Below are 57671 nucleotides of genomic sequence, written 5' to 3'. Positions count from 1 at the left end.
GAAGCGCTCGCCCATCAGCATCGGCAGCTCGCTCACCTTCACCGGTTCCGGCAGCAGGCCGCCGTCGCTTGCCACCACATACAGCGGGCGTTTATCGCTGGTGGCGAAGTTCAGCGAGCGGGCGTTACAGCCATTTAGCAGGCGTAAACGCAGCCAGCCTTTTGGCGCGGCATGCTGCGGGTAGATTGCGCCGTTGGTCAGCAGCGTATCGCCAAACCAGCCTACCGCCGCGCTCATTACGTCCAGCTGATAGTCAATTTGCCCGTCAGCGCTGAATTTTTTGTCCTGCACAATCACCGGGACATCGTCGATCCCCCACTGTTTTGGCAGGCGCAGCAGGCGGCTTTCATCGTCTTCAATCAGCACCAGACCGGCCAGCCCCATCGCCACCTGATGGCCCGTTTTGCCATGCTGATGCGGGTGGAACCAGCAGGTCGCCGCACGCTGGTCAGGAGTAAAGGTGACGCTGCGTTTACCACCAGGCCTGATGACGCCCTGAGGCCCCCCATCCACTTCGCCCGGGACTTCCAGCCCATGCCAGTGCAGCGTGGTCTCTTGCGCTAACGTGTTATGAATGTCTACCGTCACCGCCTTCCCTTTGCGTAACTGCAACGCAGGGCCGAGCAAATTGCCGTTATAACCCCACGTCGTGGCGGCGTGCTGACCGAACGTGGTTTTACCGGCCTGCACCACAAGCTGAATGCGGCTGCGGGCATCTGCGGCGAGTAATTCAGGTATGGGTAAAGCAGGTCTGTCGGCGGCAAAAACGGCGCGGCTCCAGAGCGGTAACGCGCTGGCAACCCCCAGCGCGGCAGAAAATTTTAAAAAATCACGACGTTGCATGTGCATTTCCTTATTTCCAGCAGGCGATCTTTTGAGCATAAACCCTCCCCTTACCGGAAGGTCAAGCACGGCGGCAATAATAAAGATCGTCGGCCTGGCATCAAGTATGCTAACGTTAATTTTCCGTGATGCAGTGGTAAAGGCAATGAAGACGTTTTTCAGAACAATTTTGTTCGCCAGCCTGATGGCGATGTGTGCGAACAGTTACGCGCTAAGTGAAAACGAAGCGGAAGATATGGCCGATCTGACGGCAGTTTTTGTTTTTCTGAAAAACGATTGTGGTTACCAGAATTTACCCAATGGGCAAATTCGTCGCGCACTGGTCTTTTTTGCCCAGCAGAACCAATGGGACCTCAGCAACTACGACAGCTTCGACATGAAGGCGCTCGGTGAAGACAGCTACCGTGATTTAAGCGGTATTGGCATTCCCACTGCTAAAAAATGCAAAGCGCTGGCTCGCGATTCACTCAGCCTGCTCGCCTACGTGAAGTAACCTTCCCGACGCCCCTTGTTGACCCGCTAACCGCTTCACGGCGGTGTTGTGTTGCGCCCATCTGCCGGATGTAATGGATGCTAACGAAGGAGGTGCTCCCCATGACCGAAAAAACGGTATGGCAAGAAACGCTGCATGACCAGTTTGGTCAGTATTTTGCCGTGGATAACGTGCTCTATCATGAGAAAACCGATCATCAGGATCTGATAATCTTCGAAAACGCCGCCTTTGGCCGCGTAATGGCGCTGGACGGCGTGGTGCAAACCACCGAGCGCGACGAGTTTATCTATCACGAAATGATGACCCACGTCCCGCTGCTGGCCCACGGCCACGCGAAGGACGTGCTGATTATCGGCGGCGGCGACGGCGCGATGCTGCGTGAAGTCTCGCGTCATCAGAATGTCGAAACCATCACCATGGTGGAAATCGACGCCGGTGTGGTGTCGTTCTGCCGCCAGTATCTGCCCAACCACAATGCTGGCAGCTATGACGATCCGCGGTTTAATCTGGTTATCGACGATGGCGTCAATTTTGTTAACCAGACCACGCAAACGTTTGATGTCATTATCTCTGACTGTACCGACCCTATCGGTCCGGGCGCGTCGCTGTTTACCTCGTCGTTTTACGAAGGCTGCAAGCGCTGCCTGAAGCCTGGCGGGATTTTTGTGGCGCAAAACGGCGTTTGCTTCCTGCAACAGGATGAAGCGCTTGATAGCCACCGTAAGCTGAGCACCTATTTTGCTGACGTCAGCTTCTACCAGGCGGCGATCCCCACTTACTACGGCGGGATCATGACCTTTGCCTGGGCGACGGATAACGACGTCCTGCGCCATCTCTCCACCGAAATTATCCAGGCCCGCTTCCACCAGGCCGGACTCAAATGCCGATACTACAACCCGGCGATCCACACCGCAGCCTTTGCGTTGCCTCAATATCTGCAAGACGCGCTGTCCTCAAAGGAGGTGAACTAATTGAAAAAGCTTAAACTGCATGGCTTTAACAATCTGACCAAAAGCCTGAGTTTTTGTATTTACGATATCTGCTACGCCAAAACAGCAGAAGAGCGCGATGGTTATATCGCCTATATCGATGAACTCTACAACGCCAACCGTCTGACCGAGATCCTGACAGAGACCTGCTCGATTATCGGCGCCAACATCCTGAATATCGCGCGCCAGGATTACGAGCCGCAGGGAGCAAGCGTCACCATTCTGGTCAGTGAAGAGCCGGTTGACCCGCAGCTTATCGACAAAACCGAGCACCCCGGCCCACTGCCAGAAGTGGTTGTCGCCCACCTGGATAAAAGCCATATCTGCGTACACACCTACCCGGAAAGCCACCCGGAAGGCGGACTGTGTACCTTCCGCGCGGATATCGAGGTGTCGACCTGCGGCGTGATTTCACCGCTGAATGCGTTGAATTATTTAATCCACCAGCTGGAATCCGATATCGTCACTATTGATTATCGCGTACGCGGTTTTACCCGTGATATCAACGGCATGAAGCACTTCATCGATCATGAGATCAACTCCATTCAGAACTTCATGTCCGACGACATGAAGTCGCTATACGACATGATGGATGTGAACGTCTATCAGGAGAATATCTTCCACACCAAAATGTTACTTAAGGAATTCGACCTTAAGCACTACATGTTCCACACGAAGCCGGAAGATTTAAGCGAAGAAGAGCGTAAGGTCATTACCGACCTGCTCTGGAAAGAGATGCGCGAAATTTACTACGGCCGTAACATTCCGACCGTGTAATCGTGGCCCGAAGCAGGGACGCTTCGGGGAGTTACTTCTGTTTCATAAAGTCGCGGTAGGCGTTCACCACTTTCAGGAAATCTTCCACACCGCACAGCGACAGGCTTTCTTCGTCGTAGTAGCTCATCCCCTCTTCCATCTCATCACCCGAGAACTCAAGCTGGTTGGCACGCACCATCACCTCTTCGCCATCCATCCACAGGGTGTATTCGTGCCCGGCGCGTTGCCAGGAGCGTTCACTGCCTTTCACCGTTTCCGCTGCCTGTTCGACTTCATCCAGCAGCGCGAGGTTCTCTTTCACCTCTTCGTTAAACCAGTGTCCAACGGCTTCGTGCCCCATCGACATTCGCACTTTCACCACGCCGGTGATGTCGCGCAAAAATTCGTAATCCATAGCGTTTTCCTCTGCAAAGCCATTAGGGTAATTATCGCAGCAGAGAGGAAGAAAAAAAGCGGGAGAGGTGGGAGGAATGAAAATAAAAAAAATACCCCTCACCCTGGCCCTCTCCCAAAGGGAGAGGGGTTAGGGGTGAGGGGTTGGTTTTTATACTGCCGTCTGGAAGATCACCCCGTCAGCCTTCTCGGTGTACTGAGAGAGCTGGTCGAAGTTCAGATAGCGATAGGTATCCACCGCCGTCTTATCTACCTGAGCCACAAAGGTCTGGTACTCTTCCGGCGTTGGCAGTTTGCCAATCAGCGCCGCAACCGCTGCCAGCTCCGCAGAAGCCAGGTAGACGTTCGCCCCGGTACCCAAACGGTTCGGGAAGTTACGGGTGGAGGTGGAAACCACTGTCGCACCGTCGGCCACGCGCGCCTGGTTGCCCATGCACAGGGAGCAGCCCGGAATTTCAATACGCGCCCCGCTCTTACCGAACACGCTGTAGTAGCCCTCTTCGGTCAGCTGCGCCGCATCCATACGGGTTGGCGGCGCCACCCACAGACGGGTCGGCAGCTGGCCTTTGTGAGTATCCAGCAGCTTACCGGCAGCACGGAAGTGGCCGATGTTGGTCATACAAGAGCCGATGAACACTTCGTCGATCTTATCGCCCTGTACGTCAGAGAGCAGACGCGCATCGTCCGGATCGTTTGGCGCACACAGGATTGGCTCTTTGATATCCGCCAGATCGATGTCGATCACCGCCGCGTACTCTGCGTCAGCGTCAGCTTCCAGCAGCTGCGGATCCGCCAGCCATTTTTCCATGCCCTGAATACGACGCTCCAGCGTACGGCGGTCGCCGTAGCCTTCCGCAATCATCCACTTCAGCAGCACGATGTTGGAGGTCAGATACTCAATAATCGGCTCTTTGTTCAGCTTGATGGTACAGCCCGCCGCAGAACGCTCGGCAGAGGCATCGGTCAGCTCGAACGCCTGCTCAACTTTCAGATCCGGCAGACCTTCAATTTCCAGAATGCGGCCAGAGAAGATGTTTTTCTTGCCCTTCTTCTCAACGGTCAGCAGACCCTGTTTGATGGCATACAGCGGGATTGCGTGAACGAGGTCGCGCAGTGTGATGCCCGGCTGCATTTTGCCTTTGAAACGCACCAGCACGGATTCAGGCATGTCGAGAGGCATCACGCCGGTCGCTGCGGCAAACGCCACCAGACCGGAGCCCGCAGGGAAGGAGATACCAATCGGGAAACGGGTATGGGAGTCACCGCCGGTACCCACGGTATCCGGCAGCAGCATGCGGTTCAGCCAGGAGTGGATAACGCCGTCGCCCGGACGCAGGGAGACACCGCCACGGTTCATAATGAAGTCAGGCAGCGTGTGGTGCGTAGTGACGTCAACCGGCTTCGGATATGCCGCAGTGTGGCAGAAGGACTGCATGACCAGGTCAGATGAGAAGCCCAGGCACGCAAGGTCTTTCAGTTCATCACGGGTCATTGGACCGGTGGTGTCCTGAGAGCCCACGGAGGTCATTTTTGGCTCGCAGTACGCGCCAGGACGGATACCAGCGACGCCGCAGGCGCGACCGACCATTTTCTGTGCCAGTGAGAAGCCGCGATTGCTTTCCGCCACGTCTTTCGCCTGACGGAACACGTCACTGTGCGGCAGACCCAGCGCTTCACGCGCTTTGGTGGTCAGGCCACGGCCAATGATCAGCGGAATACGGCCACCGGCACGCACTTCGTCGATCAGCACGTCGGTTTTCAGCTCGAAGCTTGCCAACAGTTCGTTGGTTTCGTGGTTGCGCACTTCGCCTTTATACGGGTAAACGTCAATCACGTCGCCCATGTTCAGGTTGCTCACGTCCACTTCAATTGGCAGAGCGCCCGCATCTTCCATGGTGTTGAAGAAGATTGGCGCAATTTTGCCGCCGAGGCACAGGCCGCCGCCGCGCTTGTTCGGCACGTGCGGAATGTCGTCGCCCATGAACCACAGCACGGAGTTGGTGGCGGATTTACGGGAAGAACCGGTACCAACCACATCACCGACGTAGGCCAGCGGGAAACCTTTCTCCTGAAGCGCTTCGATCTGTTTAATCGGGCCAACGCTACCCGGCTGATCCGGCTCGATGCCTTCGCGGGCGTTTTTCAGCATCGCCAGGGCGTGCAGAGGGATATCAGGACGAGACCACGCGTCCGGAGCCGGAGAGAGGTCATCGGTGTTGGTTTCACCGGTAACCTTAAAGACGGTCACGGTAATTTTTTCAGCAAGCGCAGGACGGTTCAGGAACCATTCGGCATCGGCCCAGGACTGCATCACCTGCTTCGCGTAAACGTTGCCTGCTTTGGCTTTTTCTTCTACATCGTAGAAGTTATCGAACATCAGCAGCGTTGAAGAGAGCGCTTTGGCAGCAATCGGTGCCAGCTTTTCGTTGTCCAGCGCGTCAATCAGCGGATGAATGTTATAGCCGCCCTGCATGGTGCCGAGCAGTTCAATGGCTTTTTCAGGAGTAACCAGTGGGGAGGTGGCTTCGCCTTTGGCGATAGCAGCAAGGAATCCGGCTTTTACGTAGGCAGCTTCATCTACGCCAGGCGGTACGCGGTTAATCAGCAGATCTAACAGGAATTCTTCTTCGCCCTCAGGCGGGTTCTTCAGCAGCTCGACGAGCGCGGCCATTTGGGTTGCATCTAAAGGTTTGGGTACAATTCCCTCGGCGGCACGTTCTGCTACGTGCTTACGGTATTCTTCTAGCACGACGGTTCTCCTCGCTCTCATTGTCATATGCGGCGGGCGTTCTCTTCACGCTCCTGTGAGACAGCAGTTTGTAGGGTAAATGCCCGATACCGCGTCGGGCAGCATAGCAGGATTTCTGCACAGTGTTAATCTGTTTACAAAAAAGCAACATTAAATTATTTGCTGAATCGTTAAGCATGGTGTAGCGGGGAGACGAGGCGAATCTTGTCCTCTTTCCCGTCGCCTTTTCAGCTATCCGATATAATTGTGTAATAAATACTCACACTCTTTATCCGGACGCTCCGGTTGGTTTCCCAACAATAGTCAAAACTGTAAAACACGAGTGAATGATACTCGCGGCAACAGCAACGCCTCACGGCACTGCACTCGTCTCGTTGGAGTCAATCTATGAAGTTGCCTTTTAAACCACATCTTCTTGTTCTGCTTTGCAGTGCGGGGCTGTTTGCCGCCTCGGGTGTCATGTACGTTAAAAGCCGCGCAACGGAACCTGCTACGCCTGCTCCGGTTACACAACAACCTGGCGCACCGGTAGCCCAGCCTGCGCCCTTCGCTGCCCCGGTCTACACTGCGGCGCAAATCGACCAATGGGTTGCCCCTGTCGCGCTTTACCCGGATGCCCTGCTGTCGCAAATCTTGATGGCGTCGACCTACCCGTCAAATGTTATTCAGGCCGCGCAGTGGTCGAAAGACAATCCTAAAATGCAGGGTGATGCCGCCCTGCAGGCGGTAGCCACCCAGCCGTGGGATCCCAGCGTAAAATCCCTGGTTGCGTTTCCTCAGCTGATGTCGTTGATGGGCGAAAATCCGCCATGGGTACAAAATCTGGGAGACGCCTTCCTTGCACAGCCGAAAGATGTGATGGATTCCGTACAGCGGCTGCGCCTGCTGGCCCAACAAACGGGTGCGCTACAATCCACACCGCAGCAGACGGTCACCACCGTCACGAAACCTGCATCGACAAAAACCACGACAACCGCAACGCCTACCAGCCCAACGGTGATCAAAATTGAATCCGCCGATCCACAGGTGGTTTACGTCCCTACGTATAACCCGAATACGGTTTATGGTAGCTGGCCTAACACCGCTTACCCGCCGGTCTATCTTCCGCCTTCACCCGGTGAGCAATTCACGGACAGTCTGGTTAAAGGATTAGGTTTTAGCCTCGGGGTCGCTACAACCTACGCCATTTTCAGCAATATTGACTGGGATGATGACGACTGGGATCACCATCATCACGATGATGACTGGGACAATCACGGCGGTTATAACCGCAACGGTGATAACAACATCAATATCAACGTGGATAATTTCAACAGAATCAGCGGGCAGCACCTGAACGGTAATAACCACACCTGGCAGCACAATCCTGCCTATCGTGAAGGCGTGCCTTACCCGAATAACCAGCTGGCTAACCGCTTCCACTCTATACATACAGCCACCGGGCTAAGCGCGACGCAGCAAAATCCAGTCAATCGCGACAGCCAGCGCCAGGCCGCTCTCAGCCAGATGGAAAAATCAACGGGTAAAACCCTCCCATACTCAGTACATACAGCCACGTGGGACGCACAACGTCTGGCCTCAACGCAACAGTTGAAGCAGATCTCGCAGCGAAATAACTATCGTGGATATGACACCAGGCCGCAGGCCGTAAAACGGACGAGCACGCCGCAGCGTGTACATCATCAGACTGACATGCACAGACAGGAGAAGCGGGTTTCACAGACGGTACAGCAGCCAGCCAGGCTGCATCGGGCCAATGCCCTGAGCGGCAACGACAGCCGCTCCGCCAACTGGCAAGCCCAGCAGCAGCGCGGGGCGCAAAGCCGGCAGCTCGCTACTCGTCAACATCAGCCGCGCCAGCTCACTGGTGAACGCGCTGAACGCCATGAATTCCGTCATCGTTAAGGGAGCCGACATGAAACGTCAATTACTCAGTGGAATGGTGTTGTTCATGGTCTCGGCGGCCGTCATGGCACAGCAATCGTTCAGTTCGCCAGAACAGGCGACCAGTGCGTTGGCAAGCGCCATCAGCGAGCAAAACGAAAGTGCGATGAACAATTTGCTCGGTGAAAACTGGCGCGATTTTCTGCCGCCCGAAGGCGTTGATCCTGATGCGGTCGATCGCTTCCTGCGCGACTGGAACGTTCATCATAAAACCGTCATCAGTGGCAACGTGGCGCACCTGGTGGTGGGCGATAACGGCTGGCAGCTACCGATCCCGGTGGTCAAAACGGCATCTGGCTGGCAGTTTGATATGCAGGAAGCCGCAGAAGAGATCCTGACCCGCGAAATCGGGCGCAACGAACTCGCAGCCATCGAAGCGCTTCACGCCTATGTTGATGCCCAGCAGAGCTATTTTGCGATGAACCAAAAGTACGCGCAGAAGATAGTCAGTTCTGAAGGTAAAAAGGATGGACTGTACTGGCCCGTCGCTCCCGGTGAAACGCCCAGCCCACTGGGTCCGGCGTTCAGTCCTCCACAGTCGGGGGCGGGTTACCATGGTTACCGATTCCGCATCCTGCCGGATAAAAATGGCTTTGCCATGGTCGCCTGGCCGGTGAACTACGGTCAGACGGGGGTAATGAGCTTTGTAATTAACCAGGATGACGCGGTTTATCAGGCAGATCTCGGCAACGATTCGGCGCAGAAAGCGCAGGCTCTTAGTGAATACCAGCCGGATAAGACCTGGCAGCCTGTCACACCCTGAACGCAGCGCATAAAAAAAGCGGCCTGAGGCCGCTTTTTTCATCTGAAGAAACTTATTTCTTCTTCGCTTTCGCGTTTGGCAGGTCAGTAATGCTACCTTCAAACACTTCTGCCGCCAGGCCCACGGACTCATGCAGAGTCGGGTGTGCGTGGATGGTCAGCGCGATGTCTTCTGCGTCGCAGCCCATTTCGATAGCCAGACCGATTTCACCCAGCAGCTCGCCGCCGTTGGTACCGACAATCGCACCACCGATGACGCGGTGAGTCTCTTTGTCGAAGATCAGTTTGGTCATACCGTCTGCGCAGTCGGACGCGATAGCACGGCCAGAAGCAGCCCACGGGAAGGTGGCAGTTTCGTAGCTGATGCCTTTCTCTTTCGCTTCTTTCTCAGTCAGACCAACCCATGCAACTTCTGGCTCGGTATACGCGATAGATGGGATCACTTTCGGATCGAAGTAGTGCTTCATGCCAGCGATAACTTCAGCGGCAACATGACCTTCGTGAACACCTTTGTGCGCCAGCATAGGCTGACCGACGATATCGCCAATAGCAAAGATGTGCGGCACGTTGGTACGCAGCTGTTTGTCAACGCGGATGAAGCCACGGTCGTCCACTTCCACGCCAGCTTTGCCCGCGTCGAGGTTTTTACCGTTCGGCACACGGCCAATAGCCACCAGCACGGCGTCGTAACGCTGTGGTTCGGATGGGGCTTTTTTGCCTTCCATGGAAACGTAAATACCGTCTTCTTTCGCTTCAACGGCAGTCACTTTGGTTTCCAGCATCAGGTTGAATTTCTTGCTGATGCGTTTGGTGAAGACTTTAACGATATCTTTGTCGGCTGCCGGGATAACCTGGTCGAACATTTCAACCACGTCGATCTCTGAACCCAGCGCATGGTACACAGTACCCATTTCCAGACCGATGATACCGCCGCCCATAACCAGCAGACGCTTAGGAACGGTTTTCAGCTCCAGCGCATCGGTGGAATCCCACACGCGTGGATCTTCATGTGGAATGAATGGCAGTTCGATTGGGCGAGAGCCTGCCGCGATGATCGCGTTGTCGAAGTTGATCACGGTTTTGCCGTTTTCGCCTTCCACTTCCAGGGTGTTCGCACCGGTGAATTTACCCAGACCGTTTACCACTTTCACTTTACGGCCTTTGGCCATACCCGCCAGACCGCCGGTCAGCTGAGTGATAACTTTCTCTTTCCAGGTACGAATTTTGTCGATATCGGTTTTCGGCTCGCCGAAGACGATACCGTGTTCAGCCAGCGCTTTGGCTTCTTCGATAACTTTCGCTACGTGCAGCAGCGCTTTAGAAGGGATACAGCCGACGTTCAGACAAACACCGCCGAGGGTGCTGTAACGTTCTACGATGACGGTTTCCAGACCTAAATCCGCGGCGCGAAATGCTGCGGAGTAACCTGCCGGGCCTGCCCCAAGTACTACGACCTGAGTTTTGATTTCTGTGCTCATCATGACCTCTTAATGTATACCCGTCGTCCACCGGGTCGTTCTATCCGCCCGTATTTTACAAAATTGTTAACAATTTTGAAACAACAAACGGCTCACGAATTATCGCTTTCACCAATAACCTCAAAAACCCCATGAGATTATCAGAAAAAAGCCGGCCGACTGGCCGGCTTTTCGATTACATCACCAGGCGGCGAATGTCGCTCAGGGTGTTGTTGATGATGGTGATGAAACGCGCACCATCAGCCCCGTCGATTACGCGGTGGTCGAAGGACAGAGAGATTGGCATCATCAGACGCGGCACGAACTCTTTGCCATTCCACACCGGCTCCATCGCGGACTTGGACACACCGAGGATAGCCACTTCCGGCGCGTTTACAATCGGCGCGAAGTGGGTGGTACCCAGGCCGCCGATGCTGGAGATAGTGAAGCAGCCGCCCTGCATTTCGCTGGCAGTCAGCTTACCATCACGCGCTTTTTTGGAGATGGTGGTCAGTTCACGGGACAGCTCGGTAATGCTCTTCTTGTTCACGTCTTTGAAGACCGGAACCACCAGACCATTTGGCGTATCAACCGCAACACCGATGTTGATGTATTTCTTCAGCGTCAGCTTCTGGCCGTCTTCGGACAGGGAGCTGTTGAAGCGTGGCATCTGCTCAAGGGCAGCGGCAACGGCCTTCATGATAAAGACCACTGGGGTGAACTTCACGTCCAGCTTACGCTTCTCAGCTTCGGCGTTCTGCTGTTTACGGAACGCTTCCAGATCGGTGATATCGGTCTTATCGAAGTGCGTAACGTGCGGGATCATCACCCAGTTACGGCTCAGGTTAGCACCAGAGATTTTCTGGATACGGCCCAGCTCCACTTCTTCGATTTCACCGAACTTACTGAAGTCCACTTTCGGCCATGGCAGCATGCCCGGGATACCGCCGCCAGCGGCTGCCGCAGGTGCAGCTTCGGCGCGTTTCACCGCGTCTTTCACGTAAGCCTGAACGTCTTCGCGCAGAATACGACCTTTACGGCCGGTGCCCTTCACTTTCGCCAGGTTCACACCGAATTCGCGCGCCAGGCGACGAATCAGCGGAGTCGCGTGGACGTAAGCGTCGTTTTCAGCGAACTCAGATTTTTCTGCTTTAGCAGCAGGGGCAGCAGCAGGTTTAGCAGCCTGAGCCGGTGCAGCAGCAGGTGCCGGAGCAGCCGCGGCAGCCGGAGCGGCGGCAGGCGCTGCGCCTTCCACTTCGAAGACCATGATCAGAGAGCCGGTAGACACTTTGTCGCCGGTGCTGATTTTGATCTCTTTAACGGTACCGGCGAACGGCGCAGGCACTTCCATAGAAGCTTTGTCGCCTTCAACGGTGATCAGTGACTGTTCAGCGGCAACTTTGTCGCCCACTTTCACCATCACTTCGGTCACTTCAACTTCGTCACCGCCAATATCCGGTACGTTAACGTCTTTCGCGCCGCCAGCAGCCGCTGGTGCAGCGGCCGGAGCCGGAGCAGCAGCCTGAGCAGGCGCAGCGGCAGGTGCTGCACCCGCCACTTCGAAGACCATGATCAGCGAGCCGGTAAACACTTTGTCACCGGTGTTGATCTTGATCTCTTTAACGGTACCGGCGAACGGTGCTGGCACTTCCATAGAGGCTTTGTCGCCTTCTACGGTGATCAGTGACTGCTCAGCCGCAACGGTGTCGCCCACTTTCACCAGGATTTCGGTAACTTCAACTTCGTCACCGCCGATATCAGGCACATTTACTTCTTTCGCTGCCGCGGCCGCTGCTGGAGCAGCAGCAGGAGCGGCTTCTTTCTTCTCTTCCTGCGCAGGTGCAGCAGCTGCTGCACCGTCGGCGGAATCGAAAATCATGATCAGTTTGCCAGTCTCGGTTTTATCGCCAACAGAGACTTTGATCTCTTTAACGATGCCAGCCTGAGGAGACGGGACTTCCATAGAGGCTTTGTCGCCTTCTACGGTGATCAGCGACTGTTCAGCTTCAACTTTGTCGCCTACTTTGACCAGGATCTCGGTGATTTCAACTTCATCAGCCCCGATGTCCGGTACATTGATTTCGATAGCCATTATTCTTTTACCTCTTACGCCAGACGCGGGTTAACTTTATCTGCATCGATGTTGAATTTGGTGATTGCGTCCGCAACCACTTTCTTATCGATTTCGCCACGTTTAGCCAGTTCGCCCAGTGCTGCTACTACCACGTAGGAAGCATCAACTTCGAAGTGGTGACGCAGGTTTTCGCGGCTGTCAGAACGACCGAAGCCGTCAGTACCCAGTACGCGATAATCATCAGCTGGAACGTAAGTACGAACCTGCTCAGCGAACAGTTTCATATAGTCAGTAGACGCCACCGCTGGCGCGTCGTTCATCACCTGAGCGATGTACGGAACGCGTGGGGTTTCCATTGGGTGCAGCATGTTCCAGCGCTCACAATCCTGGCCATCACGCGCCAGTTCAGTGAAGGAGGTCACAGAGTACACATCGGAACCCACACCGTAGTCTTTCGCCAGGATCTGCGCTGCTTCACGAACGTGACGCAGGATAGAACCGGAGCCCAGCAGCTGAACTTTACCTTTGCTACCTTCGATGGTTTCGAGTTTGTAGATACCTTTACGGATACCTTCCTCGGCACCTGCTGGCATTGCCGGCATGTGGTAGTTTTCGTTCAGGGTGGTGATGTAGTAGTAAACGTTCTCTTGCGCTTCACCGTACATGCGGTGCAGACCGTCATGCATGATGACTGCCACTTCGTACGCGTAAGACGGGTCGTAAGAGATACAGTTAGGGATAGTCAGAGACTGAATGTGGCTGTGACCATCTTCGTGCTGCAGACCTTCACCGTTCAGGGTCGTACGACCAGAAGTACCACCGATCAGGAAGCCGCGAGCCTGCTGGTCGCCTGCCTGCCAGCACAGATCACCGATACGCTGGAACCCGAACATGGAGTAGTAGATGTAGAACGGGATCATCGGCAGGTTGTTGGTGCTGTAAGAGGTCGCAGCAGCCAGCCAGGATGCGCCTGCACCCAGTTCGTTGATACCTTCCTGAAGGATCTGACCTTTCTCGTCTTCTTTGTAGTATGCAACCTGCTCACGGTCCTGCGGGGTGTACTGCTGGCCGTTCGGGCTGTAGATACCGATCTGACGGAACAGACCTTCCATACCGAAAGTACGCGCTTCGTCGGCGATGATTGGAACCAGACGATCTTTGATTGACTTGTTCTTCAGCATCACGTTCAGGGCACGAACGAAAGCGATAGTGGTAGAGATCTCTTTGTTCTGCTCTTCCAGCAGCTGAGAGAAGTCTTCCAGGGCTGGCAGTTCCAGCTTCTCGGTGAAGTTAGGCTGACGAGCAGGCAGGTAGCCTTTCAGCGCCTGACGACGTTCGTGCAGGTACTTGTGCTCTTCAGACCCTTCCGGGAAGGTGATGTAAGACAGGTTTTCTACCTGCTCATCGGTCACTGGAACGTTGAAACGGTCGCGGATATAACGCACGCCGTCCATGTTCATTTTCTTAACCTGGTGAGCGATGTTTTTACCTTCTGCGGTATCACCCATGCCGTAACCTTTGATGGTGTGGGCCAGGATCACAGTCGCTTTACCTTTGGTTTCCTGCGCTTTTTTCAGTGCAGCGTAAACTTTCTTCGGATCGTGACCACCGCGGTTCAGCGCCCAGATCTGCTCGTCAGTCCAGTCTGCAACCAGGGCTGCGGTTTCAGGATATTTGCCGAAGAAGTGCTCACGAACGTAGGCACCGTCTTTGGATTTGAAGGTCTGGTAGTCGCCGTCAACGGTTTCGTTCATCAGCTGGATCAGTTTACCGCTGGTGTCTTTACGCAGCAGCTCATCCCAACGACCGCCCCACATGACTTTGATCACGTTCCAGCCTGCACCCGCGAAGATGCCTTCCAGTTCGTTAATGATCTTGCCGTTACCGGTTACCGGACCATCCAGACGTTGCAGGTTACAGTTGATGATGAAGCACAGGTTGTCCAGCTTCTCACGGGTCGCGATGGTGATCGCGCCTTTAGATTCTGGCTCATCCATTTCACCGTCGCCCAGGAAGGCGTAAACGGTCTGCTCAGAGGTGTCTTTCAGACCACGGTGTTCCAGGTACTTCAGGAATTTAGCCTGATAGATTGCACCAATTGGACCCAGACCCATAGATACGGTCGGGAACTGCCAGAACTCAGGCATCAGTTTAGGGTGCGGATAAGAAGACAGACCCTTACCGTGAACTTCCTGACGGAAGTTGTTCATCTGCTCTTCAGTCAGACGACCTTCCAGGAAGGCACGTGCATAGATGCCCGGAGAGATGTGGCCCTGGAAGTACACCAGATCGCCGCCGTCTTTCTCGTTGGCTGCACGGAAGAAGTGGTTGAAGCACACTTCGTAAACGGTCGCAGAGGACTGGAAGGACGCCATGTGGCCACCCAGTTCCAGATCTTTCTTGGATGCGCGCAGAACGGTCATGATAGCGTTCCAGCGGATAGCAGAACGGATACGGCGTTCCAGATCCAGATTGCCCGGGTATTCCGGTTCGTCTTCGACGGCAATCGTGTTTACGTAGTTGCTAGCCCCTGCACCTGAAGCCACTTTCACGCCGCCTTTGCGCGCTTCTGAAAGCAGCTGATCAATCAGATACTGAGCACGCTCAACACCTTCTTCACGGATGACCGATTCGATCGCCTGTAGCCAGTCGCGAGTTTCGATCGGATCCACGTCATTTTGGAGACGTTCTGACATGGGGGTATTCCTTATCTATCTAATACGTTGATTTGTCTGGAACCTGTCCCATTGTGCTCTCGGTTAAGAACACAATAAGACAGGTTCTGCGTTTAGTTGCCGCGCTCTAAAAGTACCTGGCGCTTAATCCTTTCGTTGCTGTATGCGGCGCAATGAACGCTCGCGACGCGATTGTTCACGGCTGCGGTCCAGCAAGATTTCCTCAATGAAAGCCAGATGGCGGTGCGACGCTTCACGCGCCTGCTCCGGTTCCCCGGCCATTATCGCCTCGAATACTCGGGTGCGATGGTTGCTTACCAGCGGGAGCATCTCCCGACGGGCATACAACAATTCAAAATTCTGACGAACGTTCTGGGCCAGCATGGGCTCCATGCAGCGTAGCAGATGGAGGAGCACCACGTTGTGCGCTGCTTCGGTGACGGCAATTTGATACTGGACAACGGCGCTGGATTCGGCGTCTAAGTCGCCGGACTGCTGTGCCCGTTCAATGGCCTGATGCAGCTCGCGAATACGTACGCGGTCTTCATCAGTGCTGCGAAGGGCGGCGTAATAGGCCGCGATACCTTCCAGCGCGTGACGGGTCTCAAGCAGATCAAACTGGGATTCTGGGTGGTCAGAGAGAAGTTCTACCAGCGGGTCGCTGAAGCTCTGCCACAGGCTGTTTTGCACAAAGGTTCCGCCACCCTGACGACGGAGCAACAGGCCCTTTGCTTCGAGACGTTGAATCGCCTCACGCAGAGAGGGGCGTGAAACGTCGAACTGTTTTGCCAGCTCGCGTTCTGGCGGGAGTTTCTCGCCCGGGCGCAGTGTCCCTTCGAGAATCAAAAACTCCAGCTGCTGCTCAATCACATCGGAAAGTTTTGGTTGGCGAATTTTGCTGTAGGCCATATTCCCTGTCTTACGCCTTTTTGCCCGGAGTCAATTGGTCTTACCAATTTCATGTTCGTATCGCTAAAGTAACAAAGTATTCACCTTCTGTCCATATTGGTTTTGATTGAAATCAGGAAACCCGGCACATTTTAACAACCTTACAGAACTAACGTTTCAGGAATGTAACTTTGCACAAATGAAATGGTTACTCCCAAAGGGGCAGTTTTAACCATATTTAAACGAGGGCTTTTGCAATCTGAAGCGATTCAACAAGGCAAAATATGAAAATTCGTCCACTTATGACGCATTTCTATTCTATAGGTTGGGGTATGAGGGGTTAACATACCGATTTACAATTGGTTTCTTTTTATTCAAGTCGTCATCATCCCTTCATAAAGCAGGTGCATTCGCTGGCACTTACCACTATTCTGGCGCTAACGGAAGCCATCTCCGCTTTTTTCGGTATCATTAACCGTAAAGAAATAAATACAGAATATGGACTTTCATAATTACACACGCACAGCGTGAACATAACAACCACACACGAGGTTTCAAATGGAAGCTCAACAGCATGGCGATCAGCTAAAGCGCGGCCTTAAAAACCGCCATATTCAGCTCATCGCCCTGGGCGGTGCTATTGGTACTGGCCTGTTTCTGGGCAGTGCGTCCGTTATCCAGTCGGCCGGTCCGGGCATCATTCTGGGTTACGCGATTGCAGGTTTCATTGCGTTTTTGATTATGCGCCAGTTAGGGGAAATGGTCGTTGAGGAGCCGGTTGCAGGCTCTTTTAGCCACTTTGCCTATAAATACTGGGGCAGCTTTGCGGGCTTCGCCTCTGGATGGAACTACTGGGTTCTTTACGTGCTGGTTGCTATGGCGGAACTCACCGCCGTCGGTAAATACATTCAATTCTGGTACCCGGAGATCCCCACCTGGGCGTCTGCGGCAGTCTTCTTCGTGCTGATCAACGCCATTAACCTGACCAACGTGAAAGTGTTTGGGGAAATGGAGTTCTGGTTCGCCATTATCAAAGTAATTGCCGTTGTAGCGATGATCATTTTTGGCGGCTGGTTGCTCTTCAGCGGCAACGGTGGCCCGCAGGCAACCGTACGCAACCTCTGGGAACAGGGCGGGTTCCTGCCGCACGGCATGACCGGCCTGGTAATGATGATGGCGATCATTATGTTCTCCTTCGGCGGTCTGGAGCTGGTGGGCATCACCGCCGCGGAAGCCGACAACCCGGAGCAGAGCATCCCGAAAGCCACAAATCAGGTTATCTACCGTATTCTGATCTTCTACGTGGGCTCCCTGGCGGTCCTGCTCTCCCTGCTGCCATGGACACGCGTCACGGCGGATACCAGCCCGTTTGTGCTGATCTTCCACGAGCTGGGCGACACCTTCGTGGCGAACGCGCTTAACGTCGTAGTGCTGACCGCCGCGCTCTCTGTTTATAACAGCTGCGTTTACTGCAACAGCCGTATGCTGTTCGGCCTGGCGCAACAGGGCAACGCACCGAAAGCGCTGCTTACCGTTGATAAACGTGGCGTACCGGTTAACACCATTATCGTGTCGGCGGTCGTGACGGCGCTTTGCGTTCTGATTAACTACCTGGCACCGGAATCGGCCTTCGGCCTGCTGATGGCGTTGGTGGTTTCCGCGCTGGTGATCAACTGGGCGATGATTAGCCTCGCGCACATCAAGTTCCGCCGCGCCAAGCAGCAGCAGGGCGTAACCACGCGCTTCCCTGCCCTGCTCTATCCGCTGGGGAACTGGGTTTGCCTGCTGTTCATGGCGGCCGTGCTGGTCATCATGCTCATCACGCCAGGCATGGCGATTTCCGTCTACCTCATCCCGGTGTGGATTGCGATCCTCGGCGTGGGCTATATGGTGAAACAGAAAAACGCCAAAACGGTGAAAGCGCACTAAGTGTTTTCTCGCTGTACCCGCGGTTGCGGGTACAGCGTCTTGTTACCTTCCTCACAAATTCACGCCAACAGCAAAATCCTCCATATCACCGCCCTTATATTGCAACGCATATATCCGTTTGCCAGCGAATAATTCTCTCCATACCGAAACCCGGAGATCTGTCGATGGATAACAACAAACTGTCAGTAAAAGAAAAGATCGGCTATGGCATGGGTGACGCCGGATGCAACATTATCTTTGGCGCCATCATGTTATTTGTTAACTATTTTTATACGGATATTTTTGGTCTGGCGCCTGCGCTGGTTGGGGTACTGCTGCTGTCCGTTCGCGTGATTGACGCCGTAACGGACCCAATCATGGGCGCGATTGCCGACCGTACCCGCAGCAAATATGGCCGATTTCGTCCATGGCTACTGTGGATTGCCTTCCCCTATGCGCTGTTCAGCATCCTGATGTTCACCACCCCAGAGTGGAGCTATAACAGCAAAGTTATCTATGCATTTGTCACCTACTTCCTGCTGTCGCTGACCTATACCGCCATCAACATTCCGTACTGCTCGCTCGGTGGCGTGATCACCAACGACCCAAAAGAGCGCGTAGCCTGCCAGTCCTATCGTTTTGTTATGGTCGGTATCGCCACGCTGCTGCTGTCGCTTACGCTCCTGCCAATGGCTGACTGGTTCGGTGGGGATAACAAAGCCAAAGGCTACCAGATGGCGATGACCGTGCTGGCGCTGATTGGTACCTGCATGTTCCTGTTCTGCTTCGCCACGGTGCGCGAGCGCGTTCGCCCGGCTGTACAAACCCACGACGAACTGAAAAACGACCTGAAGGATGTGTGGAAGAATGACCAGTGGGTGCGCATTCTGCTTCTGACGCTCTGCAACGTCTGCCCGGGCTTTATCCGCATGGCGGCCACCATGTATTACGTCACCTGGGTAATGGGGCAAAGCACCCATTTCGCCACGCTGTTTATCAGCCTGGGCGTTGTCGGCATGATGTTCGGCAGTATGCTGGCGAAAGTGCTGACCGACCGCTGGTGCAAGCTGAAGGTCTTCTTCTGGACCAACATCGCGCTGGCGATTTTCTCCTGCGCCTTCTACTTCTTCGACCCGAAAGCGACGACAACCATTGTTGTGCTTTACGTCCTGCTGAATATCCTGCACCAGATCCCATCCCCTCTGCACTGGTCACTGATGGCCGACGTGGACGACTACGGTGAATGGAAAACCGGGAAACGTATCACCGGGATCAGCTTCTCCGGCAACATCTTCTTCCTGAAGCTGGGTCTGGCGATTGCCGGGGCGATGGTTGGCTTCCTGCTCTCCTGGTACGGTTATGACGCGGGCGCAAAAGCGCAGAGCGCGGATGCCATCAACGGCATTGTGCTGCTCTTTACCGTCATCCCTGGCATTGGATATTTAATTACCGCGGGCGTTGTACGTCTGCTGAAAGTGGACCGTGAGACCATGAAGCAAATCCAGTCCGATCTGGAGAAGCGTCGCACCAACTATCGTGAACTGAGCGACTATCAGGAATTTAAAGCCGCTGAGACTAAATAAGGAAAGCCGAATGCAAACCTGGCCAAACCCGTTTATTGAACAACGCGCCGACCCGTATATCCTGCGCCACGAAGGACAATATTACTTTATCGCCTCCGTGCCGGAGTATGACCGGCTGGCGATCCGCCGCGCGGACTCGCTGGAAGATTTAGGCAATGCCGAAGAGGTAGTTGTCTGGCGCAAGCCCGACACCGGCCCGATGAGCCAGCTGCTCTGGGCACCGGAACTGCATCATATCGACGGCAAGTGGTACATCTACTTTGCCGCCACACATACCCAGGCGCTCGACGAACTCGGGATGTTCCAGCATCGCATGTTCGCCATTGAATGCGCAGATCGCGATCCGCTCACCGGTACGTGGGTGGAAAAAGGGCAAATCAAAACCCCGTTTGACACCTTCGCGCTGGATGCCACTACCTTTGTGCATCAGGGCAAACGCTGGTATCTGTGGGCGCAAAAAGCCCCGGACATTTCCGGTAACTCCAATCTTTACCTGTGTGAAATGGAAAATCCGTGGACGCTGAAAGGCGAGCCGGTGATGCTCAGTAAACCGGAATATGACTGGGAGTGCCGCGGATTCTGGGTCAACGAAGGCCCGGCGGTGCTGTTCCATGGCGATAAGCTATTTATCAGCTATTCCGCCAGCGCCACCGACGAGAATTACTGCATGGGATTACTGTGGATAGACGTAGATGCCGATCCGCAAAACCCGGCTAACTGGCATAAATCCCCGCGCCCGGTGTTCGTCACCAGCTACGAAAACCGTCAGTATGGACCAGGCCATAACAGCTTTACGCAGACGCCGGAAGGCGACGATGTGCTGGTCTACCACGCGCGAAACTACACTGAAATTGAAGGCGATCCGCTTTACGATCCGAATCGCCACACTCGCCTGAAGCTCGTCCGCTGGGACGACAACGGGATGCCTGATTTCGGCATCCCGCCTGCGGATACGCTGTAACGGCTTCGGCGCGCTGGGTCAGACCAGCGTGCCGTAAATCGTCAGCAACGCCACAATCACCACCACCACAAACGACGTTTTTTTCGCCATCGAGACGGCAGCTTTAGGCGTTTCGACTTTGTTCGTGTGCGGCTCGCGAGCCAGCGAGAATTGAGCCAGTCGGGTTAAGACCTGATACTGCGCGGTATGGCGGTCTGCAAGGGAGGCAAACCACGCTGGCAACGCCTTTTCACCGTGACCGATGAGGGCATAGACCACGCCGACCAGTCGCACCGGAAGCCAGTCGAGCACGTGCAGAATGGCATCAATGCCGGACTGGAGACGTTCATGCGGCGTAAGGTAGCGGGCAAGCCAGGTCTGCCAGGCGCGCAGAAAAGCATAGCCCATCAGCAGTACTGGTCCCCATGGACCGCCCACCACAAACCAGAACAGCGGCGCCAGGTAGTAACGGAAGTTAATCCACAGCAGCGCGTTTTGTAGCTCGCGCAGAAATTCGCGTTCATCGCAGTCCGGCGGTACGCCGTGGATCATCGTCAGCTCGCTCGCCATCGCGCCGCGCGCGTGGACATCATCCCGGGAAGCAGCTTTCAGATACGCGTGATAGTGCAAACGCACCTTGCCCGCGCCAATACACAACACGCCCAGCAGTATCCATACCACCAGCAGCGGCACGTTGAAAAAGAGGCCGTAAAGTGAGCGTAGCAACAGGAACGTAATCACCATCACACCTGCCGTCATAAGCAGCGTGCGTAGCATGGAAAAATGCCTGATCCGGCGGAATAACACTTCCAGCCGATGATCCAGATGCCAGTGCTCGCCGAGCTTAAACAGGCGTTCGGCGATCATAACCAGCAGCATGGTAAACAACGTCATGTTATCTCCTTATCTGACGACGTGGTAAGCATGGCGTGAAACCGGGACCAGTCAAACGCCGGGCCGGGGTCGGTTTTTCTTTCGGGGGCGATGTCGCTGTGCCCCGTAATATTGTCTGCAATGGCGGGATAAAGCCCCACTAAAGTTTGCGTCACAGCAACCAGTTTCTGATATTGCGCATCGGTGTAAGGCGTGGTGTCCGTTCCTTCCAGTTCAATTCCAATGGAGAAATCATTGCACCGTTCGCGCCCCTGATACATCGACACGCCGGCATGCCAGGCTCGCTTATCAAAAGGAACATACTGAACCACTTCGCCATCACGGCGGATCAGGCAGTGCGCCGATACGCGCAAATGCGCAATCTCAGCAAAGTAAGGATGAGCATCTGGATCTATTGTTCCCGTGAATAACGCGTCGATCCACGGACCGCCAAACTCACCTGGCGGGAGACTTATGTTGTGAACCACCAGCAGTGTGGGCTTTTCATCCTCCGGGCGGCAATCGTGGTGCGGCGACGGTACATGTCGCGCGTCCACCAGCCATCCGTTTTCTAACAACATGCTGGAACTCCTTATCTATGGTGCTGTTACTCGGTTCAGAGTAGCATGTTTCAATATTATGATTCGTTACCAATTTGGAGTTTTATCATGCCGCCTCGCCGCTATAACCCCGACCACCGACGTGACGCGCTTCTGGAACGTATTAATAGTGATATCCCGGCAAGCGTTGCCCATGCCCTGAGAGAAGACCTCGGCGGTGACGTCAGCGCCGATAACGATATTACCGCCCAATTGTTGCCAAAAGAGACACGGTCGCACGCGGTAGTCATCACCCGCGAAGCGGGGGTTTTCTGCGGCAAACGCTGGGTTGAGGAGGTCTTTACCCAGCTGGCGGGCGACGAGGTGCAGGTAACATGGCACGTTGAGGACGGTGATGCGGTCACGGCAAATCAGCCACTGTTCGAGCTGGACGGCCCGTCCCGCGTCTTGCTGACCGGTGAACGCACCGCGCTCAATTTTGTGCAAACGCTCTCTGGCGTTGCCAGTGAAGTACGCCGCTACGTTGACCTGCTGGCAGGCACTCGCACGCAGCTGCTGGATACCCGTAAAACCCTGCCGGGCCTGCGTACCGCGCTGAAATACGCCGTGCTCTGCGGCGGCGGCGCCAACCATCGTCTGGGGCTATCCGATGCCTTCCTGATCAAAGAGAACCACATTATTGCCTCTGGCTCGGTACGTCAGGCCGTGGAAAAAGCCTTCTGGCTGCATCCGGATGTGCCGGTCGAAGTGGAAGTGGAAACGCTGGATGAGCTGGACGAGGCCATTAAAGCGGGGGCTGACATCATCATGCTCGATAACTTCGACACGGAGCAGATGCGTGAAGCGGTCAAACGCACAAACGGCCAGGCGCAACTTGAGGTGTCCGGCAACGTGACGTTCGACACCCTCCGCGAATTTGCTGAAACCGGCGTCGATTATATCTCCGTTGGCGCCCTGACCAAGCACGTACGTGCCCTGGACCTCTCGATGCGCTTCAAATAACTGATCTTCCCCTCTCCGCCCGGAGAGGGGAAATACGAAACCGCTCGCAATTACGCTGTCCTTCTCTGCAACACTGAATCATTTCCCTGAAAGCCCTTTCACGTTCGCGCTTTTGCCCCTCGTTTCTGCGCGCCGGTACTGCCACAGTAGCGCCACTTAACGTAAGGAGCAGATATGAACAGACAACAAGGATTTACCCTGATTGAGCTAATGGTGGTCATTGGCATTATTGCCATCCTGAGCGCGATTGGCATCCCGGCCTATCAGAACTACCTGCGAAAAGCAGCGCTCACCGATATGCTTCAAACGTTCATTCCCTACCGCACCGCTATTGAGCTTTGCGCCCTGGATCGTGGTGGTGTGGATCGCTGCGACGCAGGAACCAATGGCATCCCCTCCCCGACTACCACGCGTTACGTTTCAGCGATGAGCGTGGCGAAGGGGGTCGTATCGTTAACAGGGCAGGAAAGCCTTAACGGACTTGAAGTGCTCATGACACCGATCTGGAGCGACGGTAACGGTATGACGGGCTGGACGCGTGCCTGCAACATTGCGTCCGACACGGCGCTCAGACAAGCCTGTGAAGATGTTTTCCGCTTCGACAACAACTGACAGGAGTCGACAATGAATACCGAACAGCTTATGACGCTCTGTCAGCGCCATCACGCACTGCTACTTGCAAGCGACACCGAGATGATCAGCATTGCGGTGGTGGGTAATCCTGCCTCTGAGCTGATGGAAGCGTTACGCTTCGCCACACAGAAACGTATTGATATTGAGTGCTGGACGGCCGAACGGATGGAAAAACGGCTTCAGTCCCTCTCATCATCACACCTGCCGGGAATAGTGCCAAACTCAGCCGCTGACGTGCTCAGTACAACGTTGCAGCAGGCAGTGAACCAGCGGGCTTCTGACATCCATATTGAACCGACGGAACACGGCTACCAGATCCGTTTGCGAATCGACGGTGTTCTCTACCCGCAACCGCCGGTTTCCGCCGCCCTCGGTACGACGCTTGCCGCACGCCTGAAGGTGCTGGGCCAACTGGATATTGCGGAGCGCCGCCTGCCGCAGGACGGTCAGTTTACGGTGGAGCTAGCAAGCGTCCCCGTCTCTTTTCGTATCGCAACCCTTCCCTGTAGCGGTGGAGAAAAAATCGTGCTTCGTCTGCTTCACCAGGTGCAGCAGGCACTGGAGCTTGAACTGCTGGGGATGAGTGCAGACCAGCAGGCCCGTTTTGCCGGGGCGCTTAACAGCCCTCAGGGGTTGATTCTGGTCACCGGCCCGACCGGTAGCGGGAAAACGGTGACGCTGTACAGCGCGTTACAGGCGCGAAATACCCCTGACGTTAATATTTGCAGCGTGGAAGATCCCGTTGAAATCCCGCTTGCAGGCTTAAACCAGACGCAGATTAATCCGCGCGCGGGGCTGACCTTCCAGAGCGTGCTGCGTGCCCTGCTCAGGCAGGATCCTGACATCATTATGGTGGGTGAAATTCGTGACGGCGAAACGGCAGAAATTGCCATTAAGGCGGCGCAAACCGGGCATCTGGTGCTGTCCACCCTCCATACTAATTCGACGACTGAAACGCTGGTACGGCTGCAACAGATGGGCGTCGCGCGCTGGATGATCTCTTCGGCGCTCTCGATGGTGATTGCCCAGCGGCTGGTGCGTCGTTTATGCCCGTACTGCCGACAGGAAGCCAGCCGCCACACCGAATTACCTCGCACGCTGTGGCCCCGGCCGCTTCCTCGCTGGCAACCCACCGGTTGCGAGCGCTGCTACCACGGTTTTTATGGTCGCGTAGCCATTTTTGAAGTGCTCGTCATCGACGACACGCTGCGGCAGGCCATCGCCAGCGGAGCAAGCACGGAGGTGATTGGGTCCAGCGCACGTCAGGCGGGAATGACCTCTTTGTTTGAGCACGGCTGCATGGCCGTAGAGCAAGGGCTGACCACGCTCGAAGAGCTGTTGCGCGTCCTGGGAATGCCCGATGGCTGCTAATTCGCTCTGGCGCTGGCGTGCCCTGACCACCGAGGGGGAGGTGCAAACCGGCACCCTCTGGGCCATCGACCGTAACGCAGCTTACACGGCTCTGGTGCTTAAACAACTGCACCCGCTGGCGCTAAAACGCTGCCAGCAGCGACACCGATGGCAGGTGCAACACTGCTACGATATTTTTCGCCAGCTCGCCACGCTGCTACAGGCCGGACTCACGCTGTCCCAAAGCCTGCACATGCTGGCGGAACAGCATCCTTTGAAGCACTGGCAGGCGCTGCTGCACAGTCTTGCTGATGACCTGAGCGAAGGTTGCGCCCTGTCAGAGGCCATGAAGAAATGGCCAGAGGTGTTTAGCCCCCTTTATGTCTCGATGGTGGAGACGGGTGAGCTGACGGGTAAGCTCGAAGCCTGCTGCCGTCAGCTTGCGCTGCAGCAAAAATCCCAGCAGCAGCTCAGTGCAAAGGTGAAGAAAGCGCTGCGCTATCCGCTGATCATCCTGACGCTGGCCGTTTTCGTGGTGCTGGCGATGGTCACGCTGGTTTTGCCTGAGTTTGCTGCAATCTACAAAACATTCAACACCCCGCTCCCTTTGCTCACGCAGGCAGTCATTGGGCTGGCGGCCCTGGTTCAGGCGCATATCCTCACTCTTTTGGCCCTGCTCGTGGCAATGGTTGTCATCGCCTGTAAGCTGCGGCGGCATCCGCGCTGGCAGTACGTCCTGTTACATGTACCGGTGATGGGCACGCTGATGCGTGGGCAAAAACTGGGGCAAATTTTTACCGTGCTGTCATTAACCCAGCAGGCCGGGATTGCCTTTTTACAAGGACTGGAGAGTGTGGAGGAAACCGTTGAGAGTGGCTACTGGCAGGAGAAACTCCGTGAGATACGCAGCGATATCGAACAGGGGATGCCCGTGTGGTCCTCCTTCCAGAAGGCCTCTGTTTTTACACCACTGTGTATTCAGCTCATTCGCACCGGAGAAGTGTCGGGTTCACTGGATGTGATGCTGATGAATCTGGCCCGCCATCATACGGAACAGACATTCCAGCAGGCAGACAATCTGGCGGCGCTTCTTGAGCCTTTGCTACTGGTCGTGACAGGTCTGATTATTGGCACGCTGGTGGTGGCGATGTATCTGCCAATTTTCCATCTGGGGGATGCAATGAGCGCGGGGTAATGCTGGCGCACGGACGCGCGCCAGCCGTAGCCGTCAGAGGCTATTAAATACGCGGTTTTCCTGCTCCTGAACGCGGATAAACGTCGTGCGTTTCGTCAGCTCTTTCAGGCGGGAAGCCCCCACGTAGGTGCAGGCAGAACGCAGACCGCCGAGGATATCGCGCGCCGTGTTTTCGACCGGGCCACGCAGTGGCAGCTTAACGGTTTTGCCTTCCGCCGCACGGTATTTCGCGACACCACCCACGTGACGGGTCATCGCAGATTCAGAGCTCATTCCGTAGAACAGCATGAATTTCTCACCGTTCTCTTCCACCACGGTACCACCGCTCTCTTCGTGGCCGGCCAGCATGCCACCGAGCATCACGAAGTCCGCGCCGCCGCCGAAGGCTTTCGCCACATCGCCTGGCATGGTGCAGCCACCGTCGCTGATGATCTGGCCGCCCAGACCGTGCGCGGCGTCAGCGCATTCAATTACCGCAGACAGCTGCGGATAACCCACACCGGTTTTCACGCGCGTGGTGCAAACGGAGCCCGGGCCAATGCCCACTTTCACAATGTCGGCCCCGGAGAGGATCAGCTCTTCACACATTTCACCGGTCACCACGTTGCCCGCGATGATGGTTTTGGTTGGCCAGGCTTCACGCGCCTTGCTGACGAACTGGACGAAATGCTCGGAATAACCATTTGCCACGTCAATGCAGACAAAATTCAGCGCCGGATTGGCGTTCAGGATCTGTTTGGTTTTCTCGAAATCTGCATCAGACGTACCGGTCGAGACCATCACATGCTTCACAACGTCAGCCGAGGCGGAGGCGACAAACGCATTCCACTCCTCAGGGCTGTAGTGTTTATGTACCGCAGTAAGGATGTCGAATTGCGCCAGCGCGGTCGCCATCTCGAAGGTCCCGACGGTGTCCATGTTGGCCGCGATAATCGGCACGCCAGACCACGTCTGACCGGAATGCTTAAAGGTGAATTGACGTTCGAGTTCAACGTCTGAGCGACTTTTCAGTGTAGAGCGTTTAGGGCGGATAAGAACGTCTTTGAAACCTAACTTCAGATCTTCTTCAATACGCATGTGCGGATTCCTGGGGTTAGAGGCAAATATATTAAAAGCACAACTCCAGTGACGCTATCATACGCACTAATACCTGCTCCGCAAGACTGCGAAATTCTCTTTTTTTACGCTACAATTCTATAAATTTACCTGGTAAAAAGCGGGTAAAGAGAGCTAAACATTGGCTGTTGTAAGTTTGAATTTTAAGCAACTGATTTTAAAACTGAATAATTCCCAGGATCTGATTTAATGGGGTATATCGTCGCATTAACCGGCGGCATCGGTAGTGGTAAAAGCACCGTTGCGCACGCGTTTGCTCGTCTCGGCATCACGATTATCGACGCCGATATCATTGCCCGTCAGGTGGTAGAACCCAATACACCCGCCTTAAACGCCATCGAAGCGCATTTTGGTCGCCGTGTGATACAGGCTGACGGCACCCTGAATCGTCGGCAGCTGCGTGAGTGCATATTTTCCGATCCGGCGGAAAAAGCCTGGCTTAATGCCCTGCTCCACCCCATTATCCACCATGAAACTCAGCGTCAGATTGCCGCAGCCAGTTCGCCCTATGTGTTGTGGGTGATCCCGTTACTGGTGGAAAATCAGCTACAGAATAAGGCGGACAGAACGCTGGTGATTGACGTTTCCCGCGAAACGCAAATCCAGAGAACCATGGCGCGTGACCATGTTTCACGCGAGCATGCTGAACAAATTCTTGCCGCACAGGCCACGCGCGAAGCGCGCCTCGCCGTTGCGGATGATGTTATTGATAATAACGGCGCACCAGATGCCATTGCATCGGATGTTGCTCGTCTGCACGCGCAGTATCTGACCTTCGCCGCGCAGGCCGTTGCACAGGAAAAACCATAATGTCGACTCATATCCTTTTTGAGCATCCGCTTAACGAAAAAATGCGTACCTGGCTACGCATAGAATTTCTTATTCAACAACTTTCACAACATCTGCCCGTCAACGATCATGCCACCGCGCTGCATTTTTTCCGCAACGTGGGCGATCTGCTGGATGTGATTGAACGCGGCGATGTCCGCACTGAGCTGTTGAAAGAGCTGGAGCGCCAGCAGCGTAAATTACAGGCCTGGGCCGAAGTACCGGGCGTAGATAAAAGTCGAATTGACGCTTTACGCCAGCAGCTAAAAAACAGCAGCGCGACGCTGATGGCCGCGCCGCGCGTTGGACAATTTTTACGCGAGGACCGTCTGATTGCGCTGGTGCGTCAGCGTCTGAGCATACCGGGCGGTTGCTGTAGCTTTGACCTTCCAACGCTGCATATGTGGCTGCACATGCCGCAGGAACAGCGCGATCGCCAGGTAAACAGCTGGATGGGCAGTCTGGAGCCGATGAATCAAACGTTATCCCTGATCCTCGATCTTGTGCGTAACTCTGCCCCGTTCCGCAAGCAGACCAGTCTCAACGGTTTTTATCAGGATAACGGCGACGACGCCGATCTTCTGCGTTTGAATCTCTCTCTTGGCGAGCAGCTTTACCCGCAAATTTCCGGACATAAAAGCCGTTTCGCGATCCGCTTTATGCCGCTGGACAGTGAGCATGGCACCGTGCCGGAACGCCTCGATTTTGAACTGGCCTGTTGTTAAGGAGTGCCGATGTCTGACGTAACCACCGTAAACTGCCCAACCTGTGGGAAAACTGTCGTCTGGGGAGAAGTGAGTCCATTTCGCCCATTCTGCTGCAAACGCTGTCAACTTATAGACCTGGGCGAATGGGCGGCGGAAGAGAAACGCATTCCGAGCGAAGGCGATCTCTCGGATAGCGATGACTGGAGCGAAAACCAGCAGTAACATTTAAAGCCTGCTGGCGCTTCGCTTAGCAGGCCTACGGTTGTGCGACCAGCCGGAGGATCACAGGCTCATTGGCAGGCGGGAATTTTTCCGCATCGCTGGCCTGAAGCTCAATCCAGTTACCCGGCTGCCCCTCTTTTCCCCATGGCTCACCTTCCCAGTTTTCCACCAGCCAGAACCACAGCGTGATGTGCCTGTCCGGAAACTGGTACTCCAGCTTATCGAACAGCGTTGCGCCAAGCGGGGTGATCCCCACCTCTTCCTGAAGCTCACGCACCAGCGCCTGCTCCGGCGTTTCACCTGATTCGATTTTTCCGCCGGGGAATTCCCATTTGTTGGCCATATGCGCATCGGCGGCACGTTGGGTAATGAAGATCTGGTTTTGCGGGTTGCGAATGATCCCGACAGCAATTTGCAGTGTTTTCATCATGTCACTTCCATAAAAAAGGCGCAGATATCTGCGCCTTTTCGGTTTGTTATGTTCTTAGCTCAGGCGGCCATGGCACGCCTTGTATTTTTTGCCGGAACCACATGGGCACGGATCGTTACGACCGACTTTACGATCGCCCGTCTGCGCTGCGATTGCCGCTGCGGCTTCGCTCTCATCGGTCTGATGACTCAGCTGCTGCATCTGTGCCAGACGCTCAGCTTCTTCACGACGCTGCTGCTCCATCGCTTCCACTTCTTCCGGCATACGCACCTGAACTTTGCTCAGAGTGCTGATGACTTCATACTTCAGCGACTCCAGCATGGCAGCAAACATGGAGAAGGATTCACGCTTGTACTCCTGCTTCGGATCTTTCTGCGCATAACCACGCAGGTGGATACCCTGACGCAGGTAGTCCATCGCCGCCAGGTGCTCTTTCCACAGGGAGTCCAGGGTCTGCAACATTACGCCTTTCTCGAAGTGACGCATCATCTCAGCGCCAACCACTTCTTCCTTACGCTTATAGACGTCCAGCGCGGTTTCGTAGATACGCTCGCGCAGGGTCTCTTCGTGCAGCTCAGGCTCTTTGTCCAGCCACTCTTTGATTGGCAGTTCGAGGTCGAAGTCGTTTTTCAGACGTTCCTGCAGGCCTTCGATATCCCACATCTCTTCCAGAGACTGCGGTGGAATGTGCGCGTCGATAGTGGCTTTGAACACATCTTCGCGAATGCTGTTGATGGTTTCGCTCACGTCGGACACGTCCAGCAGTTCGTTACGCTGGGTATAGATTGCACGACGCTGGTCGTTGGCAACGTCATCATATTCCAGCAGTTGCTTACGAATGTCGAAGTTGCGGCTTTCTACTTTACGCTGGGCGTTGGCAATCGCTTTGGTAACCCACGGGTGCTCGATCGCTTCGCCTGGTTTCATGCCCAGTTTACGCATCATGCCGGACACACGGTCAGAGGCGAAAATACGCATCAGCGCATCTTCCATAGACAGATAGAAACGGGAAGAACCGGCATCACCCTGACGGCCCGCACGACCGCGCAGCTGGTTATCGATACGACGAGATTCATGACGCTCGGTACCAATGATGTGCAGACCACCGGATGCCAGCACCGCGTCGTGACGCACCTGCCAGTCGGCTTTTATCTGCGCGATTTGCTCCGGGGTTGGGTTTTCCAGCTCGGCCACTTCGGCCTGCCAGCTACCGCCGAGCATAATATCGGTACCACGACCTGCCATGTTGGTGGCGATGGTTACGGCAGCCGGGTAACCCGCCTGCGCAACGATATCTGCTTCTTTAGCGTGGAACTTGGCGTTCAGCACGTTGTGCTTGATGCCCGCCTTGGTCAGCTCGTTAGACACCACTTCAGATTTCTCGATGGAGATGGTCCCCACCAGAACCGGCTGGCCCTTCGCGGTACGATCGCGAATATCTTCGATGATCGCCTGGATTTTTTCCGCTTCGGTCATGTATACCAGGTCCGGCATATCCTTACGGATCATTGGACGGTTGGTTGGTACTACCACGGTATCCAGCTTATAGATGGAGCTAAACTCAAACGCTTCGGTATCTGCGGTACCGGTCATCCCCGCCAGCTTCTCGTACAGACGGAAGTAGTTCTGGAAGGTGATGGAGGCCAGCGTCTGGTTTTCGTTCTGAATATCCACGCCTTCTTTCGCTTCCACGGCCTGGTGCAGACCATCGGACCAGCGACGTCCCTGCATGGTACGACCGGTGTGTTCATCGACGATGATGACTTCACCGTCTTTAACGATGTAGTCAACGTCGCGGGTGAACAGGGCGTGCGCGCGCAGTGCAGCCGTTACGTGGTGCATCAGCATGATGTTGCTCGGGGAGTACAGAGACTCGCCCTCTTCCATAATGCCTTCAGCCACCAGCAGCTCTTCGATTTTCACCAGGCCGCGTTCGGTCAGGTTGACCTGACGCGCTTTTTCATCCACGGAGAAGTGACCTTCACCCTGGAAAGTATCGGAGTCTTCTTTCTCCTGACGCAGCAGGTGTGGAATGATTTTGTCGACTTTACGGTACATCTCGGAGCTGTCTTCGGCCGGGCCAGAGATGATCAGCGGGGTACGCGCTTCATCGATCAGAATGGAGTCAACCTCATCCACCAGCGCATAGTGCAGTTTACGCTGGACGCGCTCTTCAGGGCTGAACGCCATGTTGTCACGCAGGTAGTCGAAGCCGTATTCGTTGTTGGTGCCGTAAGTGATATCCGCGTTATACGCTTCACGCTTCGCAGGTGCCGGCAGGCCGGACATGTTAATGCCCACGGTCATGCCGAGGAATTCGAACAGTGGACGGTTATTTTCGGCGTCGCGCTGCGCCAGATAGTCGTTGACGGTAACAACGTGAACGCCCTTACCCGTCAGCGCATTCAGGTAAGCCGGCAGCGTTGCAGTCAGGGTTTTACCTTCACCGGTACGCATTTCCGCGATGCAGCGCTCGTTGAGCACCATCCCGCCCAGCAGCTGCACGTCGAAGTGACGCATGCCGAACACGCGTTTACTGGCCTCACGTACTACGGCAAAGGCTTCCGGGATCAGGCTTTCTAAGGTTTCGCCTTTCTCCAGACGCGCACGGAACTCCGCGGTTTTTGCTTTCAGTTCATCATCAGAGAGCTTCTCCATCGCCGGTTCCATACCGTTGATGACGTTCACAGCTTTGCGCATGCGGCGCAGGGTACGATCGTTACGACTACCAAAAACTTTGGTTAATAATTTGATTAGCATAATAAATTCTCAAACGCCCCAGTCGGGCAGATAAATTAAGGTATTGAAAAAGGGTTAATTTAGCTGAGGCGTTGAGGCCCGGCACGGATGCCGTGAACCTGGCTAATCCAGGTCGAAACAGAGAAGGATGCGGGGGAAACAAAAGCAGTTTGCGCCGTCTGACTCACGGTCACAGGCGGCTGGTTGTCCTGCGTCAGAAGCGCATTGAGCGTATCGAGCAGAGCAAGGTGCTGAGCCTGGACCGGCAGCGTTTCTTCAGCAACAGGCATCGTCTGCGGCGCCATCGCGAACGACAGATGGCGAATAACCGTGCGAATCGCGTGTTGCTGCCAGTAATCAACGGAGAAATTGGGACGACGGTTGGCTTCAAGCCATGCGAGATTAGTGAAGTTAACCCGCGTGGTGAGATCGTGTTTGGTCGTCGTGGAACGTGCTGGCGTTGCCGCGTCTGCGCTGTTGCTAAGCACAGGCAAGCCGAGACTCGCCGCGACCATCCCCAATAAGAGATGCGGCCAGAAGTAACGTCTGCCAAATTGTCGCCAGCGCGTCAGTATTCCGCTCACTTGCTCCACCACGTTCGCCCGCCAGTGCAGGCTGAGTTCAGTTATTCTTTTTTAGCGCCCAGATATTACCACTAAAGCCAATACACGACAGCAGGAATGACACCTTGCAGCAGGTAAAAACGGTCATTAATGCAGCGAACACACCGTTATTTGGCACCCAACACAGGCCAGGGGTGAGAGAGACAAATCCAGAAAGGGCAGAAATAAAAACGACTGGCTTCCCTGGTCGGAGAGAGTACCAGGTGAACCAGTCGCTTTTCTTACGAAACGGCTTTAACCGTTACGCCAGGACCATAGTCGGGGCTTTGAACGCCAGCGGCAGTTCAGCTTCGTCTTCGAAGGTCACATATTCCCAGGCTTCCTGTTTTGCCAGGACGGCCTGCAACAGTTTGTTGTTCAGTGCATGACCGGATTTAAACGCGGTAAAGGCACCAATGATGTTGTGACCACACATGAAGAGGTCGCCGATCGCGTCCAGCATTTTGTGACGAACAAATTCATCTTCAAAACGCAGACCGTCTTCGTTCAGTACGCGATAATCGTCAACAACGATGGCACAATCGAAGCTGCCGCCCAGGCACAGGCCGCGGGATTGCAGATATTCGATATCACGCATAAAGCCGAAGGTACGTGCTCGGCTGATCTGACGCATGAACGCATCCGCAGAGAAGTTCATCGCATAGCGCTGGGTGCTGGAGTCAATCGCCGGATGGTTAAAATCGATGGTGAAGTCCAACGAGAAACCATTGTACGGTTTGAATTCAGCCCATTTGTCGCCATCTTCGACGCGAACGGTCTCTTTAATGCGAACAAATTTCTTCGCGCAGTTCAGTTCTTCGATGCCGGCATCCAGCAACAAATAAACGAACGGAGCAGCACTCCCGTCCATGATCGGGATTTCTGGCGCATCGACTTCAACCATAATGTTGTCGATACCCAGACCCGCCAGGGCGGCGTTCAGGTGCTCTACGGTAGAAATCCGCACGTCATGCTCGTTCACCAGACAAGTACAGAGCATAGTATCACGCACAGATTTGGCATCGGCCGGAAAATCTACCGGTGGATTCAAGTCGGTGCGACGATAGATGACCCCGGTATTGGCCGGCGCAGGGCGTAACGTCAGTGTGACTTTCTTGCCGGTATGTAAACCGACACCCGTCGCCTGAACGATACGTTTAAGTGTCCTTTGTTTGATCATCGTATAATCTCGCCAAATTAACTATCCAACCGAGAGTGTATATCACTAACGGTGGGCCAGTTTAGCACAAAGAGCGCAAATCCCCAAATTCCAGCCAATTCTTAGTCAGCTTGCTTACGCAGGAACGCCGGGATATCCAGATAATCTGGCTCTTTTGCCGTTTGTGGAGTCGGGTCGTTCACCACTTTCGCAGCCGGTTTTTGCTCCTGAGTCAGAGGCGACATACCGTGCTGCTGGTAACGATCCATCACCGGCTGCTGAGTCTGTTTGTTGGTCACGAGGGTGATCTCAGGACGCTTGTCCATACCGATACCGGTGGCCACAACAGTCACACGCAGTTCGTCGTTCATTTCCGGGTCAAGGGACGTACCGATAACAACGGTCGCGTTGTCAGAGGCGAATGCACGGATGGTGTTACCCACGGTTTCGAACTCATCCAGACGCAGGTCAAAGCCAGCGGTAATGTTGACCAGCACGCCGCGCGCGCCAGACAGATCGATATCTTCCAGCAGTGGAGAAGAGATCGCCATTTCAGCGGCTTCTTCCGCACGGTCTTCACCGCTCGCCACGCCAGAGCCCATCATCGCGTAGCCCATCTCGGACATCACGGTGCGAACGTCTGCAAAGTCAACGTTCATCAGGCCAGGACGGGTAATCAGTTCAGCAATACCCTGAACCGCGCCTTTCAGCACGTCGTTTGCCGCGCCAAAGGCGTCCAGCAGAGAGATACCGCGACCCAGCACTTTCAGCAGCTTGTCGTTCGGGATGGTAATCAGAGAGTCCACGTGCTTGGACAGCTCGGTGATACCCTGCTCCGCGAAAGCCATACGCTTCTTACCTTCGAAGTTGAAAGGCTTGGTCACGACAGCAACGGTCAGAATACCTAAATCTTTAGCGACTTCCGCTACAACGGGTGCTGCACCGGTACCTGTACCGCCGCCCATACCCGCTGCGATGAAGACCATGTCTGCACCGTCCAGTGCAGCGCGCAGCGCTTCACGATCTTCTTCAGCCGCGTTGCGGCCCACTTCCGGGTTAGCCCCTGCTCCCAGACCTTTGGTGATGCCACCACCGATCTGAATCGTCTGGCCAACAGCCGTTTTACGCAGCGCCTGCGCATCGGTGTTCACCGCGAAGAATTCAACACCTTCGATGCGCTCGCGCACCATGTGCTCTACGGCGTTACCGCCGCCGCCACCGACGCCGATGACTTTAATCACCGCGTCGTTGGTTAATTCCATAGGTTCAAACATAATCTCTCTCTCCGTTGTGCCTGTCGCCCGAGACCGCTAATTCTCTCCGGTCTCTTAAAAAATTAAAATTCTTTTCGCAACCAGGTGTTAAGTCGTTTGACCCACGACCCCACCGAGACGCGTTTTTCCACCTCTGCCTCACCACTTAAATGGGATTCTTTCCCGTAGTGCAGCAGGCCCACCGCCGTTGAATAGTACGGCTCCTGAGCATAATCCGTTAAACCGGTGATATTCAGCGGCGCACCAATACGCACCTGCGTATGGAACACGCGCTGAGCGCAGGCCGCAAGACCTTCAATTTGCGCTGCCCCGCCGGTTAATACAATCCCCGCTGCGAGATGATGTTTCACACCCTGCTGGCGAAGCTGTTCCTGTAACTGCAAAATCTCTTCGTTGACCAGGTTGAGCAGCTCGGTATAACGCGGCTCAATTACCTCTGCCAGCGTCTGGCGTTGCAGGCTGCGCGGCGGTCGACCGCCTACGCTCGGCACTTCAACGCTCTCGTCTTTGCCGACGATAGAGCCCAGCGCGCAACCGTGGCGCACTTTAATCGCCTCTGCATCGCTCGGTGGCGTACCAAAGGCGTAAGCGATATCGCTGGTCACCACATTCCCGGCGTACGGGATCACTTTGGTGTGGCGCAACGCACCGCCGGTATAGACAGCCATGTCCATTGTACCACCACCAATATCGACCACACAGACGCCCAGTTCACGTTCGTCTTCGGTCAGCACGGAATAGCTCGCGGCAAGTCCGGCGAAAATTAGTTGGTCAACTTTCAGGCCACAACGTTCAACGGCTTTTACAATGTTCTTCGCCATATCGTTGTGACATGTGATCAGGTGCACTTTTGCCTGCATACGTACGCCCGACAGACCGACCGGATTCTTGATACCTTCCTGGTAGTCGATCGCGTATTCTTGCGGGATCACATGCAGCACACGGTGCTCGTCGCGAACACGCACGGATTTCGCCGTGTGGACAACGTTCTCAACGTCTTCCTGCGTCACTTCTTCTTCAGAAATCGGCACCATACCGATTTCATTCTGGCAGCTGATGTGCTTACCAGAAAGAGCCAGATAGACAGAGGAAATCTGGCAATCTGCCATCAATTCAGCCTGGTCGATGGCGCGCTGAACGCATTTCACCACCGACTCAAGGTCGTTTACCCCACCTTTATCCATACCACGGGAAGGGCAGCTGCCCACGCCAATGATATTGACCATACCGTCGGGCAGAACTTCCCCTACCAAAGCGGCAACCTTCGCGGTGCCAATCTCCAGTCCTACTACCAATTTTCTGTCCGTCGACTTGATCATTGTTGTTCTGCCTGTACCTGTGCCTGATTTTGTTGCTGATTAGGTTCCTCGACCGGAGCCGGCTCCCAACCGACTGCTGCGCCTGAGTCATAGCGCAAATCAACGTAGCTTATCCGTTTGCCATCCGTCTGCGCCTGCTGCTGTAAAACCGGGTAAAGTTCTACAAAACGCGCCAGACGTTTCATTGTGTCGCCGCGGCCAAGATTGAGCTTAATGCCATTCGTTAAGGTCAGCTGCCAGGAACGGCGCGCCGTCATCGCAGCATCTTTTAACGTAAAGCGATCCTTAGCCAGCACCTGCCCCATCTCACGAAAACCCTGCAATACTTCGTTTTCGCTGCCTTCCGGGCCATACAACATCGGTAAATTCTGCTTGTTGACACGATCGCTCGGGACGCTGAACGAATTTCCGTCTACGTCAACCATATGCTGATCATTCCAACGCGCAATCGGCACATATTCAACCAGATGAATCTTCAATTCATCAGGCCATTGCTTTCTGACACTCGCCTGTTTTATCCACGGCAGACGTTCAATCTGGCTCTGGATAATGTTGACGTCCTGCGTCATAAAGGTGCCAGGCGACCCCAGCGCCAGAATTGACTGGCGAATGTCATCGTTACGCGTGTAGTGACGCTCTCCGGTCACTACCAGCTTCGACAGCGGCAACCGCTGTGCGTCTTCCATCCAGCCCAGCACCATCCAGCCGCTGATAAACACGGTGCACAGCACCCCGAGCAGGAAGATAATCCCTGCAAGACGCGTTCCATTACTCCGGCGCGAAGAAGAATATTCTTCTTCGTCATCGCGGTTGCGCGTGTTCAACGCAGCCTGAGACATATCAGCCCGCCTGGTCCAAAATACGTACGACTAATTGCGAGAAGCTCATTCCCGCCTGACGCGCCGCCATCGGCACAAGGCTATGGCTGGTCATACCCGGAGACGTGTTTGCTTCCAGCAGATAAAATTGCCCATCACCGTCAAGCATCACATCAATTCGTCCCCAGCCTCGGCATCCCAAAACATTCCAGGCTTTAAGCACCAGAGACTGTAATTCCGCTTCACGTTGTGCTTCAAGGCCAGCTGGGCAGAAATATTGCGTCTCATCAGAGAGATACTTCGCCTCATAATCATAGAAGACTCCGGCGGGTTGGATGCGTATTGACGGTAAAATTTCTTCACCAAGCATCGCGACGGTAAATTCCGGCCCGCTAAGCCATTTTTCAATCAGAACTTCTTCATCATGTTGAAATGCCAGAGCTAAAGCGTCAGCCAAATCTACAGCTTTATCAACTTTGGACATTCCCACGCTCGACCCTTCACGGCTAGGCTTCACAATAACCGGTAAGCCCAGTGACGCAATGCGTGTATTAACGCTGTCCGACAAGCCCAATTCAAATTCACGGCGCGTCAGTGCAACCCATGGCGCAACGGGCAGACCCGCCCCCTGCCACAGCAGTTTGCTGCGCAGTTTATCCATGGAGATAGCGGATGCCATCACGCCACTGCCGGTGTACGGCATACCGATCAGCTCCAGCAGCCCCTGCAACGTGCCGTCTTCACCGCCGCGGCCATGCAACGCGATAAAGGCTTTATCGAAGCCCATCGCTTTCAGCTGCGTAACGTCCACCTCTTTCGGATCAACCGGATGCGCGTCCACGCCACCTTCACGCAGGCCCGCCAGCACGGCAGCGCCCGAATTCAGAGAAACCTCGCGTTCGGCGGAAGTGCCGCCAAACAGGACAGCAATCTTATCAGCCATGACGCTCGTCCTCCTGAGTTTGCGGCTTCAGTTTGATTTCAGCTAAGGTACGGGCGATTTTGCCGATATTTCCCGCACCCTGAATCAGGATCAGATCGTTACCCGTCAGGACCGGGGCAAGCATTTCAGCTACCTGCACCGGGTCGGGGACCAGGATAGGGTCCACTTTACCGCGTCCGCGGATGGTACGACATAAAGACCGACTGTCCGCGCCCGGAATCGGCGCTTCACCCGCGGCATAAACATCCAGCATCAGCAGGGTATCGACCTGCGAAAGGACGTTGGCAAAATCGTCATACAGATCGCGGGTACGTGTGTAACGGTGCGGCTGGAAGATCATGACCAGATTCTTTTCCGGCCAACCCGCGCGTGCCGCTTTGATGGTAGCGTCCACCTCCGTCGGATGGTGACCGTAGTCATCGACCAGCATCGCAGAACCTGGCTTACCGTTTACTGGCTCCAGTGGGAACTCACCCAGGAAGTCGAAGCGACGGCCCGTTCCCTGGAAGCTTTCCAGCGCGCGCAGGATCGCCTCATCATCAATGCCTTCTTCCGCTGCAACAGCCACCGCCGCCGCCGCATTCAGGGCATTGTGACGTCCCGGCGCGTTCAGGGTGACATGCAGGAGCTCTTTATCCTGGCGTGCCAGGGTGAAATGTCCCTGCGCACCAATCTGCTTATAATCTTCCACGCGTACATCAGCGTCTTCGCTGAAACCGTAGGTGGTAATTTGACGCCCGACGCGCGGCAGCAGCTCGCGGATCACCGGGTCGTCCACGCACATCACCGCACGGCCATAGAACGGCAGGTTGTGCAGGAAGTTAATAAAGGTCTGCTTTAAGTTCTCGAAGTCGCCCTGGTAGGTATCCATATGGTCAGCTTCGATATTGGTGACGATAGCCACCATCGGCTGCAAATGCAGGAACGACGCGTCGCTTTCATCCGCTTCCGCAATCAGATAACGGCTGTGGCCCAGACGCGCATGCACGCCAGCGGCTTTCACCAGACCACCGTTAACGAACGTTGGGTCGAGACCCGCTTCCGCATAAATGCTGGAGACCATCGCTGTTGTTGTGGTTTTACCGTGCGTACCGGCCACCGCAATGCCGTGACGGAAACGCATCAGTTCCGCCAGCATTTCCGCGCGACGGATCACCGGAATGCGCGCCTCATGCGCCGCAACGATTTCCGGGTTATCCGCGGAGATCGCGCTGGACACTACAACCACGCTCGCATCGCTCACGTTTTCCGGGCGATGATTGAAATAGATAGTCGCCCCCAGCGACGCCAGCTGCTGCGTAACAGGGTTTGGCGCCAGGTCAGACCCGCTGATCTGATAGCCTTCGTTAGCTAACACTTCGGCAATACCGCCCATGCCAGCACCACCGATGCCGACAAAGTGAATGTGCCGGACGCGACGCATCTCGGGCACGATAGAACGCAGTTTTGCCAGTTGTTGTGTATTCATTCTCTAAACGCCATCGACTACTTCAAAAAAATCGTGCAGCGCAACACGCGCTGCGAGAATTATGCCTGGGCTGCCAGGCTCACTTCTTTTGCCACCCGTTCCGTTGCATCCGGGATAGCGGTCGCGCGTGCGCGTTGCGCCATCTCCAGTAATACATCCCGGTTCCAGCCCGCCAGGGTAGTGGCGACCGCATCAGCGGTAAATTGTGGCTGCTCAAAAATTTTTGCGGCACCCGCTTTCTCAAGCGGCAGCGCATTCCAGTACTGCTGTCGGTCTTTGTGCTGGAACGGCACAAAAAGCGCTGGCAAACCGGCGGCGGCGATTTCGCTCACCGTCAGCGCGCCCGAGCGACAGACCACGACATCGGCCCAGGCATAGGCTGCGGCCATATCATCAATAAATTCAGTCACTTTATGCTGCGGCTGACCTTCCTGCGCGTAAGCCTGCTCAACGCTCTGCTGAGCGCCCTTCCCGCTCTGGTGCCAGATGGTCACCGCATCACCCAGTTTTGCCGCAACCTGTGGCATCGTCTGGTTTAAAATACGTGCGCCCTGTGAACCGCCGACAACCAGCACGCGCACCGGCCCTTCGCGACCCGCCAGACGCGTATCTGGCAGCGGCAGCGCCAGCACGTCCACACGCACCGGGTTCCCTACGACATCCGCTTTCGGGAATGCCCCGGGGAAGGCCTGCATAACTTTGGTGGCGATTTTTGCCAGCCATTTGTTGGTCAACCCGGCAATACCGTTCTGCTCATGCAGAACAACAGGGATGCCCAGTGACCACGCCGCCAGTCCTCCCGGACCGGAAACGTAGCCGCCCATGCCCAGAACGACGTCAGGCTTAAAGCGCTTCATAATGTCGCGCGCCTGACGCCAGGCATTGAAAATGCGCACCGGCGCCAGCAGCAGCGCCTTGATCCCTTTGCCACGAAGGCCAGAAATACGAATAAAGTCGATCTCGATACCGTGTTTAGGTACAAGGTCGGCTTCCATGCGGTCTGCGGTTCCCAGCCAGCGTACCTGCCAGCCCTGTTCCATTAAATGGTGCGCAACCGCCAGTCCCGGGAACACGTGTCCGCCGGTCCCGCCTGCCATCACCATTAACCGCTTCGGTTGATTCATCGTGAACCTCGTGTAAACGCCTGAGCTTTCTCCAGACGCGTTTCATAATCTATGCGTAACAAAAACATGATGGCCGTCGACATGATCAACAGACTCGAACCACCATAACTGATCAACGGCAACGTCAGACCTTTGGTCGGCAGCATACCCGCTGCGGCCCCAACGTTTACCAGTGCCTGGAAGCTAAACCAGATACCAATTGAGCAGGCCAGGAAACCGGAGAAGCGGTGATCGATCTCCAGCGCTTTACGGCCTATCGACATGGCGCGGAAAGCGACGAAGAATACCATTAATAGAGCCAATACCACACCGATATAACCCAGTTCTTCCCCAATAATGGAGAAGATGAAGTCGGTATGCGCCTCCGGTAAATACTCCAGTTTTTGCACCGAGTTGCCCAGGCCTTGGCCCCAGACTTCGCCGCGGCCAAACGCCATCAGCGACTGTGTCAGCTGATAACCGCTGCCGAACGGATCTTCCCATGGGTTCCAGAACGAGGTCACACGGCGGATACGGTATGGTTCGGCGAGGATCAGCAGCACCACTGCCGAAATCCCCATCCCGATGATGGCAATGAACTGCCACAGTTTTGCTCCCGCCAGGAACAGCATCGCCAGCGTAGTGACAAACAGTACGACTACCGTACCGAGGTCGGGCTGCGCCAGCAGCAGGATCGCAAGCACCAGAATCACGCCCATCGGTTTTAAGAAGCCGCGCAGGTTGTTACGAACTTCGTCGACTTTACGCACCAGGTAGTTTGCCAGGTAGCAGAACAACGAAAGCTTGGTGAACTCTGCAGGCTGAATACGCAGCGGACCAAAGGCGATCCAGCGTGATGCCCCGTTAACGGAGCTCCCGACGACCAGAACGATCAACAGCATGATGATTGAGGCGATAAGCATGGCCGTACTGTGCCGCTGCCAGAACGACATCGGCAGGCGTAAGGTGATCATTGCCAGGCAGAACGCGAGAATGATGTACAGCCCGTCACGCTTGGCAAACAGGAACGGATCGTTTGCCAGACGCTGTCCGACAGGCATCGACGCCGAGGTGACCATAATAAAGCCGGTCGCTGCCAGCCCCAGCGTGAGCCAGAACAGCGTGCGGTCGTACATAATCAGGCTGTCGGAATCTTTATCCCGTGAAGCCATCACCCAGCCTTTCAGCGCCGTAAACAGCCATACCAGGATACCAAACCCTGGCAGACGCGGCATTTTCAGGCGAGGGAGAGATAAACGCATCAGCCTAACTCCTTCGCCAGGCGGGTAAAGACATCGCCCCGCTGTTCGAAATTCTTAAATTGATCGAGGCTGGCACAGGCTGGCGAGAGCAGCACCATATCGCCGGGCTTCACGCGGGGGGCGATAAGGCGCATCGCCTGTTCCATGGTCTCGGTTTGTTCGGCGACCTCAGGACGCAACGCCGCAAGCTCGCTGCCATCGCGGCCAAAGCAATAAAGGCGCACGTTATCACCGTTGAGGTACTGCTTCAGCGAGGAGAAATCGGCTGATTTACCGTCGCCGCCCAGCAGCAGATGCAGTGTGCCTTCAACGTGCAGACCGTTCAATGCCGCCTCGGTGCTACCCACATTGGTCGCTTTGGAATCGTTAATCCAGCGTACGCCGTTGTGTTCCAGCGCCAGCTGAAAACGGTGAGCCAGGCCGGTAAAGGTGGTCAGCGCCTTCAGGCTTGAAGATCGCGGCAGGCCAACGGCATCCGCTAGCGCCAGCGCCGCCAGCGCGTTGGTGTAGTTATGCTGGCCGGAGAGCATCATCTCTTTCACGTTCAGCACCTTCTCACCTTTCACCCGCAGCCAGGTTTCGCCCTGCTGGCGGTTAAGGTGATAGTCACCCATGTTAATACCGAAGCTAATGCAGCGATCGTCTGCGCCACGCACCGGCATGGTGAGTGCATCATCGGCATTCACCACGCAGACTTTGGCATTTTCATAGACACGCAGCTTGGCCGCGCGGTACTGCTGCAAGCCGAACGGGTATCTGTCCATATGATCTTCGGTGACATTAAGGATCGTCGCTGCCGCCGCATGCAGGCTTGAAGTGGTTTCCAGCTGGAAGCTGGAAAGCTCAAGTACAAACAGCTCACACCCTTTATCGAGCAGCATCAACGCGGGTAGGCCAATGTTACCGCCCACGCCGACATTTTTGCCCGCCGCTTTCGCCATCTCACCCACCAGGGTGGTGACGGTGCTTTTACCGTTTGAACCGGTAATGGCAACGATCGGGGCCTGCGCCTCCCGGCAGAACAGTTCGATATCGCCAACAATCTCAACGCCTGCATCCGCCGCGGCACTCAGCGAAGGATGCGCCAGCGCCATGCCCGGGCTGGCAACAATCAGATCGGCGACCAGCAGCCACTCATCATTCAGACCCCCCAGGTGGCGTTCAACCTGCTCCGGCAGCTTGTCCAGACCCGGCGGAGAGACGCGCGTATCCATCACGCGCGGCGTCACGCCACGCGCAAGGAAAAAGTCCACGCAGGAGAGGCCGGTAAGGCCCAACCCGATGATAACGACTTTTTTGCCCTGGTAATCTGCCATGATTAACGTACCTTCAGCGTTGCCAGGCCAATCAGCACCAGCATCAGCGAAATAATCCAGAAGCGCACAATGACGCGCGGCTCCGGCCAGCCTTTCAGTTCATAGTGGTGGTGAATCGGTGCCATACGGAAGATGCGCTGACCGCGCAGCTTGAAGGAACCGACCTGCAAAATCACCGACAGGGTCTCAACCACAAACACACCGCCCATAATCACCAGCAGGAACTCCTGACGCAGCAGCACGGCGATAATGCCCAGCGCGCCGCCCAGCGCCAGTGAACCGACGTCGCCCATAAAGACCTGCGCCGGATAGGTGTTGAACCACAGGAAGCCCAGCCCCGCGCCGACAATCGCCGTACAGACGATCACCAGCTCACCAGCGTGTCGCAGGTACGGGATGTGCAGGTAGTTTGCAAAGTTCATGTTACCGGTCGCCCACGCCACCAGCGCGAAACCGCCCGCGACAAACACGGTTGGCATGATGGCCAGGCCGTCCAGACCATCGGTCAGGTTGACGGCGTTGCCGGTGCCGACGATCACAAAGTAAGCCAGCAGAATGTAGAACAGCCCCAGCTGCGGCATCACGTCTTTGAAGAACGGCACCACCAGCTCGGTGGCCGGGGTGTCTTTTCCTGCCAGGTAAAGCGCGAAGGCCACACCCAGCGCAATTACCGACATCCAGAAATACTTCCAGCGCGCGATCAAACCTTTGGTGTCTTTGCGCACGACTTTGCGGTAGTCATCAACAAAACCGATGATCCCGTAGCCAACCAGAACGGTCAGCACGCACCAGACGTAGGGGTTAGACGGATAAGCCCACAGCAGAACGGACACCACAATCGCGGTCAGGATCATGATCCCGCCCATGGTCGGCGTACCGCGCTTGCTGAAGTGTGATTCCGGACCATCGTTGCGTACAACCTGGCCGAAAGAGAGTTTTTGCAGACGGGCAATCATGCGCGGGCCCATCCACAACGAGATGAACAGCGCAGTCAGCAGGCTGACGATGGCGCGAAACGTCAGATAGGAAAAGACGTTAAAGCCTGAATAATATTTGACCAAATGTTCGGCCAGCCAAACTAACATGTCCCGTTCTCCTGTAATGCGTGCACAACCTCTTCCATGGCGGCACTACGTGAACCTTTAACTAAAACAGTCACAATCTGTTTTTCTGTAATCAATGCCTTCAGGCGTTCGATCAGTGCAGATTTATCGGCAAAATGTTCGCCAACTTCACTGGCATCGGAAATGGCCTTGCTCAGCGTGCCTGCGCTCAGTACGCGGTCAAGCCCGGCAGCTTTCGCCGCTTCGCCAACCTGTACGTGGCAGGCTTCGCTTTCATCACCCAGCTCGGCCATATCGCCCACAACCATCACGCGATAGCCCGGCATCTCAGACAAGACCTGCACGGCCGCCGTCATGGAGCCGACGTTAGCGTTGTAGGAGTCATCCAGCAGGAGTTTGTTTTCAGCCAGCTGGATCGGGAACAGACGCCCCGGCACGGCTTTTAAATTTGCCAGACCAGTTTTTATCGCAGCATGTGAAGCCCCTACCGCCATTGAGAGCGCTGCCGCAGCAAGCGCATTGGCGATGTTATGACGACCCGGCAACGGCAGCAGCACGTCGATGTCGCCCGTTGGGGTCAGGAGGGTGAACTCGGTGCCGTGTGACGTCACATGAATGTTGGTCGCCGAAAAATCACTGTTTGCCGCATTCGGGGAGAAGCGCCAGGTTTTGCGTGAACCAATGATGCTCTGCCAGTTCAGCCAGTCATTGTTATCGGCATTCATAATGGCGATGCCGTCATCCGGCAGGCCGGTATAAATTTCACCTTTCGCTTTCGCCACACCGGCCAGCGAACCAAAACCTTCAAGATGTGCCGCCGCCAGGTTATTCACCAGCGCCGCTTCCGGACGCGTCAGGCTCACGGTCCAAGCGATTTCGCCCTGATGGTTAGCCCCTAACTCAATCACCGCATATTCATGCTCGTGGGTCAGGCGCAGCAGCGTCATCGGTACACCGACGTCATTATTAAGGTTGCCCGCCGTATAAAGCGTGTTTCCGCACTGGCTAAGGATCGCCGCCGTCATCTCTTTAACGGAGGTTTTGCCCGACGAGCCCGTCAGCGCCACGACGCGTGTTGGCACCTGCTGGCGAACCCATGCCGCCAGCTCACCAAACGCCAGGCGCGTATCTTTCACCACAATCTGCGGCAAATCGATATCGAGCTTACGGTTGACCAGCAGCGCACCCGCGCCGTTATCTTTAGCCTGTTGCGCAAAATCGTGGGCGTCAAAACGTTCACCCTTCAGCGCCACAAACAGGCAGCCCGCCGTCACCTTACGGGTGTCGGTGGTCACAGCCTCGATGGTCTGATCCTGACCATGCAGCATCCCCTGCAATACCGCAGCGGCCTGGCTTAACGTAATGCTAATCATGCCACCACTCCCAGCAGACGCGCTGCCGTCACGCGGTCGGAGTAATCCAGACGACGATTGCCGACGATCTGATAATCTTCATGACCTTTACCGGCCAGCAGAACCACATCGTTCTCCTGCGCCTGCATAATGGCGTTAGTCACGGCCTCCGCACGGCCTTCGACCACGCGCGCACGCCCAGCATCCAGCATGCCCGCCAGAATGTCGTTGATAATGGCCCTCGGCTCTTCGGTACGCGGGTTGTCATCGGTCACCACGGGAATATCCGCGAACTGCTCAGCGATGGCGCCCATCAGCGGACGTTTGCCCTTGTCGCGATCGCCACCGCAGCCAAACACGCACCAGAGCTTGCCAGCGCAGTGCAGACGCGCCGCTTCCAGCGCTTTTTCCAGCGCATCCGGCGTATGGGCGTAATCCACGACCACCGTCGGCTTGCCCGGCGCACTGAACACTTCCATGCGGCCACAGACCGGTTGCAAACGCTCAGACGTTTTCAGCAGATCTACCATCGGGTAACCCAGCGCCAGCAGCGTCGCCAGCGCCAGCAGCAGGTTACTGACGTTGAAAGCCCCCATCAGGCGGCTTTCAATTTCACCTTCGCCCCAGGTGGAAGCAAAGCGGATCGTCGCCCCGCTATCGTGGTAGTTCACTTCGACTGCCTTCAGCCAGCGGCCACGACAGTTCGGATTAATGCGATCTTCCATCGACACCGCCACCGCATCTGGCAGTTTTTCCAGCCAGCGGCGACCGACTTCGTCGTCGGCGTTAATGATCGCCTGCCCGTGGTGGTGAGTGGAATAAAGCAGCCATTTCGCCGCTTCGTAGTGCTCCATATCACCATGATAATCAAGGTGATCGCGGCTCAGGTTTGTAAAGACAGAGGCGGCAAATTTCAGTGCCGCCACGCGATGTTGTACCAGACCATGGGAGGAGACCTCCATCGCCGCGAAGGTCGCCCCCTGCTCTGCAAGGCCTGCCAGCACACGCTGCACGTCAACCGCCGAGCCTGTAGTGTTTTCCGTCGGGCTTACTTTGCCCAGAATACCGTTCCCCACCGTGCCCATGACGGCACCGGTTTCACCCAGCAGCTGAGCCCATTGCGCCATCAGCTGAGTGGTGGTGGTTTTTCCGTTGGTTCCTGTCACGCCAACAAGCTTTAACTGGTCGGAAGGTTCGTCGTAAAAACGTCCTGCCAGCGCGGAGAGACGCTCATTCAGCTGGCTGAGATAGATGACCGGCACGCCGTGCATTTCACGGATCTCACCGTCTGTTGCCTCATCTTTGGCCTCAGCAATAATGGCAGCAACACCTTGCGCAATCGCCTGCGGGATATAACGACGCCCGTCCGCCTGATGACCTACCACTGCCACAAAAAGATCGCCAGAAGCCGCTACGCGGCTATCCAGTACCATCTCTCGCAGTGCTCGCGCAGGTAGCATAGGCACCCACGGAGCAAGAAGGTCGCGCAAATTACGATCTGCCACCTGTTCCCTCGCCTTGATTAATTACAAATTCACTTTTTTCGCCCGTCGCCAGCGCATCCGGTTCAATGTTCATGGTGCGCAACACGCCGCCCATAATAGCCCCGAACACAGGCGCGGAGACGGCGCCGCCGTAGTATTTACCCGCCTGCGGATCGTTGATGACGACCACCAGCGCAAAACGCGGATTGCTTGCAGGCGCTACGCCTGCGGTATAGGCAATGTATTTGTTGATATAGCGGCCGTCCGGCCCCACTTTTTTCGCTGTACCGGTTTTGATGGCGATACGATAGCCCTTAATCGCGGCCTTCACGCCACCACCACCGGGCAGCGCGACGCTTTCCATCATATGTACGACGGTACGAACGATAGATTCCGGGAAAACACGTTCCCCCGGTACCGGTGGATCAACTTTGGTGATCGACAGCGGGCGATAAATGCCATAGCTGCCAATCGTTGCGTAGACTCGCGCTAACTGTAAGGGAGTTACCATTAGCCCGTAGCCGAAAGAGAAGGTGGCCCTCTCTATGTCAGACCACCGTTGTTTTTGAGGATATAAGCCACTGCGTTCTCCGACCAACCCCAAATTGGTCGCCTTTCCCAGCCCAAAACGTGAGTAAGTATCTACTAACGCTGAGGACGGCATCGCTAACGCCAGTTTTGACACACCGACGTTACTCGACTTCTGTAAGACCCCGGTCAGGGTCAGTTCGCTGTAACGTGCCACGTCTTTTATTTCGTGGCCGTTAATTCGATAAGGGATCGTATTCAGAACGGTATTTTCGTTGACGATGCCCCGCTGTAGAGCCGTCATCACCACCATAGGTTTTACGGTTGAACCGGGTTCAAACACATCGGTGATGGAGCGGTTACGCATCGCATCTTTTGCTGTACCGGCAAAATTATTCGGGTTGTATGAGGGACTACTGGCCATCGCCAGCACTTCACCTGTCGCCACATCCACCAGCACGGCACTGCCCGATTCCGCCTTGTTAAACGCGACGGCGTTGTTCAGCTCACGATAGACCAGCGCCTGCAAGCGCTCATCAATACTCAGGGCCAGGTTGTGCGCGGCCTGGCTGTCTGTCGAGGAAATATCTTCAATGACGCGACCATAGCGGTCTTTACGCACGATTCGCTCGCCAGGCTGGCCGGTAAGCCACTTGTCGAAGCTTTTTTCAACGCCTTCAATCCCCTGGCTATCCACGTTGGTGAAGCCAATCAGGTGCGCGGTGACTTCGCCGGAAGGATAATAACGGCGGGATTCTTCCCGCAGATGAATGCCGGGCAGCTTGAGTTTTTTAATGTAGTCAGCCATATCAGGGTTCACCTGACGGGCAAGATAGATGAAGCGCCCTTTCGGGTTGGCGTTAACGCGTGACGCCAGCTGATCCAGCGGCATTTTCAACGCGTCTGAGAGCGCCTTCCAGCGGTTATCAAGGGTGATCCCGCCTGCGTCATGCAGCTCTTTAGGATCGGCCCAGATCGCCTTCACCGGTACGCTCACCGCCAGCGGGCGGCCGGAGCGGTCGGTGATCATCCCACGAGAGGTAGAAACTTCCTGCACGCGCAGAGAACGCATATCACCCTGACGTACCAGCATGTCAGGCGCGATGATTTGTAGCCACGCCACGCGTCCCAGCAGGAAACCCAGCGCCAGTAAAATGCAGCCGCAAAGCAACGCAAAACGCCAACTGATAAAGTTGGCCTGTTCTTCCTGGCGTTTTGGTTTTAGCGTTTTTGCCGCTGCTTTCATGCGTCGCGTTTTCCCTTATTTTTGTACTACGATATTTTCCTGCGAAGGATCAACATGCTGTAATTGCAGTTTTTCCGTTGCGATCCGTTCAACCCGGCTGTGATCGCCGAGCGCGTTTTCTTCAAGGATCAGATTTCGCCATTCAATATCCAGCGCATCGCGTTCCAGTACCATCTGTTCGCGCTGCGCAGTTAACAAACGGGTATGGTGAGCGGTGGTTACCACCATGACTGCCGTCACAATGATGCAAATGAACAAGCAGAGTGGCAGCTTCCCAAACCGCAAAAGATCGTCGCCGATCACGCCAGGCAAGGCATGGCGCTCGTTGCTTCCTAACGATCCCTTAACTTTGCTTAGGGTCTCTGTCACTCTGCTGATCATGCGTTCGTCCTCTCTGCAATACGCAGCACTGAACTACGGGCACGTGGATTCTCTGCCACCTCTTCTTCGCCCGGCATCAACTTGCCTAATGCTCGCAACTGACGGCCTCCCAGCTTTCTGAGTTGTTCTTCCGTCATCGGCAGCCCAGCTGGAACCTGCGGACCGCGGCTCTGTTCACGCATAAAGCGCTTAACGATGCGATCTTCCAGCGAATGGAAGCTGATGATGGATAACCGCCCACCCGGGGCCAGCACGTCGAGCGAGCTTTTTAGCGCCAGCTCTATTTCCTCCAGTTCACTGTTTACCCAGATACGAACCGCCTGGAAGGTACGGGTCGCAGGATGTTTGTGCTTGTCCTTCACTGGCGTTGCCGCCGCGATGACTTCTGCCAGCTCTTTGGTACGGGTCATTGGCTCAACGCGGTTGCGCTCCACGATGGCGCGCGCAATACGTTTGCCAAAGCGTTCTTCGCCGAAGGTTTTGATCACCCAGGCAATATCCGCTTCGTCAGCAGTTTGTAACCACTCGGCGGCAGACTGGCCGCGGGTGGGGTCCATACGCATATCCAGCGGACCGTCGCGCATAAAGGAGAAGCCGCGTTCTGCATCATCAAGCTGTGGTGAAGAGACGCCAAGATCGAGGAGGATCCCGTCGATTTTGCCGGTCAGGCCGCGCTCGGCGACATAATCCGCAAGCGCAGAGAAAGGTCCATGCACGATGGAAAAGCGAGGGTCATCGATGGTTTGCGCAACGGCAATCGCCTGCGGATCGCGGTCAATTGCCAGCAGGCGCCCTTCCGCTCCAAGCTGAGAGAGGATCAAACGCGAGTGGCCACCGCGACCAAAAGTGCCATCAATATAGATGCCATCTGGACGAATATTCAGGCCGTTAACGGCCTCATCCAGCAGCACCGTTGTATGTTTATAATTTTCCATCATATTTATAGAGACAAGTCCTGCAGCCGTTCCGATAATGTTGCGGAATCAGACTGCTCAGCGTCGATATCTTCCTTGACCTGTTGATACCAGGTCGTTTCGTCCCACAGTTCAAACTTGTTGAACTGCCCGACCAGCATCACTTCTTTAGTCAGACCGGCATGTTGCCGCAACACAGGCGCAATCAATAATCGCCCGGCGCTATCCATCTGACATTCACTGGCATGTCCCAATAACAACCGCTGTACGCGGCGTTCCTGCGGGTTCATGCTCGACAGTCGCGACAGCTTTTGCTCAATGATTTCCCATTCAGGCAAAGGATAAAGCAGCAGGCAGGGGGAGTTGATGTCAATGGTGCAAACCAGTTGACCCGAAGCGTTCTCAATCAGCTGGTCACGGTATCGGGTTGGTACCGATAAACGCCCTTTGCTGTCGAGATTGACTAACGTTGCTCCACGGAACATGCCAGCCTCACCCCTCCTCACCACTTTAACCCACAAATTCCCACCTGAAGGAGTTTACGGAGCGAGGGAAAAGCTTGTCAAGCCAGGACTCTCTCTGTACGGACCCGAAAGCATCCTATTTACAGAGCAAGAGTGACCTGGCTAATAACTAAACAACTGGCGAGGCAAAATTAACGTTATGAATATTTGTAAGAAAAAAACCGAATATGCACACGAGCGTTAAGACTCACTCAATATCATCGCAGGGAAATATAAAGTGTCAGTTTGCGACGCGGGCAGCATTTTAAGGCATATCGCCGGGGGATAACAGCACCAGTTTAATCCCGAGGCAATATGGATTCGTTCGTGTGCATTGAGGCCTGGAGGGAGAGTGAAAAATGGCTGAATATTCATCGGCTGGCGCCTGTTTGTAACAAAACAATACAAAGAAATGTCAGTCAAAAATTTATAATTGTGCTTTTTAACACCAAAATGGATTCAGAAAAATAGCAGGCTATGAATCTTAGAGATAAATCCTAATTTTTATCCGGGAATTATTTATCGCAATAAATTCGCCGCAAAAGGGGCAGTTATACCGCCCCTGTGGAAATATTAATGGCGGCTCAAAATTCCGCGCCGATAGAGATTACGTTTGATACGCGTAAGTCCGGGTTTAGGCTTGCGGGGTTCATCCAGGCTTGCCAGAACAATCTCCAGCACGCGCTCGGCGACGTCGCGGTGACGCTGAGCCACCGCCAGCACTGGACATTGCAGGAAGTCGAGCAGTTCGTTATCACCGAAGGTAGCAATCGCCAGATCGGATGGCAGCTTGCCATCGCGACGTAACGTCACGTCCATCACTCCCTGCAACAGAGCAAACGAGGTGGTAAACAACGCCTGCGGCATCGGGTGCGTTTCCAGCCATTTCTCGAACAGCTGGGCAGCCGCTTCGCGCTCATAACTGTTGGCATAGAGATAATGAACGTCACGCGGATCGTCTTTCCATGCCGTACGGAACCCTTGTTCACGCAGGAAGCTTACCGAAAGTTCAGGCAAAGCGCCAAGATACAGCACCGTTTCAGCCGGGAAGGTACGCAGCTCGGCAGCCAGCATTTCTGCATCGTCCTGATCGGCACCCACGACGCTGGTGAAATGTTCACGATCGAGCGCACGATCCAGCGCCACTATCGGGAACGGATCGTTCGCCCAGCGCTGATAGAACGGATGCTCGGGTGGTAAAGAGGTCGACACGATGATGGCATCAACCTGACGTTGCAGCAGATGCTCAATGCAGCGCATCTCGTTGTCGGGCTGATCCTCGGAGCAGGCAATCAACAGCTGATAGCCCCGCTGACGAGCCTGACGTTCCAGATAGTTGGCGATGCGGGTATAGCTGGTGTTTTCCAGGTCCGGGATCACCAGGCCAATAGAGCGGGTGCGCCCGGCACGTAAACCTGCGGCGACAGCATTCGGATGGTAATTATGCTCACGAACGACTGCCATCACTTTCTCAACGGTCTTATCGCTGACACGATACTGCTTTGCTTTACCGTTAATCACATAGCTGGCCGTGGTTCTCGACACGCCGGCGAGCCGGGCGATTTCATCCAGTTTCACAATTGCCCCTCAAAAAAAGAAAAGAGTCCATGGCCCTGTCAAGGTTATGGTTAAATATTTTAACATCTAAACGCAGAATAGCCTTCACGGCAACCGCTTTTGTCTGCGTTGTCGGCGGATTACGCAAAAAAAAGCCCGGCTTTGGCTACCGGGCTGAAAGAGGCGAACCTATTGCGCTACTCACGCATGATTTTATCGCCGCGCGAGAGGCCAACAACGCCAGAGCGCGCAACTTCAACAATTTTTGCCACATCCCTGACAGAGGCCAGGAAAGCGTCCAGCTTATCGCTCGTTCCGGCAAGCTGGACAGTATATATAGAAGGCGTGACGTCAATAATCTGCCCACGGAAAATATCCGTGTTGCGCTTGACCTCTTCACGGCCGTAACCGCTGGCCTGAATTTTCACCAGCATCACTTCACGTTCGACGTAAGCACCCTGCCCCAGCTCGCTGACGCGCAGTACGTCCACCAGCTTGTGTAATTGCTTTTCGATCTGCTCAAGCACTTTCGCATCGCCGACAGTCTGGATCGTCATGCGCGAGAGCGTAGGATCATCGGTCGGTGCCACGGTCAGGCTTTCAATGTTATAGCCGCGCTGGGCAAAAAGCCCAATAACCCGCGACAGTGCGCCCGACTCATTTTCCAGTAATACAGATAATATCCGGCGCATATCAGGTTCTCTCCGTTTTGCTTAACCACATTTCATCCATACCACCGCCACGAATATGCATCGGATAAACGTGCTCTGTGCCATCGACGATAACGTCCATGAAGACAAGGCGATTGTTTTTAACGTGCTCAAGCGCTTCGCCGAGCTTCGCTTCCAGCTCTGACGGATGGGTTACCCGCATGCCAATATGACCATAGGCTTCAGCCAGACGGACAAAGTCCGGAAGTGATTTCATATAGGACTGGGAGTGACGGCCCGAATAAATCATATCCTGCCACTGTTTTACCATGCCGAGGTAACCGTTATTCAGGTTCAGCACCAGCACTGGCAGTTCATATTGCAGCGCAGTAGAAAGTTCCTGAATATTCATCTGTATACTGCCGTCACCCGTTACGCAGATAACCGTTTCGTTTGGCAACGCCAGCTTTACCCCCAGCGCGGCGGGCAAACCAAAGCCCATCGTGCCGAGCCCGCCTGAGTTGATCCAGCGACGCGGTTTATCAAACGGGTAATACAGCGCAGCAAACATCTGATGCTGGCCCACGTCAGAAGTGACATACGCATCGCCATTGGTCAGACGCCAGATCGTCTCGATCACCGCCTGCGGTTTGATGTTCTCACTTTGCGTGTCGTATTTAAGGCACTGACGGCCACGCCATTGCTCGATTTGTTGCCACCAGTCGCGGATCTCGTCCAGCGGTTGAGAGGCGGTCTCCTGCGCCAGCAGATCCAACATTTGATCCAGCACCTGTCGTGCGTCTCCCACGATCGGCACATCCGCCGGCACCGTTTTAGAGATAGAAGTAGGATCGATATCAATGTGCAGCACCGTCGCATTCGGGCAGTATTTCGCCAGGTTGTTCGTGGTGCGATCGTCAAAACGCACGCCGACGGCAAAAATCACGTCAGAATTGTGCATCGTCATATTGGCTTCGTAGGTGCCGTGCATACCCAGCATGCCCAGCGCCTGCCGATGCGTGGCAGGGAATGCCCCCAGCCCCATCAGTGATGACGCAACAGGAAGATTGAGCTTCTCGATCAGTTCGCGTAGTTGCGTTTCGCAGGCTGCATTGACGGCGCCGCCCCCCACATAGACCACCGGTTTTTTCGCAGACAGCAGCGTTTGCAGCGCACGTTTAATCTGTCCTTTGTGCCCTTGCGTGGTCGGATTATACGAACGCATGCTCACCGACTCAGGCCAAAGGTAAGGCAGTTTATTCGCCGGATTGAGAATATCTTTTGGCAGATCGACAACCACTGGCCCAGGACGACCGCTGGCGGCCAGCCAGAAGGCTTTTTTCAGTACGCCCGGGATATCTTCAGTTTGTTTAACCAGAAAGCTGTGCTTCACCACGGGGCGTGAGATCCCCACCATGTCGCACTCCTGAAACGCATCATAGCCAATCAGCGACGTCGCCACCTGTCCGGAAAGAATGACCAGTGGAATAGAGTCCATATACGCAGTCGCTATGCCGGTAATGGCATTGGTCGCCCCCGGCCCGGAAGTGACCAGCACAACACCCACTTCGCCCGTGGCGCGGGCCAGGCCGTCAGCCATATGCACAGCAGCCTGTTCATGACGAACCAGAACATGATCAATACCGCCTACCGTGTGCAGCGCGTCATAAATATCGAGAACCGCGCCTCCGGGATAGCCGAACACTTGTTTCACGCCCTGATCGATAAGCGATCGGACGACCATTTCCGCGCCAGACAACATCTCCATGCTTTGCCTCCAGGCTTTTGTTATAGACGGTCTACAGAATTCATTTCCGCGCCGTCTTCTGACAGGGTAAACCCATCTTATAATGTGCAGAGTGATGGATACCTTAACCGCTCGTTATGAGGCAGGCAATTAGCAAACGGGATGCGGGAATGAGCAATAAAAGCAGAAAAAACAGCTGACAGACATGAATATGGTGAATTCGTCTGGTATGAGTGGAGACAATAATAATTCATCTCTTAAAAAGAGGATGGATCAGGAAATCATCTATTTTTGAGCATGCATAAGTAACTGAAAAAATGAACACAGAACATAATATCGCCAGTTTTAAAAACCGCAGAATAAACCGCATGACGCCATGCGGTTTATTCACCAGAACCTAGCGACGGCAAATATTGATCAGCAGCTCTTCCATCCACTGATGCCCTTTATCCCGACCCGCAGCCTCATGCCAGGAAAGATAACAGGTACGGCTATTAAGCTTGAGCGGCAGAGGTAAAATTTGCAGATTCAGTGAATCGGAGAACTCTTCAGCAAGCCAGCGCGGCGCAATAGCGACTAACTGCGTCTGAGAAACGACATTTAATACGCTGACCATGGCCATTCCCTGATAAGCCACGCTGGCTTGTTTATCGGCGGTGTCATACCACGGCTGACTGAATGAGGCATATCTGTCAAGAGCAACAACGGCGTGTTGCTCACTGTAAACATCGCTTTCACGCAGCGGCGAATTCATACGGGGATGTTTTTTACTGGCGACTAACACCATTTCGTCTTTGAACAACGGAACACAGGCAAACTCTGGACGGCGGAACTCTTCGTATCCCAGAACAAACTCTGTTTCCTGATAACGAAGCTGGTGTTCAGTGTTTTGATTTAATGATGATTTAAAAACGAGATGAATATTTGGGGCGATCTGTTCAACTTTATTATATATAACAGACGTCAAATAATTATCTAACGGACTGCAAACACAGAGATGGAAAACCCGCTCACTGCTTAAGGGTTCAAAGCCCGAACCGGGAAGTTCATTTTGAACCAGCTGTAGCGCCTGACGAATCGAACCGAATAGCTGGAATGCACGCGCTGTAGGCTGAATTCCCCTCCCATAACGAACGAATAACTCGTCGTTAAACATCACCTTAAGTCTGGCTACGGCATTACTCACGGCAGGCTGAGACATTCCCAGAGATTGCGCTGCTCGCGTAATATTCTGCTCCTGCATCACTGCATCGAATACAGTTAACAAGTTAAGATCCACTGTGCGTAACTGAGGCTTAACCCCATCATAAGTCTGTGGTTGGTTAATATTATTTTCTGGCATTTCTGACTCCACCGTCACGCTAAATTCCCTTTGCCCAGGTACAGTAATAACTTCGAAAAATATGATTTACCATGCATATACAACAAGCGAAAGGAAATTATTTAAAATTCGGAATATATAAAGAGCCCCATTCACCGAGCGGCTTTACGCACCCCATAAATGAAGAGTTAAAAATCGTTCAAAAGATATCTCAAACTTTATTGTGAGCATGAAACCATAAACCAGACAAATACACAATCAACGCTCTCATTAATAATGACTTAAGCGTTAATAAACTATTAATAGTATACAACGCATATTCATTAACAAATTGATATCAATTTTGATAACTTACTTACCCGTAAATCATTCATGAAGTTTATAAATCAATGATATGAAACACATTCCATTTCATAGCATGTTGGTGAAAATAGTATGTTCAATTGCTACCAATTATATTCAAATTATTCCAGAGATGAATCCCCAGTCCAATAATAGACAATAAAATCGTTTAGCCACGCAAAAACCAGCACAATTAGCTAATGTATTCTCCCTGCGTTGGGTCCCCGTTTTGTCGGGGAGGGGTTGACATGAGTCGGCGTATCCAGTACCACTAAAAGCATATCGCATTCACCTGGAGCAGGATTCATGATTCGCACCCTTCGTTTCACCGGTCTACTACTACTAAACGCATCCACTGTGCGCGGTAGACTGGCGGGCGAAATTCAGCGTTGAATCGTCTTCAGTAAAACTAAAAACCCGCGCCACTGCGCGGGTTTTTTTATGCTCGTAGCAAGGCGCCCTAAGACTGACAAGGACCTAACCCATGAGCCAGCAAGTCGTTATTTTCGATACTACTTTACGTGACGGTGAACAGGCATTACAGGCGAGCCTGAGTGTTAAAGAAAAACTGCAAATTGCGCTGGCCCTGGAACGCATGGGTGTAGACGTAATGGAGGTCGGTTTTCCTGTCTCCTCGCCGGGTGATTTTGAGTCAGTGCAGACTATCGCCCGCACCATCAAAAACAGCCGCGTGTGCGCTCTGGCTCGCTGCGTTGAGAAAGATATCGATGTGGCCGCGGAATCCCTGAAAGTTGCAGAAGCTTTCCGTATCCATACTTTTATTGCCACCTCCCCCATGCACATTGCAACCAAGTTGCGCAGCACGCTGGATGAAGTGATCGAACGTGCGGTGTATATGGTTAAACGGGCGCGTAACTACACTGACGACGTGGAATTTTCCTGTGAAGATGCAGGCCGCACGCCGATTGACGATTTGGCCCGTGTAGTGGAAGCCGCTATTAATGCCGGAGCCAGAACCATCAACATCCCGGATACCGTCGGCTACACCATGCCGTTTGAGTTTGCCAACATCATTACTGGTCTGTATGACCGCGTACCAAATATTGATAAAGCCATTATCTCTGTACACACCCACGATGACCTGGGTCTGGCCGTTGGCAATGCTATCGCGGCGGTGCACGCCGGCGCGCGTCAGGTAGAAGGCGCGATGAACGGCATCGGCGAACG

At 54.7% G+C, this 57671-nt stretch carries 50 protein-coding genes (2 of these 50 only partly in view); 17 read left to right on the top strand and 33 right to left on the bottom strand.

Annotation, left to right across the window (positions count from 1 at the left end):
• Positions 1–843, bottom strand: the 5' portion of a protein-coding gene (gene cueO / locus ACQG0S_RS03795) for a multicopper oxidase CueO (RefSeq protein ID WP_155025545.1). It extends 717 nt beyond the left edge of the window; only the first 843 of its 1560 coding nucleotides appear in the window; its start codon is at positions 841–843; the stop codon falls past the left edge of the window.
• Between the two features lie 145 nt (positions 844–988).
• On the opposite strand from cueO, the gene ACQG0S_RS03790 reads away from it, so the two are divergent.
• The 3 genes from ACQG0S_RS03790 (at position 989) to speD (ending at position 3102) form a co-directional block, all read left to right on the top strand.
• Entirely contained in the window at positions 989–1336 is a 348-nt protein-coding gene (locus ACQG0S_RS03790; protein ID WP_003856306.1) for a YacC family pilotin-like protein, read from the top strand.
• Between the two features lie 101 nt (positions 1337–1437).
• Positions 1438–2307, top strand: a complete 870-nt coding sequence (speE, locus tag ACQG0S_RS03785) for a polyamine aminopropyltransferase (protein WP_022647071.1) — start codon at positions 1438–1440, stop codon at positions 2305–2307.
• Positions 2308–3102, top strand: coding sequence for an adenosylmethionine decarboxylase (speD, locus tag ACQG0S_RS03780; protein ID WP_022647070.1), 795 nt, complete (start codon positions 2308–2310; stop codon positions 3100–3102).
• Positions 3103–3133: 31 nt separating this feature from the next.
• On the opposite strand, the gene yacL is transcribed toward speD, so the two are convergent.
• The gene (gene yacL / locus ACQG0S_RS03775; RefSeq protein WP_022647069.1) at positions 3134–3496 is read right to left on the bottom strand and encodes a protein YacL; all 363 of its coding nucleotides are present in this window, start codon (positions 3494–3496) and stop codon (positions 3134–3136) included.
• Positions 3497–3646: 150 nt separating this feature from the next.
• Positions 3647–6244 (bottom strand): bifunctional aconitate hydratase 2/2-methylisocitrate dehydratase, encoded by a 2598-nt coding sequence (gene acnB / locus ACQG0S_RS03770; protein WP_022647068.1) that lies wholly within the window; start codon positions 6242–6244, stop codon positions 3647–3649.
• A gap of 387 nt (positions 6245–6631) precedes the next feature.
• Here acnB and ACQG0S_RS03765 point away from each other — a divergent pair, with 387 nt between their 5' ends.
• The gene (locus ACQG0S_RS03765) at positions 6632–8149 is read left to right on the top strand and encodes a DUF3300 domain-containing protein (protein ID WP_169440956.1); all 1518 of its coding nucleotides are present in this window, start codon (positions 6632–6634) and stop codon (positions 8147–8149) included.
• Positions 8150–8159: 10 nt separating this feature from the next.
• Positions 8160–8951, top strand: coding sequence for a DUF2950 family protein (locus ACQG0S_RS03760; protein ID WP_032625516.1), 792 nt, complete (start codon positions 8160–8162; stop codon positions 8949–8951).
• A 52-nt stretch (positions 8952–9003) separates the two neighbouring features.
• Here ACQG0S_RS03760 and lpdA read toward each other — a convergent pair whose 3' ends face one another.
• The 4 genes from lpdA to pdhR all read right to left on the bottom strand — a co-directional run bounded on the left by lpdA (position 9004) and on the right by pdhR (position 16065).
• A complete protein-coding gene (gene lpdA, locus ACQG0S_RS03755) occupies positions 9004–10428 on the bottom strand; it encodes a dihydrolipoyl dehydrogenase (protein ID WP_003856313.1) in 1425 nt (474 codons plus the stop codon).
• Positions 10429–10603: 175 nt separating this feature from the next.
• Entirely contained in the window at positions 10604–12499 is a 1896-nt protein-coding gene (aceF, locus tag ACQG0S_RS03750; RefSeq protein WP_169440954.1) for a pyruvate dehydrogenase complex dihydrolipoyllysine-residue acetyltransferase, read from the bottom strand.
• Positions 12500–12513: 14 nt separating this feature from the next.
• A complete protein-coding gene (gene aceE / locus ACQG0S_RS03745) occupies positions 12514–15177 on the bottom strand; it encodes a pyruvate dehydrogenase (acetyl-transferring), homodimeric type (protein WP_169440952.1) in 2664 nt (887 codons plus the stop codon).
• Between the two features lie 123 nt (positions 15178–15300).
• Entirely contained in the window at positions 15301–16065 is a 765-nt protein-coding gene (gene pdhR, locus ACQG0S_RS03740) for a pyruvate dehydrogenase complex transcriptional repressor PdhR (protein WP_006173806.1), read from the bottom strand.
• 537 nt (positions 16066–16602) lie between these two features.
• On the opposite strand from pdhR, the gene aroP reads away from it, so the two are divergent.
• The 3 genes from aroP (at position 16603) to ACQG0S_RS03725 (ending at position 20496) form a co-directional block, all read left to right on the top strand.
• A complete protein-coding gene (gene aroP / locus ACQG0S_RS03735; RefSeq protein ID WP_023299335.1) occupies positions 16603–17973 on the top strand; it encodes an aromatic amino acid transporter AroP in 1371 nt (456 codons plus the stop codon).
• Positions 17974–18137: 164 nt separating this feature from the next.
• The gene (locus ACQG0S_RS03730; protein ID WP_022647062.1) at positions 18138–19535 is read left to right on the top strand and encodes a glycoside-pentoside-hexuronide (GPH):cation symporter; all 1398 of its coding nucleotides are present in this window, start codon (positions 18138–18140) and stop codon (positions 19533–19535) included.
• A 10-nt stretch (positions 19536–19545) separates the two neighbouring features.
• Positions 19546–20496 (top strand): glycoside hydrolase family 43 protein, encoded by a 951-nt coding sequence (locus ACQG0S_RS03725; protein WP_157508431.1) that lies wholly within the window; start codon positions 19546–19548, stop codon positions 20494–20496.
• Positions 20497–20514: 18 nt separating this feature from the next.
• Here the strand turns inward: ACQG0S_RS03725 and ampE are convergent, their stop codons facing one another.
• Together ampE and ampD are read right to left on the bottom strand one after the other, a co-directional pair.
• The gene (gene ampE, locus ACQG0S_RS03720) at positions 20515–21369 is read right to left on the bottom strand and encodes a beta-lactamase regulator AmpE (RefSeq protein WP_023299333.1); all 855 of its coding nucleotides are present in this window, start codon (positions 21367–21369) and stop codon (positions 20515–20517) included.
• Complete coding sequence (ampD, locus tag ACQG0S_RS03715) at positions 21366–21929, bottom strand: 1,6-anhydro-N-acetylmuramyl-L-alanine amidase AmpD (protein WP_022647059.1); 564 nt, start codon at positions 21927–21929, stop codon at positions 21366–21368. The genes ampE and ampD overlap by 4 nt, the downstream gene beginning before the upstream one ends.
• An 87-nt stretch (positions 21930–22016) precedes the next feature.
• Here ampD and nadC point away from each other — a divergent pair, with 87 nt between their 5' ends.
• The 4 genes from nadC to hofC all read left to right on the top strand — a co-directional run bounded on the left by nadC (position 22017) and on the right by hofC (position 26088).
• Positions 22017–22910 carry a carboxylating nicotinate-nucleotide diphosphorylase gene (gene nadC, locus ACQG0S_RS03710; RefSeq protein ID WP_022647058.1) on the top strand — a complete coding sequence of 298 codons (894 nt, stop codon included), beginning with the start codon at positions 22017–22019 and terminating at the stop codon, positions 22908–22910.
• 174 nt (positions 22911–23084) lie between these two features.
• Positions 23085–23522 (top strand): prepilin peptidase-dependent pilin, encoded by a 438-nt coding sequence (gene ppdD, locus ACQG0S_RS03705; protein WP_023299332.1) that lies wholly within the window; start codon positions 23085–23087, stop codon positions 23520–23522.
• Positions 23523–23534: 12 nt separating this feature from the next.
• On the top strand, positions 23535–24914 hold the full coding sequence (gene gspE / locus ACQG0S_RS03700) for a type II secretion system protein GspE (protein WP_022647056.1): 1380 nt from the start codon (positions 23535–23537) through the stop codon (positions 24912–24914).
• Positions 24904–26088 (top strand): protein transport protein HofC, encoded by a 1185-nt coding sequence (gene hofC, locus ACQG0S_RS03695; RefSeq protein ID WP_426750030.1) that lies wholly within the window; start codon positions 24904–24906, stop codon positions 26086–26088. Before gspE ends, hofC begins: the two co-directional genes overlap by 11 nt.
• A gap of 33 nt (positions 26089–26121) precedes the next feature.
• On the opposite strand, the gene ACQG0S_RS03690 is transcribed toward hofC, so the two are convergent.
• Positions 26122–27165, bottom strand: a complete 1044-nt coding sequence (locus tag ACQG0S_RS03690; protein WP_022647054.1) for a GMP reductase — start codon at positions 27163–27165, stop codon at positions 26122–26124.
• A gap of 228 nt (positions 27166–27393) precedes the next feature.
• Here ACQG0S_RS03690 and coaE point away from each other — a divergent pair, with 228 nt between their 5' ends.
• Genes coaE through yacG form a run of 3 tightly spaced genes read left to right on the top strand, consistent with a single transcriptional unit; the run spans position 27394 to position 28961 of the window.
• The gene (gene coaE / locus ACQG0S_RS03685) at positions 27394–28014 is read left to right on the top strand and encodes a dephospho-CoA kinase (RefSeq protein ID WP_023299329.1); all 621 of its coding nucleotides are present in this window, start codon (positions 27394–27396) and stop codon (positions 28012–28014) included.
• Positions 28014–28757, top strand: coding sequence for a cell division protein ZapD (gene zapD, locus ACQG0S_RS03680; RefSeq protein WP_022647052.1), 744 nt, complete (start codon positions 28014–28016; stop codon positions 28755–28757). Before coaE ends, zapD begins: the two co-directional genes overlap by 1 nt.
• Positions 28758–28766: 9 nt before the next feature.
• The gene (yacG, locus tag ACQG0S_RS03675) at positions 28767–28961 is read left to right on the top strand and encodes a DNA gyrase inhibitor YacG (protein WP_003856332.1); all 195 of its coding nucleotides are present in this window, start codon (positions 28767–28769) and stop codon (positions 28959–28961) included.
• A gap of 34 nt (positions 28962–28995) precedes the next feature.
• Here yacG and mutT read toward each other — a convergent pair whose 3' ends face one another.
• The 23 genes from mutT to leuO form a co-directional block, all read right to left on the bottom strand.
• Complete coding sequence (gene mutT / locus ACQG0S_RS03670; protein WP_046619985.1) at positions 28996–29388, bottom strand: 8-oxo-dGTP diphosphatase MutT; 393 nt, start codon at positions 29386–29388, stop codon at positions 28996–28998.
• Between the two features lie 57 nt (positions 29389–29445).
• Positions 29446–32151 (bottom strand): preprotein translocase subunit SecA, encoded by a 2706-nt coding sequence (gene secA / locus ACQG0S_RS03665; RefSeq protein ID WP_022647050.1) that lies wholly within the window; start codon positions 32149–32151, stop codon positions 29446–29448.
• Between the two features lie 59 nt (positions 32152–32210).
• On the bottom strand, positions 32211–32714 hold the full coding sequence (secM, locus tag ACQG0S_RS03660) for a secA translation cis-regulator SecM (protein WP_032621757.1): 504 nt from the start codon (positions 32712–32714) through the stop codon (positions 32211–32213).
• A 280-nt stretch (positions 32715–32994) separates the two neighbouring features.
• On the bottom strand, positions 32995–33912 hold the full coding sequence (lpxC, locus tag ACQG0S_RS03655; RefSeq protein ID WP_003856337.1) for a UDP-3-O-acyl-N-acetylglucosamine deacetylase: 918 nt from the start codon (positions 33910–33912) through the stop codon (positions 32995–32997).
• Between the two features lie 101 nt (positions 33913–34013).
• Positions 34014–35165 (bottom strand): cell division protein FtsZ, encoded by a 1152-nt coding sequence (gene ftsZ / locus ACQG0S_RS03650; RefSeq protein WP_022647048.1) that lies wholly within the window; start codon positions 35163–35165, stop codon positions 34014–34016.
• A gap of 62 nt (positions 35166–35227) precedes the next feature.
• The gene (gene ftsA, locus ACQG0S_RS03645; RefSeq protein ID WP_003856340.1) at positions 35228–36484 is read right to left on the bottom strand and encodes a cell division protein FtsA; all 1257 of its coding nucleotides are present in this window, start codon (positions 36482–36484) and stop codon (positions 35228–35230) included.
• Positions 36481–37323, bottom strand: coding sequence for a cell division protein FtsQ (ftsQ, locus tag ACQG0S_RS03640; RefSeq protein ID WP_003856342.1), 843 nt, complete (start codon positions 37321–37323; stop codon positions 36481–36483). The genes ftsA and ftsQ overlap by 4 nt, the downstream gene beginning before the upstream one ends.
• Position 37324: 1 nt before the next feature.
• Complete coding sequence (locus ACQG0S_RS03635; protein WP_023299324.1) at positions 37325–38245, bottom strand: D-alanine--D-alanine ligase; 921 nt, start codon at positions 38243–38245, stop codon at positions 37325–37327.
• Positions 38238–39713, bottom strand: a complete 1476-nt coding sequence (gene murC, locus ACQG0S_RS03630) for a UDP-N-acetylmuramate--L-alanine ligase (protein ID WP_063137934.1) — start codon at positions 39711–39713, stop codon at positions 38238–38240. Before murC ends, ACQG0S_RS03635 begins: the two co-directional genes overlap by 8 nt.
• Positions 39714–39772: 59 nt before the next feature.
• The gene (murG, locus tag ACQG0S_RS03625; RefSeq protein WP_023299322.1) at positions 39773–40837 is read right to left on the bottom strand and encodes an undecaprenyldiphospho-muramoylpentapeptide beta-N-acetylglucosaminyltransferase; all 1065 of its coding nucleotides are present in this window, start codon (positions 40835–40837) and stop codon (positions 39773–39775) included.
• Positions 40834–42078 carry a cell division protein FtsW gene (gene ftsW / locus ACQG0S_RS03620; RefSeq protein ID WP_022647044.1) on the bottom strand — a complete coding sequence of 415 codons (1245 nt, stop codon included), beginning with the start codon at positions 42076–42078 and terminating at the stop codon, positions 40834–40836. Before ftsW ends, murG begins: the two co-directional genes overlap by 4 nt.
• Positions 42078–43394 (bottom strand): UDP-N-acetylmuramoyl-L-alanine--D-glutamate ligase, encoded by a 1317-nt coding sequence (gene murD, locus ACQG0S_RS03615; RefSeq protein ID WP_023299321.1) that lies wholly within the window; start codon positions 43392–43394, stop codon positions 42078–42080. The genes ftsW and murD overlap by 1 nt, the downstream gene beginning before the upstream one ends.
• A 2-nt stretch (positions 43395–43396) precedes the next feature.
• Positions 43397–44479 (bottom strand): phospho-N-acetylmuramoyl-pentapeptide-transferase, encoded by a 1083-nt coding sequence (gene mraY / locus ACQG0S_RS03610; protein ID WP_003856353.1) that lies wholly within the window; start codon positions 44477–44479, stop codon positions 43397–43399.
• Positions 44473–45831, bottom strand: coding sequence for a UDP-N-acetylmuramoyl-tripeptide--D-alanyl-D-alanine ligase (gene murF, locus ACQG0S_RS03605; RefSeq protein WP_023305440.1), 1359 nt, complete (start codon positions 45829–45831; stop codon positions 44473–44475). The genes mraY and murF overlap by 7 nt, the downstream gene beginning before the upstream one ends.
• Positions 45828–47315, bottom strand: coding sequence for a UDP-N-acetylmuramoyl-L-alanyl-D-glutamate--2,6-diaminopimelate ligase (gene murE / locus ACQG0S_RS03600; RefSeq protein WP_023305439.1), 1488 nt, complete (start codon positions 47313–47315; stop codon positions 45828–45830). Before murE ends, murF begins: the two co-directional genes overlap by 4 nt.
• Positions 47302–49068, bottom strand: a complete 1767-nt coding sequence (gene ftsI / locus ACQG0S_RS03595; protein ID WP_022647040.1) for a peptidoglycan glycosyltransferase FtsI — start codon at positions 49066–49068, stop codon at positions 47302–47304. The genes murE and ftsI overlap by 14 nt, the downstream gene beginning before the upstream one ends.
• A gap of 15 nt (positions 49069–49083) precedes the next feature.
• Positions 49084–49449, bottom strand: a complete 366-nt coding sequence (gene ftsL / locus ACQG0S_RS03590) for a cell division protein FtsL (RefSeq protein WP_003856363.1) — start codon at positions 49447–49449, stop codon at positions 49084–49086.
• Positions 49446–50387 (bottom strand): 16S rRNA (cytosine(1402)-N(4))-methyltransferase RsmH, encoded by a 942-nt coding sequence (rsmH, locus tag ACQG0S_RS03585; RefSeq protein ID WP_003856366.1) that lies wholly within the window; start codon positions 50385–50387, stop codon positions 49446–49448. The genes ftsL and rsmH overlap by 4 nt, the downstream gene beginning before the upstream one ends.
• Before the next feature lie 2 nt (positions 50388–50389).
• Positions 50390–50848 (bottom strand): division/cell wall cluster transcriptional repressor MraZ, encoded by a 459-nt coding sequence (gene mraZ / locus ACQG0S_RS03580; RefSeq protein WP_014830641.1) that lies wholly within the window; start codon positions 50846–50848, stop codon positions 50390–50392.
• 591 nt (positions 50849–51439) lie between these two features.
• Positions 51440–52444: a catabolite repressor/activator gene (gene cra, locus ACQG0S_RS03575; RefSeq protein ID WP_003856369.1), complete on the bottom strand. Its 1005-nt coding sequence runs from the start codon at positions 52442–52444 to the stop codon at positions 51440–51442.
• Positions 52445–52620: 176 nt separating this feature from the next.
• Positions 52621–53115 (bottom strand): acetolactate synthase small subunit, encoded by a 495-nt coding sequence (gene ilvN, locus ACQG0S_RS03570; protein WP_001252742.1) that lies wholly within the window; start codon positions 53113–53115, stop codon positions 52621–52623.
• Position 53116: 1 nt separating this feature from the next.
• On the bottom strand, positions 53117–54841 hold the full coding sequence (gene ilvI / locus ACQG0S_RS03565) for an acetolactate synthase 3 large subunit (protein ID WP_063137935.1): 1725 nt from the start codon (positions 54839–54841) through the stop codon (positions 53117–53119).
• Positions 54842–55217: 376 nt separating this feature from the next.
• Positions 55218–56162 carry a transcriptional regulator LeuO gene (gene leuO, locus ACQG0S_RS03560; protein WP_022647036.1) on the bottom strand — a complete coding sequence of 315 codons (945 nt, stop codon included), beginning with the start codon at positions 56160–56162 and terminating at the stop codon, positions 55218–55220.
• A 627-nt stretch (positions 56163–56789) separates the two neighbouring features.
• Between leuO and leuL the strand changes: the two genes are divergently transcribed.
• Both leuL and leuA read left to right on the top strand, forming a co-directional pair.
• Entirely contained in the window at positions 56790–56876 is an 87-nt protein-coding gene (gene leuL, locus ACQG0S_RS03555) for a leu operon leader peptide (protein ID WP_057979999.1), read from the top strand.
• Positions 56877–56967: 91 nt separating this feature from the next.
• Positions 56968–57671, top strand: the beginning of a protein-coding gene (leuA, locus tag ACQG0S_RS03550) for a 2-isopropylmalate synthase (protein WP_022647035.1). It continues 868 nt past the right edge of the window; 704 of the gene's 1572 nt are visible here — the first part of the coding sequence; the start codon lies at positions 56968–56970; the stop codon falls past the right edge of the window.

It is taken from the genome of Enterobacter cloacae complex sp. 418I7 (assembly GCF_050030705.1).
GTDB lineage: Bacteria > Pseudomonadota > Gammaproteobacteria > Enterobacterales > Enterobacteriaceae > Enterobacter > Enterobacter intestinihominis.
Note: the sequence above shows the minus strand (reverse complement) of the source record. Positions and strands in the feature narration are given on the sequence as shown.

Coding starts and splice junctions, on each gene's coding strand:
- hofC (WP_426750030.1), top strand. CDS start 24,904: ATGGCTGCTAATTCGCTCTGGCGCTGGCGTGCCCTGACCACCGAGGGG.
- ftsI (WP_022647040.1), bottom strand. CDS start 49,068: ATGAAAGCAGCGGCAAAAACGCTAAAACCAAAACGCCAGGAAGAACAG.
- mutT (WP_046619985.1), bottom strand. CDS start 29,388: ATGAAAACACTGCAAATTGCTGTCGGGATCATTCGCAACCCGCAAAAC.
- aceE (WP_169440952.1), bottom strand. CDS start 15,177: ATGTCAGAACGTCTCCAAAATGACGTGGATCCGATCGAAACTCGCGAC.
- ACQG0S_RS03690 (WP_022647054.1), bottom strand. CDS start 27,165: ATGCGTATTGAAGAAGATCTGAAGTTAGGTTTCAAAGACGTTCTTATC.
- murC (WP_063137934.1), bottom strand. CDS start 39,713: ATGAATACACAACAACTGGCAAAACTGCGTTCTATCGTGCCCGAGATG.
- yacL (WP_022647069.1), bottom strand. CDS start 3,496: ATGGATTACGAATTTTTGCGCGACATCACCGGCGTGGTGAAAGTGCGA.
- rsmH (WP_003856366.1), bottom strand. CDS start 50,387: ATGATGGAAAATTATAAACATACAACGGTGCTGCTGGATGAGGCCGTT.
- secA (WP_022647050.1), bottom strand. CDS start 32,151: ATGCTAATCAAATTATTAACCAAAGTTTTTGGTAGTCGTAACGATCGT.
- ilvN (WP_001252742.1), bottom strand. CDS start 53,115: ATGCGCCGGATATTATCTGTATTACTGGAAAATGAGTCGGGCGCACTG.
- zapD (WP_022647052.1), top strand. CDS start 28,014: ATGTCGACTCATATCCTTTTTGAGCATCCGCTTAACGAAAAAATGCGT.
- mraY (WP_003856353.1), bottom strand. CDS start 44,479: ATGTTAGTTTGGCTGGCCGAACATTTGGTCAAATATTATTCAGGCTTT.
- ftsA (WP_003856340.1), bottom strand. CDS start 36,484: ATGATCAAGTCGACGGACAGAAAATTGGTAGTAGGACTGGAGATTGGC.
- mraZ (WP_014830641.1), bottom strand. CDS start 50,848: ATGTTCCGTGGAGCAACGTTAGTCAATCTCGACAGCAAAGGGCGTTTA.
- ACQG0S_RS03725 (WP_157508431.1), top strand. CDS start 19,546: ATGCAAACCTGGCCAAACCCGTTTATTGAACAACGCGCCGACCCGTAT.
- yacG (WP_003856332.1), top strand. CDS start 28,767: ATGTCTGACGTAACCACCGTAAACTGCCCAACCTGTGGGAAAACTGTC.
- murG (WP_023299322.1), bottom strand. CDS start 40,837: ATGAATCAACCGAAGCGGTTAATGGTGATGGCAGGCGGGACCGGCGGA.
- lpxC (WP_003856337.1), bottom strand. CDS start 33,912: ATGATCAAACAAAGGACACTTAAACGTATCGTTCAGGCGACGGGTGTC.
- leuL (WP_057979999.1), top strand. CDS start 56,790: ATGATTCGCACCCTTCGTTTCACCGGTCTACTACTACTAAACGCATCC.
- murF (WP_023305440.1), bottom strand. CDS start 45,831: ATGATTAGCATTACGTTAAGCCAGGCCGCTGCGGTATTGCAGGGGATG.
- ftsQ (WP_003856342.1), bottom strand. CDS start 37,323: ATGTCTCAGGCTGCGTTGAACACGCGCAACCGCGATGACGAAGAAGAA.
- murD (WP_023299321.1), bottom strand. CDS start 43,394: ATGGCAGATTACCAGGGCAAAAAAGTCGTTATCATCGGGTTGGGCCTT.
- nadC (WP_022647058.1), top strand. CDS start 22,017: ATGCCGCCTCGCCGCTATAACCCCGACCACCGACGTGACGCGCTTCTG.
- ftsZ (WP_022647048.1), bottom strand. CDS start 35,165: ATGTTTGAACCTATGGAATTAACCAACGACGCGGTGATTAAAGTCATC.
- ACQG0S_RS03760 (WP_032625516.1), top strand. CDS start 8,160: ATGAAACGTCAATTACTCAGTGGAATGGTGTTGTTCATGGTCTCGGCG.
- ppdD (WP_023299332.1), top strand. CDS start 23,085: ATGAACAGACAACAAGGATTTACCCTGATTGAGCTAATGGTGGTCATT.
- ampD (WP_022647059.1), bottom strand. CDS start 21,929: ATGTTGTTAGAAAACGGATGGCTGGTGGACGCGCGACATGTACCGTCG.
- aroP (WP_023299335.1), top strand. CDS start 16,603: ATGGAAGCTCAACAGCATGGCGATCAGCTAAAGCGCGGCCTTAAAAAC.
- ACQG0S_RS03730 (WP_022647062.1), top strand. CDS start 18,138: ATGGATAACAACAAACTGTCAGTAAAAGAAAAGATCGGCTATGGCATG.
- gspE (WP_022647056.1), top strand. CDS start 23,535: ATGAATACCGAACAGCTTATGACGCTCTGTCAGCGCCATCACGCACTG.
- aceF (WP_169440954.1), bottom strand. CDS start 12,499: ATGGCTATCGAAATCAATGTACCGGACATCGGGGCTGATGAAGTTGAA.
- coaE (WP_023299329.1), top strand. CDS start 27,394: ATGGGGTATATCGTCGCATTAACCGGCGGCATCGGTAGTGGTAAAAGC.
- ACQG0S_RS03635 (WP_023299324.1), bottom strand. CDS start 38,245: ATGGCTGATAAGATTGCTGTCCTGTTTGGCGGCACTTCCGCCGAACGC.
- ftsW (WP_022647044.1), bottom strand. CDS start 42,078: ATGCGTTTATCTCTCCCTCGCCTGAAAATGCCGCGTCTGCCAGGGTTT.
- speE (WP_022647071.1), top strand. CDS start 1,438: ATGACCGAAAAAACGGTATGGCAAGAAACGCTGCATGACCAGTTTGGT.
- lpdA (WP_003856313.1), bottom strand. CDS start 10,428: ATGAGCACAGAAATCAAAACTCAGGTCGTAGTACTTGGGGCAGGCCCG.
- ACQG0S_RS03765 (WP_169440956.1), top strand. CDS start 6,632: ATGAAGTTGCCTTTTAAACCACATCTTCTTGTTCTGCTTTGCAGTGCG.
- ACQG0S_RS03790 (WP_003856306.1), top strand. CDS start 989: ATGAAGACGTTTTTCAGAACAATTTTGTTCGCCAGCCTGATGGCGATG.
- ilvI (WP_063137935.1), bottom strand. CDS start 54,841: ATGGAGATGTTGTCTGGCGCGGAAATGGTCGTCCGATCGCTTATCGAT.
- ftsL (WP_003856363.1), bottom strand. CDS start 49,449: ATGATCAGCAGAGTGACAGAGACCCTAAGCAAAGTTAAGGGATCGTTA.
- pdhR (WP_006173806.1), bottom strand. CDS start 16,065: ATGGCCTACAGCAAAATTCGCCAACCAAAACTTTCCGATGTGATTGAG.
- leuO (WP_022647036.1), bottom strand. CDS start 56,162: ATGCCAGAAAATAATATTAACCAACCACAGACTTATGATGGGGTTAAG.
- ampE (WP_023299333.1), bottom strand. CDS start 21,369: ATGACGTTGTTTACCATGCTGCTGGTTATGATCGCCGAACGCCTGTTT.